The 54,921-nt window shown below is 72.2% G+C and carries 58 protein-coding genes and 1 pseudogene (2 of these 59 running past the window's edge); 23 read left to right on the top strand and 36 right to left on the bottom strand.

Translation table 11 applies throughout. From position 1 onward, the window contains the following. Together AC3ET3_RS06705 and AC3ET3_RS06700 are read left to right on the top strand one after the other, a co-directional pair. Positions 1-19 carry the 3' end of a DUF3180 domain-containing protein gene (locus AC3ET3_RS06705; RefSeq protein ID WP_432139134.1) on the top strand. Its footprint begins 467 nt before the window's first position, so the window shows 19 of its 486 coding nt (coding positions 468-486); its start codon lies off the left edge, out of view; the stop codon is at positions 17-19. A 64-nt stretch (positions 20-83) separates the two neighbouring features. Further along, positions 84-479, top strand: a complete 396-nt coding sequence (locus AC3ET3_RS06700) for a hypothetical protein (RefSeq protein ID WP_435611808.1) — start codon at positions 84-86, stop codon at positions 477-479. Between the two features lie 64 nt (positions 480-543). On the opposite strand, the gene folE is transcribed toward AC3ET3_RS06700, so the two are convergent. From folE to dacB, 6 genes and pseudogenes are all read right to left on the bottom strand, one after another. Continuing rightward, entirely contained in the window at positions 544-1,149 is a 606-nt protein-coding gene (gene folE, locus AC3ET3_RS06695) for a GTP cyclohydrolase I FolE (RefSeq protein WP_432139136.1), read from the bottom strand. Positions 1,150-1,312: 163 nt separating this feature from the next. Continuing rightward, the gene (ftsH, locus tag AC3ET3_RS06690; RefSeq protein ID WP_432139141.1) at positions 1,313-3,352 is read right to left on the bottom strand and encodes an ATP-dependent zinc metalloprotease FtsH; all 2,040 of its coding nucleotides are present in this window, start codon (positions 3,350-3,352) and stop codon (positions 1,313-1,315) included. Between the two features lie 205 nt (positions 3,353-3,557). Beyond that, positions 3,558-4,118 (bottom strand): hypoxanthine phosphoribosyltransferase, encoded by a 561-nt coding sequence (gene hpt / locus AC3ET3_RS06685; RefSeq protein WP_381078971.1) that lies wholly within the window; start codon positions 4,116-4,118, stop codon positions 3,558-3,560. A gap of 89 nt (positions 4,119-4,207) precedes the next feature. Then, positions 4,208-5,137, bottom strand: a pseudogene (gene tilS, locus AC3ET3_RS06680) (tRNA lysidine(34) synthetase TilS); the annotation flags it as partial. 751 nt (positions 5,138-5,888) lie between these two features. Beyond that, positions 5,889-7,013, bottom strand: coding sequence for a zinc-dependent metalloprotease (locus AC3ET3_RS06675; RefSeq protein ID WP_432135230.1), 1,125 nt, complete (start codon positions 7,011-7,013; stop codon positions 5,889-5,891). A 133-nt stretch (positions 7,014-7,146) separates the two neighbouring features. Continuing rightward, positions 7,147-8,796, bottom strand: a complete 1,650-nt coding sequence (gene dacB, locus AC3ET3_RS06670) for a D-alanyl-D-alanine carboxypeptidase/D-alanyl-D-alanine endopeptidase (RefSeq protein ID WP_435611807.1) — start codon at positions 8,794-8,796, stop codon at positions 7,147-7,149. Positions 8,797-8,875: 79 nt separating this feature from the next. Here dacB and AC3ET3_RS06665 point away from each other — a divergent pair, with 79 nt between their 5' ends. Beyond that, positions 8,876-9,367 carry an inorganic diphosphatase gene (locus AC3ET3_RS06665; RefSeq protein WP_121791090.1) on the top strand — a complete coding sequence of 164 codons (492 nt, stop codon included), beginning with the start codon at positions 8,876-8,878 and terminating at the stop codon, positions 9,365-9,367. 139 nt (positions 9,368-9,506) lie between these two features. After that, entirely contained in the window at positions 9,507-11,165 is a 1,659-nt protein-coding gene (locus AC3ET3_RS06660; protein ID WP_432135228.1) for a threonine/serine exporter family protein, read from the top strand. 94 nt (positions 11,166-11,259) lie between these two features. On the opposite strand, the gene AC3ET3_RS06655 is transcribed toward AC3ET3_RS06660, so the two are convergent. Further along, complete coding sequence (locus AC3ET3_RS06655; RefSeq protein ID WP_435611806.1) at positions 11,260-12,183, bottom strand: DedA family protein; 924 nt, start codon at positions 12,181-12,183, stop codon at positions 11,260-11,262. Between the two features lie 131 nt (positions 12,184-12,314). Between AC3ET3_RS06655 and AC3ET3_RS06650 the strand changes: the two genes are divergently transcribed. Further along, positions 12,315-12,680, top strand: a complete 366-nt coding sequence (locus AC3ET3_RS06650) for a YbjQ family protein (RefSeq protein ID WP_432135226.1) — start codon at positions 12,315-12,317, stop codon at positions 12,678-12,680. Between the two features lie 27 nt (positions 12,681-12,707). On the opposite strand, the gene AC3ET3_RS06645 is transcribed toward AC3ET3_RS06650, so the two are convergent. From AC3ET3_RS06645 to AC3ET3_RS06615, 7 genes are all read right to left on the bottom strand, one after another. After that, positions 12,708-13,487, bottom strand: a complete 780-nt coding sequence (locus AC3ET3_RS06645; protein ID WP_432135225.1) for a MerR family transcriptional regulator — start codon at positions 13,485-13,487, stop codon at positions 12,708-12,710. Between the two features lie 100 nt (positions 13,488-13,587). Then, complete coding sequence (locus AC3ET3_RS06640; protein WP_435611805.1) at positions 13,588-14,349, bottom strand: ABC transporter permease; 762 nt, start codon at positions 14,347-14,349, stop codon at positions 13,588-13,590. Continuing rightward, complete coding sequence (locus AC3ET3_RS06635; RefSeq protein WP_432135223.1) at positions 14,346-15,296, bottom strand: ATP-binding cassette domain-containing protein; 951 nt, start codon at positions 15,294-15,296, stop codon at positions 14,346-14,348. The genes AC3ET3_RS06640 and AC3ET3_RS06635 overlap by 4 nt, the downstream gene beginning before the upstream one ends. A gap of 76 nt (positions 15,297-15,372) precedes the next feature. Continuing rightward, positions 15,373-16,014, bottom strand: coding sequence for a PadR family transcriptional regulator (locus tag AC3ET3_RS06630; protein WP_432135222.1), 642 nt, complete (start codon positions 16,012-16,014; stop codon positions 15,373-15,375). Positions 16,015-16,059: 45 nt separating this feature from the next. Next, entirely contained in the window at positions 16,060-16,599 is a 540-nt protein-coding gene (locus AC3ET3_RS06625) for a DinB family protein (RefSeq protein WP_432155992.1), read from the bottom strand. 76 nt (positions 16,600-16,675) lie between these two features. Beyond that, the gene (locus tag AC3ET3_RS06620; protein ID WP_435611804.1) at positions 16,676-16,915 is read right to left on the bottom strand and encodes a DUF397 domain-containing protein; all 240 of its coding nucleotides are present in this window, start codon (positions 16,913-16,915) and stop codon (positions 16,676-16,678) included. Next, complete coding sequence (locus tag AC3ET3_RS06615; protein WP_432155991.1) at positions 16,908-17,702, bottom strand: helix-turn-helix domain-containing protein; 795 nt, start codon at positions 17,700-17,702, stop codon at positions 16,908-16,910. The genes AC3ET3_RS06620 and AC3ET3_RS06615 overlap by 8 nt, the downstream gene beginning before the upstream one ends. Before the next feature lie 294 nt (positions 17,703-17,996). Here AC3ET3_RS06615 and AC3ET3_RS06610 point away from each other — a divergent pair, with 294 nt between their 5' ends. Next, positions 17,997-18,350 (top strand): hypothetical protein, encoded by a 354-nt coding sequence (locus AC3ET3_RS06610; RefSeq protein WP_432135219.1) that lies wholly within the window; start codon positions 17,997-17,999, stop codon positions 18,348-18,350. Here AC3ET3_RS06610 and AC3ET3_RS06605 read toward each other — a convergent pair. Both AC3ET3_RS06605 and AC3ET3_RS06600 read right to left on the bottom strand, forming a co-directional pair. Beyond that, complete coding sequence (locus AC3ET3_RS06605) at positions 18,295-19,755, bottom strand: aldehyde dehydrogenase family protein (RefSeq protein ID WP_435611803.1); 1,461 nt, start codon at positions 19,753-19,755, stop codon at positions 18,295-18,297. The genes AC3ET3_RS06610 and AC3ET3_RS06605 overlap by 56 nt on opposite strands. A gap of 129 nt (positions 19,756-19,884) precedes the next feature. Beyond that, positions 19,885-20,709 (bottom strand): helix-turn-helix domain-containing protein, encoded by an 825-nt coding sequence (locus AC3ET3_RS06600; protein ID WP_432135237.1) that lies wholly within the window; start codon positions 20,707-20,709, stop codon positions 19,885-19,887. Positions 20,710-21,096: 387 nt separating this feature from the next. On the opposite strand from AC3ET3_RS06600, the gene AC3ET3_RS06595 reads away from it, so the two are divergent. After that, positions 21,097-21,594: an ATP-binding protein gene (locus AC3ET3_RS06595; RefSeq protein WP_435611802.1), complete on the top strand. Its 498-nt coding sequence runs from the start codon at positions 21,097-21,099 to the stop codon at positions 21,592-21,594. A gap of 73 nt (positions 21,595-21,667) precedes the next feature. On the opposite strand, the gene AC3ET3_RS06590 is transcribed toward AC3ET3_RS06595, so the two are convergent. The 5 genes from AC3ET3_RS06590 to rpmG all read right to left on the bottom strand — a co-directional run bounded on the left by AC3ET3_RS06590 (position 21,668) and on the right by rpmG (position 24,764). Then, on the bottom strand, positions 21,668-21,928 hold the full coding sequence (locus AC3ET3_RS06590; RefSeq protein ID WP_398866139.1) for a DUF397 domain-containing protein: 261 nt from the start codon (positions 21,926-21,928) through the stop codon (positions 21,668-21,670). A gap of 834 nt (positions 21,929-22,762) precedes the next feature. Beyond that, positions 22,763-22,999 (bottom strand): 30S ribosomal protein S18, encoded by a 237-nt coding sequence (rpsR, locus tag AC3ET3_RS06585; RefSeq protein WP_432135216.1) that lies wholly within the window; start codon positions 22,997-22,999, stop codon positions 22,763-22,765. A 3-nt stretch (positions 23,000-23,002) separates the two neighbouring features. Next, complete coding sequence (locus AC3ET3_RS06580) at positions 23,003-24,343, bottom strand: CobW family GTP-binding protein (protein ID WP_435611801.1); 1,341 nt, start codon at positions 24,341-24,343, stop codon at positions 23,003-23,005. After that, complete coding sequence (locus AC3ET3_RS06575; RefSeq protein ID WP_432135214.1) at positions 24,343-24,591, bottom strand: type B 50S ribosomal protein L31; 249 nt, start codon at positions 24,589-24,591, stop codon at positions 24,343-24,345. Before AC3ET3_RS06575 ends, AC3ET3_RS06580 begins: the two co-directional genes overlap by 1 nt. Before the next feature lie 8 nt (positions 24,592-24,599). Further along, positions 24,600-24,764, bottom strand: a complete 165-nt coding sequence (rpmG, locus tag AC3ET3_RS06570; protein WP_432135213.1) for a 50S ribosomal protein L33 — start codon at positions 24,762-24,764, stop codon at positions 24,600-24,602. Between the two features lie 62 nt (positions 24,765-24,826). Here rpmG and rpmB point away from each other — a divergent pair, with 62 nt between their 5' ends. The 4 genes from rpmB to AC3ET3_RS06550 all read left to right on the top strand — a co-directional run bounded on the left by rpmB (position 24,827) and on the right by AC3ET3_RS06550 (position 26,842). Then, positions 24,827-25,063 carry a 50S ribosomal protein L28 gene (gene rpmB, locus AC3ET3_RS06565; protein WP_432135212.1) on the top strand — a complete coding sequence of 79 codons (237 nt, stop codon included), beginning with the start codon at positions 24,827-24,829 and terminating at the stop codon, positions 25,061-25,063. After that, positions 25,063-25,368, top strand: coding sequence for a 30S ribosomal protein S14 (gene rpsN, locus AC3ET3_RS06560; RefSeq protein WP_432155986.1), 306 nt, complete (start codon positions 25,063-25,065; stop codon positions 25,366-25,368). The genes rpmB and rpsN overlap by 1 nt, the downstream gene beginning before the upstream one ends. Positions 25,369-25,452: 84 nt before the next feature. Next, positions 25,453-26,034 carry a hypothetical protein gene (locus AC3ET3_RS06555; protein ID WP_432155985.1) on the top strand — a complete coding sequence of 194 codons (582 nt, stop codon included), beginning with the start codon at positions 25,453-25,455 and terminating at the stop codon, positions 26,032-26,034. A gap of 208 nt (positions 26,035-26,242) precedes the next feature. Further along, entirely contained in the window at positions 26,243-26,842 is a 600-nt protein-coding gene (locus tag AC3ET3_RS06550) for a DUF4232 domain-containing protein (protein ID WP_432155984.1), read from the top strand. Between the two features lie 2 nt (positions 26,843-26,844). Here the strand turns inward: AC3ET3_RS06550 and AC3ET3_RS06545 are convergent, their stop codons facing one another. Then, positions 26,845-28,176, bottom strand: a complete 1,332-nt coding sequence (locus AC3ET3_RS06545) for a DUF2786 domain-containing protein (RefSeq protein WP_435611823.1) — start codon at positions 28,174-28,176, stop codon at positions 26,845-26,847. Positions 28,177-28,361: 185 nt separating this feature from the next. Here AC3ET3_RS06545 and AC3ET3_RS06540 point away from each other — a divergent pair, with 185 nt between their 5' ends. Both AC3ET3_RS06540 and AC3ET3_RS06535 read left to right on the top strand, forming a co-directional pair. Beyond that, positions 28,362-29,129, top strand: a complete 768-nt coding sequence (locus AC3ET3_RS06540) for a Clp protease N-terminal domain-containing protein (protein WP_432135207.1) — start codon at positions 28,362-28,364, stop codon at positions 29,127-29,129. A 342-nt stretch (positions 29,130-29,471) separates the two neighbouring features. After that, positions 29,472-31,196, top strand: a complete 1,725-nt coding sequence (locus tag AC3ET3_RS06535) for a bifunctional 3'-5' exonuclease/DNA polymerase (protein WP_432135206.1) — start codon at positions 29,472-29,474, stop codon at positions 31,194-31,196. On the opposite strand, the gene AC3ET3_RS06530 is transcribed toward AC3ET3_RS06535, so the two are convergent. Together AC3ET3_RS06530 and AC3ET3_RS06525 are read right to left on the bottom strand one after the other, a co-directional pair. Beyond that, the gene (locus AC3ET3_RS06530) at positions 31,156-33,861 is read right to left on the bottom strand and encodes an AfsR/SARP family transcriptional regulator (RefSeq protein ID WP_435611800.1); all 2,706 of its coding nucleotides are present in this window, start codon (positions 33,859-33,861) and stop codon (positions 31,156-31,158) included. The two genes, AC3ET3_RS06535 and AC3ET3_RS06530, sit on opposite strands and share 41 nt — an antisense overlap. Positions 33,862-34,290: 429 nt before the next feature. Next, the gene (locus AC3ET3_RS06525) at positions 34,291-35,184 is read right to left on the bottom strand and encodes a glycosyltransferase family 2 protein (RefSeq protein ID WP_432135236.1); all 894 of its coding nucleotides are present in this window, start codon (positions 35,182-35,184) and stop codon (positions 34,291-34,293) included. A gap of 350 nt (positions 35,185-35,534) precedes the next feature. On the opposite strand from AC3ET3_RS06525, the gene AC3ET3_RS06520 reads away from it, so the two are divergent. Both AC3ET3_RS06520 and AC3ET3_RS06515 read left to right on the top strand, forming a co-directional pair. Continuing rightward, positions 35,535-36,758 carry an NAD(P)/FAD-dependent oxidoreductase gene (locus AC3ET3_RS06520; protein WP_435611799.1) on the top strand — a complete coding sequence of 408 codons (1,224 nt, stop codon included), beginning with the start codon at positions 35,535-35,537 and terminating at the stop codon, positions 36,756-36,758. A gap of 65 nt (positions 36,759-36,823) precedes the next feature. After that, positions 36,824-37,741, top strand: a complete 918-nt coding sequence (locus AC3ET3_RS06515) for an RNA polymerase sigma-70 factor (protein ID WP_432135203.1) — start codon at positions 36,824-36,826, stop codon at positions 37,739-37,741. 95 nt (positions 37,742-37,836) lie between these two features. Here AC3ET3_RS06515 and AC3ET3_RS06510 read toward each other — a convergent pair whose 3' ends face one another. The 3 genes from AC3ET3_RS06510 to AC3ET3_RS06500 form a co-directional block, all read right to left on the bottom strand. Next, a complete protein-coding gene (locus AC3ET3_RS06510; protein ID WP_432135202.1) occupies positions 37,837-38,853 on the bottom strand; it encodes an NAD(P)/FAD-dependent oxidoreductase in 1,017 nt (338 codons plus the stop codon). Next, entirely contained in the window at positions 38,850-39,389 is a 540-nt protein-coding gene (locus AC3ET3_RS06505) for an isoprenylcysteine carboxyl methyltransferase family protein (RefSeq protein ID WP_432135201.1), read from the bottom strand. Before AC3ET3_RS06505 ends, AC3ET3_RS06510 begins: the two co-directional genes overlap by 4 nt. Before the next feature lie 142 nt (positions 39,390-39,531). Beyond that, positions 39,532-40,590, bottom strand: a complete 1,059-nt coding sequence (locus AC3ET3_RS06500) for a type III polyketide synthase (protein WP_432135200.1) — start codon at positions 40,588-40,590, stop codon at positions 39,532-39,534. 144 nt (positions 40,591-40,734) lie between these two features. Between AC3ET3_RS06500 and AC3ET3_RS06495 the strand changes: the two genes are divergently transcribed. Next, positions 40,735-41,604 carry a UbiA family prenyltransferase gene (locus tag AC3ET3_RS06495; RefSeq protein WP_435611798.1) on the top strand — a complete coding sequence of 290 codons (870 nt, stop codon included), beginning with the start codon at positions 40,735-40,737 and terminating at the stop codon, positions 41,602-41,604. 182 nt (positions 41,605-41,786) lie between these two features. On the opposite strand, the gene AC3ET3_RS06490 is transcribed toward AC3ET3_RS06495, so the two are convergent. The 9 genes from AC3ET3_RS06490 to AC3ET3_RS06450 all read right to left on the bottom strand — a co-directional run bounded on the left by AC3ET3_RS06490 (position 41,787) and on the right by AC3ET3_RS06450 (position 51,192). After that, the gene (locus AC3ET3_RS06490; RefSeq protein ID WP_435611797.1) at positions 41,787-42,434 is read right to left on the bottom strand and encodes a Cap15 family cyclic dinucleotide receptor domain-containing protein; all 648 of its coding nucleotides are present in this window, start codon (positions 42,432-42,434) and stop codon (positions 41,787-41,789) included. Further along, complete coding sequence (locus AC3ET3_RS06485; RefSeq protein ID WP_432135197.1) at positions 42,431-43,033, bottom strand: RNase A-like domain-containing protein; 603 nt, start codon at positions 43,031-43,033, stop codon at positions 42,431-42,433. Before AC3ET3_RS06485 ends, AC3ET3_RS06490 begins: the two co-directional genes overlap by 4 nt. Beyond that, a complete protein-coding gene (locus AC3ET3_RS06480; RefSeq protein WP_435611796.1) occupies positions 43,030-45,735 on the bottom strand; it encodes an ATP-binding protein in 2,706 nt (901 codons plus the stop codon). Before AC3ET3_RS06480 ends, AC3ET3_RS06485 begins: the two co-directional genes overlap by 4 nt. A 36-nt stretch (positions 45,736-45,771) precedes the next feature. Further along, the gene (locus AC3ET3_RS06475; protein ID WP_432135195.1) at positions 45,772-46,092 is read right to left on the bottom strand and encodes a hypothetical protein; all 321 of its coding nucleotides are present in this window, start codon (positions 46,090-46,092) and stop codon (positions 45,772-45,774) included. Positions 46,093-46,150: 58 nt separating this feature from the next. Continuing rightward, positions 46,151-46,609: a hypothetical protein gene (locus AC3ET3_RS06470; RefSeq protein ID WP_432135194.1), complete on the bottom strand. Its 459-nt coding sequence runs from the start codon at positions 46,607-46,609 to the stop codon at positions 46,151-46,153. Between the two features lie 132 nt (positions 46,610-46,741). Continuing rightward, positions 46,742-47,698, bottom strand: a complete 957-nt coding sequence (locus AC3ET3_RS06465; RefSeq protein ID WP_435611795.1) for a hypothetical protein — start codon at positions 47,696-47,698, stop codon at positions 46,742-46,744. Between the two features lie 525 nt (positions 47,699-48,223). Further along, positions 48,224-49,675: an AAA family ATPase gene (locus AC3ET3_RS06460; RefSeq protein ID WP_435611822.1), complete on the bottom strand. Its 1,452-nt coding sequence runs from the start codon at positions 49,673-49,675 to the stop codon at positions 48,224-48,226. Between the two features lie 742 nt (positions 49,676-50,417). Beyond that, positions 50,418-50,630: a hypothetical protein gene (locus AC3ET3_RS06455; RefSeq protein ID WP_435610283.1), complete on the bottom strand. Its 213-nt coding sequence runs from the start codon at positions 50,628-50,630 to the stop codon at positions 50,418-50,420. A 100-nt stretch (positions 50,631-50,730) separates the two neighbouring features. Beyond that, a complete protein-coding gene (locus tag AC3ET3_RS06450) occupies positions 50,731-51,192 on the bottom strand; it encodes a hypothetical protein (protein WP_435611794.1) in 462 nt (153 codons plus the stop codon). A 211-nt stretch (positions 51,193-51,403) separates the two neighbouring features. Between AC3ET3_RS06450 and AC3ET3_RS06445 the strand changes: the two genes are divergently transcribed. The 7 genes from AC3ET3_RS06445 to AC3ET3_RS06415 all read left to right on the top strand — a co-directional run. Further along, on the top strand, positions 51,404-51,682 hold the full coding sequence (locus AC3ET3_RS06445) for a hypothetical protein (protein WP_388517339.1): 279 nt from the start codon (positions 51,404-51,406) through the stop codon (positions 51,680-51,682). A gap of 191 nt (positions 51,683-51,873) precedes the next feature. Beyond that, on the top strand, positions 51,874-52,689 hold the full coding sequence (locus tag AC3ET3_RS06440; protein ID WP_435611793.1) for a hypothetical protein: 816 nt from the start codon (positions 51,874-51,876) through the stop codon (positions 52,687-52,689). Then, entirely contained in the window at positions 52,686-53,507 is an 822-nt protein-coding gene (locus AC3ET3_RS06435) for a zinc finger domain-containing protein (RefSeq protein ID WP_435611792.1), read from the top strand. The genes AC3ET3_RS06440 and AC3ET3_RS06435 overlap by 4 nt, the downstream gene beginning before the upstream one ends. A gap of 20 nt (positions 53,508-53,527) precedes the next feature. Next, entirely contained in the window at positions 53,528-53,749 is a 222-nt protein-coding gene (locus tag AC3ET3_RS06430; RefSeq protein ID WP_435611791.1) for a hypothetical protein, read from the top strand. Then, positions 53,746-53,934, top strand: coding sequence for a hypothetical protein (locus AC3ET3_RS06425; protein WP_435611790.1), 189 nt, complete (start codon positions 53,746-53,748; stop codon positions 53,932-53,934). Before AC3ET3_RS06430 ends, AC3ET3_RS06425 begins: the two co-directional genes overlap by 4 nt. Then, complete coding sequence (locus AC3ET3_RS06420) at positions 53,931-54,272, top strand: hypothetical protein (RefSeq protein WP_435611789.1); 342 nt, start codon at positions 53,931-53,933, stop codon at positions 54,270-54,272. Before AC3ET3_RS06425 ends, AC3ET3_RS06420 begins: the two co-directional genes overlap by 4 nt. After that, positions 54,269-54,921 carry the 5' portion of a hypothetical protein gene (locus AC3ET3_RS06415; RefSeq protein WP_435611788.1) on the top strand. 127 nt of this gene lie beyond the right edge of the window, so the window shows 653 of its 780 coding nt (coding positions 1-653); its start codon is at positions 54,269-54,271; its stop codon lies beyond the right edge, outside the window. The genes AC3ET3_RS06420 and AC3ET3_RS06415 overlap by 4 nt, the downstream gene beginning before the upstream one ends.

Raw genomic sequence — 54,921 nt, 5'->3', positions numbered from 1 at the left:
GGCGGCCTCCCCGGCGTGAGCGTCACCGGGGCCGGCGGGCCGGACGGCGCCTCGGGTGGTGGGCGGGCTGCGATCCTGCGGGGATGAACCGACTCGGCGACGCCCACCTGCGCACCTGGACGCTCCGCCTCCTGGCCCTTCTCGCAGCCGACGGCGAGGCCCAGATCGCCTGGCTGGGCGAACGCGAGCTGGAGACGGAGTCCCTCATCGCGGAGACGGAACTCCTCTGCCGAGTCGGCGAAGGACTCGCCGAGCGCGGAGCCATCGAAGCCGGGAGCCTGCGCGCCCTCCGGGCCATCGGCCGCCGCCTCGGCAAGATCGATGCCGTCAGCCGCACCGGCCTGTGGGCCGACGCCCTGTCCACGGACCCCGCGTGGGACGACGTACGCCGTCTGGCCCGCGCGTGTCTCCTCACGACCCTGGGCGACTGGCGTCAGCCGCTGCCCCGCCCCGTAGGCGGGTACTCGGCGGACCGGTGAGCGGGCCGGGAGCCAACGGCAGCGGACCACCGGCGGACGATGCCGGAACCGACCGGCAGCCGGTTCAGTGGGCCATGATCAAGCTCATCGCCTCGTTGCGGGTGGCCGCGTCCCGCAGTTGGCCGCGCACCGCGGAGGTGATGGTCTTGGCGCCCGGCTTGCGGATGCCCCGCATGGACATGCACATGTGCTCGCACTCGATCACGACGATCACCCCACGCGGCTCCAGAATGTCCATCAGGGAGTCCGCGATCTGCGTGGTGAGACGCTCCTGCACCTGGGGCCGGCGAGCGAACACGTCGACCAGCCGGGCCAGCTTCGACAGGCCGGTGATCTTTCCGGTGGTCGCCGGGATGTAGCCGACGTGTGCCACGCCCCGGAACGGCACCAGGTGGTGTTCGCAGGTTGAGAACACCTCGATGTCCTTGACCAGCACCATCTCGTCGTGGCCCAGGTCGAAAGTGGTCGTCAGCACGTCCTCGGGCTGCTGCCACAGCCCCGCGAATATCTCCCGGTAGGCCCGCGCCACCCGCGCCGGCGTCTCCCTGAGGCCCTCTCGGTCCGGGTCCTCACCGACCGCGATCAGGAGTTCCCGTACGGCGTTCTCGGCGCGCTTCTCGTCGAACTCGCCGATAGTGCCCTCGCCGTCCAGCGTCACGGGGTCGGTCATGTGAAGCCTCGTTCCTGTGCGGGTCACGCGTGCGCGAACGCGTGTCGATCTGCGGGCGGACATGCACGCACAACGCGATGCCGCGCCCCCCAGGCTAGAACCTGGGGGGCGCGGCATCCATTCCGGGCCTGGTGGGGCCGTATCGGGCGGCCCCGGCCGTGAGTCAGCTCTCCGGGCGGTCCTCGGGGGTCGGCTCCACCGCGGGGGCGGGGTCGACGGCCGTGGACTTTGCGGTGGAGATCGCGGGGGTCACGCCGTTGGCGCCGTTCGTCAGGGCGAGCTCCTTCGGGGAGAGCACCGGCGGACGGGTGGACGGCGTGCGCCGCGAGGAACCGGTCCAGGCGGGCCGCGGCGGGCGCTTGACGATCGGCGCGAAGATCTCGGCGATCTCCTCCTTGCCGAGCGTCTCCTTCTCCAGGAGGGCCAGGACGAGGTTGTCGAGGACGTCGCGGTTCTCGACCAGGATCTCCCAGGCCTCGTTGTGCGCGTTCTCGATGAGCTTCTTGACTTCCTCGTCCACCAGGGCGGCGACCTCTTCCGAGTAGTCGCGCTGGTGGGCCATCTCACGGCCGAGGAACGGCTCGGTGTTGTCGCCGCCGAACTTGATGGCGCCCAGACGCTCGGTCATGCCGTACTGGGTGACCATCGCGCGGGCCGTGGTGGTGGCCTTCTCGATGTCGTTCGCGGCGCCCGTGGTCGGGTCGTGGAAGACCAGTTCCTCGGCCGCCCGCCCGCCCAGCATGTAGGCGAGCTGGTCGAGCATCTCGTTGCGCGTGGTCGAGTACTTGTCCTCGTCCGGCAGGACCATGGTGTAGCCGAGGGCGCGGCCGCGGGACAAGATCGTGATCTTGTGGACCGGATCGGCGTTCGGGGAAGCCGCCGCGACCAGGGCGTGACCGCCCTCGTGGTACGCGGTGATCTTCTTCTCCTTGTCCGACATGATCCGGGTCCGCTTCTGCGGGCCCGCCACGACGCGGTCGATGGCCTCGTCCAGCATCTGGTTGTCGATGAGTTTCCTGTCGCTGCGGGCCGTGAGCAGCGCCGCCTCGTTCAGCACGTTCGACAGGTCGGCGCCGGTGAAGCCCGGCGTACGGCGGGCGACCGCCGCGAGGTCGACGTCGGGTGCGACCGGCTTGCCCTTCTGGTGAACCTTGAGGATCTCCAGACGGCCTTGCAGGTCCGGCGGGTCGACCGCGATCTGGCGGTCGAAGCGGCCGGGCCGCAGAAGGGCCGGGTCGAGGATGTCGGGCCGGTTCGTCGCGGCGATGAGGATCACGCCGCCCTTGACGTCGAAGCCGTCCATCTCGACGAGCAGCTGGTTCAGGGTCTGCTCGCGCTCGTCGTGACCGCCGCCCAGGCCGGCGCCGCGGTGGCGGCCGACGGCGTCGATCTCGTCGACGAACACGATCGCGGGGGCGTTCGCCTTGGCCTGCTCGAACAGGTCACGGACCCGGGAGGCACCGACACCGACGAACATCTCGACGAAGTCGGAACCGGAGATCGAGTAGAACGGCACACCGGCCTCGCCGGCGACGGCCCTGGCGAGCAGCGTCTTGCCGGTGCCGGGGCGGCCGTAGAGCAGCACGCCCTTGGGGATCTTGGCGCCGACGGCCTGGAACTTCGCCGGCTCCTGCAGGAACTCCTTGATCTCGTGGAGCTCCTCGACGGCCTCGTCGCAGCCCGCGACGTCGGTGAACGTCGTCTTCGGGGTGTCCTTGGTGATGAGTTTGGCCTTCGACTTGCCGAAGTTCATCACCCGGGAGCCGCCGCCCTGCATCTGGTTCATCAGGAACAGGAACACGACGACGATGAGAACGAAGGGGAGCAGCGAGAGCAGGATCCCGACGAACGGGTTCTGCTTCGACGGTGAGACGGTGTAGCCGTCCGGGATCTGCTTGTCCTGGTACTTGGTCTGCAGCGTGTTGGCGATGGTCACGCCCTGGTCGCCGATGTAGCTCGCCTGGATCTTCGAGCTGTCCTCGACCTTCACACCGTCCTTGAGCGTGACCTTGATGGTCTGCTCGTCACCGGTGGTCAGCTTGGCCGACTCGACCTTGTTGTCGTTGATGGCCTGGACGACCTGGCCGGTGTCCACCGTCTTGTAGCCGCCGGAATCGCCGACGACCTGCATCAACACGACCACGGCAAGGACGGCCAGCACGATCCACATGACCGGCCCACGGAAGTATCGCTTCACGTCCATCCACACGGAGCGGTGCCGCCCCGTCCCTCCTGCCATAGTGAGTTTGATAAGACAGTTCTTCTGACGGTACCCCAGCATGGTGGCCCGAAGCCGCACGGAGAGGCCGGTGACGCCGTCTGCATGCTCCAACGGTGCGGAACCCGCTGGGGTTCCCGATCGTCTGACAAGACTGGCCCGTCCGGCTCAGCGACCGGGCACGGACGGCTCAGCCGCCGTAGACGTGGGGCGCGAGCGTACCGACGAACGGCAGGTTGCGGTACTTCTCGGCGTAGTCCAGGCCGTAGCCGACGACGAACTCGTTGGGGATGTCGAAGCCGACCCACTCCACGTCGATGGCGACCTTGGCGGCGTCGGGCTTGCGCAGCAGGGTGCACACCTTCAGGGAGGCGGGCTCGCGCGAGCCGAGGTTGTTGATCAGCCAGGACAGGGTCAGCCCGGAGTCGATGATGTCCTCGACGATCAGGACGTGCCTGCCCTTGATGTCGGTGTCGAGGTCCTTGAGGATCCGCACGACGCCGGAGGACTGGGTGCCCGCGCCGTAGGAGGACACGGCCATCCAGTCCATGGTGACGGGGGTGGACAGCGCTCGGGCGAGGTCGGCCATGACCATCACCGCGCCCTTGAGGACGCCGACGATGAGCAGGTCCTTGCCCGCGTACTCCGCGTCGATCTTCGCGGCCAGCTCCGCCAGCTTGGCGTCGATCTCTTCCTTGGTGATGAGCACCTGCTTGAGGTCGGCACCCATGTCTTTCGCGTCCACCCGCATCACTTTCGGTCGTCCCGCACTTACGGCCACCGGCTTCCGGCCCCGTTGGGGTCGGGGTCGGGTCCCGCCCCCGGTCGGGGAGTCGGGATTCAGCCTTGCCGAATCACCAGTCTGCCACCCTGGCGCCGGGCGACGACTTTGCCGGGGAGGTTGATGGCTCCCTGGCCGCGCCAGCCGGTGATCAGCCGGTCGACTTCCTCGATGTGGCGGGCGAACAGGGAGCCGGCCGGGGCGCCGGCCCCGATGGCGGCGCGGCGCAGGATCCGGCGGCGGACGGCGGGCGGGAGGGCGTAGAGCTTGGCGCACTCCAGGAGGCCGGCGGCGTCGCGGACGGTGGCGTCGGCCTGGCCGGCCCATTCGTCGAGGGCGTCGGCGTCGTCACGGGAGAGCTGGGCCGTACGGGCGAGGGCCTCGACGACGCCCTTGCCGAGCGCCTTCTCCAGGGCGGGCAGGCCTTCGTGGCGGAGCCGGGAGCGGGTGTAGGCCGGGTCGGCGTTGTGCGGGTCGTCCCAGACGGGCAGGGACTGGACCATGCAGGCCTTGCGGGCGGTCTGCCGGTCGAGCTGGAGGAAGGGGCGCCGGTAGCGGCCGTCGGCCCCCGAGACCGCGGCCATACCGGACAGGGAGCGGATGCCGGAGCCGCGGGCGAGGCCGAGGAGGACGGTCTCCGCCTGGTCGTCGCGGGTGTGGCCGAGCAGGACGGCGGCGGCGCCGTGGCGTTCGGCGGCGGCGTCCAGGGCGGCGTACCGGGCGTCCCGGGCGGCGGCCTCGGGCCCGCCCTCGCGGCCCACGGTGACGGCGGTGGACTCCACGGGGTCCAGGCCGAGCTCGCGCAGGCGCAGGACGACTTCGGCGGCGCGAAGGTCGGAGCCCGGCTGCAGGCCGTGGTCGACGGTGATGCCGCCCGCGCGGATGCCGAGCCGGGGGGCTTCGAAGGCGAGGGCGGAGGCGAGCGCCATCGAGTCGGCGCCGCCGGAGCAGGCGACGAGGACGAGCGGTGCCGCGGGGCGCCCTGCGGCGAGGTTCTGGCGGCCGGCGCCGCGGGGCTCGCCACCCGGACGCCCAGCGCCGAGGGACCCGGCACCGTACGCCTCCGCGCCACCGGACCCGCCACCGTAAGCCCCCGCACCACCGGACCCGGCACCGCCGAAGTCGGCGCCATGAGGGTCGGCGCCGTCAGGGACGGTGGGTGAGGAGGAAACGGTGCGCGGGGCGGAGAGGGTGCCGCCCCCGGTCGTGGCGGCGCCGGTGCCCGCCCGGGCGGAGCCGATGCCCACCGCTGCGGAGCCGGGAGCCGTGGCCGCACCGCCGGGATCGACCGGCGCGGTACCGGGACCCGCTGACGGGTTGCGGGGACCCGCTGACGCGTTGCCGGGACCCGTCGGCGCCGAGCTGGGATCAGTCGGCGCGCCGCCGAACGGTGCCGGCGCGGCGCCGGTGCCCGCCGGGGCCGGGACGGGGGCGACTGCCGGGAGTGCGGGAGCCGTGCCCGTGGTGGCGGAGGCTTGTTCGGTGAGGAGGTCGTGAAGGACGCGGCGGACCGCCAGGCGTATCGCCGCGACCGCAGGATGGGGACCCATGTCCGGTTCCCTTCGTGGAGTTCGGGGGGTGAGCCCGAGGCCGGTCACTCAGAGTGTGTAGATGGTGACAGAACCGGGCCGTTCCCCGAGCATTGCACGCCTGCCCAGGGCTCACGGTCCCTCGGACGGGTGATTGCGGGGGCGTTCGCCTGCCGTCGGCCGAATCCGGTTCACCGCGGCCGCGAGGGGCTCACGACTCGGCCTTGCGATGCACCCGCGCGATCCAGTCCGCCGGTTCGGCGATCTCGGCCTTGGTGGGGAGGGTGTTCGGTGAGGTCCACACCCGGTTGAAGCCGTCCATGCCGACCTGGCCGACGACGGCCCGTACGAAGCGTTCGCCGTCCCGGTACTGCCGGAGCTTGGCGTCCAGTCCCAGGAGCTTGCGCAGCGCGAGATCCAGGCGGGAGGCGCCCTTGGCGCGCCGCTGCTGGAACTTCTCGCGGATCTCGGCGACGGTCGGCACGACGTCCGGGCCGACGCCGTCCATCACGAAGTCGGCGTGGCCCTCCAGCAGGGACATCACGGCGGTGAGACGGCCGAGAATCTCCCGCTGCGCCGGGGTCTGCACCAGCTCGACCAGGGAGTGCCCGCCGTCGTCCTCCTCGCCCTCCGGGCGGCCCCCGGCCAGGGACTGGGCGGCTTCCCGGACGCGCTCCAGGAAGGTCATGGGGTCGACGTCGGTCTCCCCCAAGAAAGACTGGATTTCGCCCTCCAGGTGGTCGCGCAGCCAGGGCACGGCGCAGAACTGGGTGCGGTGCGTCTCCTCGTGCAGAGTGACCCACAGGCGGAAGTCGTGCGGCTCGACGTCGAGTTCGCGCTCCACGTGGACGATGTTCGGCGCGACCAGGAGCAGCCGGCCGCCGCCGTTCTCCCCGGCGGGCAGCTCGCGCGTGGCGGGGGCGAACGTCTCGTACTGGCCGAGGACGCGGGACGCGAGGAACGACAGCAGCATGCCGAGTTCCACGCCGGTGACCTTGCCGCCGACGGCGCCCAGGACCGCGCCGCCGGTGCTGTTGCCGCGCCGCTCCTGCATCTTCTCGAGGAGGGGCTTGAGGATCTCCCGGAAGCCCGCGACGTTGGCCCGGATCCAGCCGGGGCGGTCGACGACGAGGACCGGGGTGTCGTGGGTCTCCTCGGTGCCCATCCGGGTGAAGCCCCGGACGTGTTCCTCGGAGGCCTTGGCGTGCCGGCGCAGCTCCGCGACGACGGCCCTGGCCTCGTCGCGGCTCACCTCCGGACCCGGCCGTACGAGGCGGGTCGCGGTCGCCACCGCGAGATTCCAGTCGACCATCTCCGCACCACCGATGCTCGTCATGCGTCAACCGTACGTGAGCCCCGCGGCCGGGGGCAGGCCACGGACGCGAGGCCCGTGCCCGTGGGCGGGTGCCACGGTCGGCGGGCGGGCCGCTGACCGGCGGGGCCCATGGCCCCGACGGGCTCGGCGGGTGTCACCGGCACCCGCACGCCGCCAGCGCCGTGGCCGCGCGGTCCAGCGCGGCCTGGGCGGCCCCGGCGTTCGTGGTGTCGGAGGCGAGGAGGGCGAAGGCCAGGAGCCTGCCGTCGGTGTCCACGACCGTGCCGGCCAGGGTGTTGACACCGGTCAGGGTGCCCGTCTTGGCGCGTACGACACCCGCCGCGCCCTGCGCGTACCGGCCGGCCAGGGTGCCGGTGAAGCCGGCCACGGGCAGGCCGGTGTGGACGGTGCGCAGTTCCGGGTGGGCCGGGTCGGCGGCCTTGACGAGGAGCGCGGTGAGGAGCTTCGGGGTGAGCCGGTCGCGCCGGTCGAGGCCGCTGCCGTCCTGGAAGCGGACTCCGGCCAGGGGCAGCCCGAGCCGTTCCAGCCGGGCGCGGATCGCGCGGCCGCCGCCGGCGAAGTCGGCGCGTTCGCCGCTCGCGAGGGCGGTGTGCCGGGCGAGGGCCTCGGCGATGTCGTTGTCGCTGTTGGTCAGCATCCGCTCGACCACGTCGGACAGCGGCGGCGAGGAGACGGCGGCCAGTGTCCGCGCGCGGGCGGTGGCCTTGGACGGGCCGGGGGAGGTCGTCGTGACGCCGGCCTTGTGCAGGAGGTCCGCGAAGCGGCGTGCGGCGTCCGCGGCCGGGTCGGCCGCCCGGCGCGCCGGTCCGCTCGTCGAGTCGTCGGTGCGGGCCTCGTCGACCATCAGTGCGGTGACCGGGGCCAGGTTGGGGTTGACCCCGATGGGGTGAATCCGGGTGCCGGCGTACAGGCTGGTGTCGTAGGACAGCGTGACCCGGGTGATGCCGCGCTTCTTCAGCGCGGCGGCGGTGTCCGCGGCCAGGGTGCGCAGGCTGGCCCAGCCGTCCGCGGCCGCCCTGGCGGTCAAGGTGGGGTCGCCGCCGCCGACGAGGATGAGTTCCCCGGTGTCGGCCTCCAGGGACGCGCGCGTGGTCAGGCGGTGGTCGGGGCCCATCGCGGAGAGCGCGGCGACCGCGGTGGCGATCTTGGTGGTGGAAGCGGGGGTCAGAGCCCGGCCGGCCCCGTCGGCGGCGCCGTACAGGAGCCGGCCGGTGGCCACGTCGACGACCGCGGCGGCGTGCCGGCCGCCGAGCGCCGGGACGTCCAGCAGCGGGTCCAGGACGGCCGTCAGGGCGGCCGGGTCGGGCACGGAGCCGGGGGCGGACCGTCCGGTCCCGGCGGCGGTGCCGCCCAGGCCGGTGAGGACGGCGACGGCGCTGGGCGCGGGACGCGGGGCGGCCGGACGGGGGCCGGACGGCGGGCGGCCGTGATCTGCGCCACCCGTACGGCCCTGGGCGGCGGCGCGGTCCCGCTCGGCCGTACGCTGACCCGAGGAGTCCCAGGGGCCGGCGGCGGTCACCACCCCGGCGGCCAGTGCCAGCCCGGCCGTGGCCGCACCCGCGGTGTACCGCCAGGTCCTGACGGCCTTCGGCCTCGTGATCGCGAGGCGCGGCCCGATGGTTCGCGGCACTCGTGCGAGCAGCGGTCCCGCGACCTGCGCGAGCCGTGTGAACTGCGGCTTGGCGGCTGCGGACAGCCGCGCGACGCGTGGTCGTACGGCGGCGGCGACCCGCACCGCGTGCGGTCTCGCGGCCCGCCAAGGCCTCAGTTCTGGCACGACCACCAGCCCCTTTCGCGATCACACACCTGCGTGAGGGACACTTAATCACCCGAAGTATGTGCTGATCATGGAGGAGCCACCGGTGGAGTTCGACGTCACGATCGAGATCCCGAAGGGTTCGCGCAACAAGTACGAGGTGGACCACGAGACCGGTCGGATCCGCCTGGACCGTCGACTCTTCACCTCGACCGCCTACCCGACCGACTACGGCTTCGTCGAGAACACCCTCGGCGAGGACGGCGACCCGCTGGACGCGCTGGTCATCCTGGACGAGCCGACGTTCCCGGGCTGCCTGATCCGCTGCCGCGCGATCGGCATGTTCCGCATGACCGACGAGGCCGGCGGCGACGACAAGCTGCTGTGCGTGCCGGCGACCGACCCGCGGGTGGAGCACCTGCGTGACATCCACCACGTGTCGGAGTTCGACCGCCTGGAGATCCAGCACTTCTTCGAGGTGTACAAGGACCTGGAGCCCGGCAAGTCCGTCGAGGGCGCCAACTGGGTCGGCCGCACCGACGCCGAGATCGAGATCGAGCGGTCCTACAAGCGCTTCAAGGAGCAGGGCGGCCACTGAGCCCGGCCGTCTGCCGGAGAGCCCGCGGGCCTTCGGCCAACGCCGCTGAGAGGGGCCGCACGCGCGTGTGTGCGGCCCCTTCGCCGTGTGTGCGCATACTGAGGGCTCACGGAAGGTGTCGTTCAGGGAGCGTTGCTCAGTGCCGGAGACGGAGGACCGCAAGCCACAGTCGGACGAGGCGCAGGGTGTCTACGACGCCGAGCTGACGTCGGAGTTCGCCATTCCCCGGGGGCTGGGGGTCCCGAAGGGCGGCGGCGAGTCGGAGACCACGTCCGAGTTCGCCCTTCCCGAGGGCCTGGACGTCCCGCATCCGCCCCCGGCCGAGCCGGAGGGCTCGGCGTTCACCCCGCCCAGCACGTACGGCTCGCGCAACGCCCCGCCCGCCTTCACGCCTCCCGCCGGGATACCGGCGGTCGCTCTGGCCGGGGACGTGCCCTGGCAGCACCGGATGCGCACGATGCTGCGCATGTCGGTGGCCGACCGGCCCGCGCCCGAACCCGTGCAGAAAGCGGAGGAGGACGTCCCGGCGGTGCCGCGCGTGCTCGACCTGACGCTGCGGCTCGGCGAGCTGCTGCTGGCGGGCGGCGAGGGCGCCGAGGACGTCGAGGCCGCCATGTTCGCGGTGTGCCGCAGCTACGGGCTGGACCGCTGCGAGCCGAACGTGACCTTCACGCTGCTGTCGATCTCGTACCAGCCGTCGCTGGTGGAGGACCCGGTGACGGCGTCGCGCACGGTGCGGCGCCGGGGCACCGACTACACGCGGCTGGCGGCCGTGTTCCGGCTGGTGGACGACCTCACCGACGCGGAGACCAGCGTCTCCCTGGAGGAGGCGTACCGGCGTCTGGCGGAGATACGCCGCAACCGGCACCCGTACCCGACCTGGGTGCTCACCTCGGCGAGCGGGCTGCTCGCGGGGGCGGCCTCGGTGCTGGTCGGCGGTGGCCCGCTGGTGTTCGTGGCGGCGGCGGTCGGGGCGATGCTCGGCGACCGGCTGGCGTGGTTGTGCGCGGGGCGCGGGCTGCCGGAGTTCTACCAGTTCCTGGTCGCCGCGATGCCGCCGGCCGCGATGGGGGTGGCGCTGAACCTGGCGCACGTCGACGTGAAGGCGTCCGCGGTCATCACCGGTGGGCTGTTCGCGCTGTTGCCGGGGCGGGCGCTGGTGGCGGGCGTGCAGGACGGGCTGACCGGTTTCTACATCACGGCCGCCGCGCGTCTGCTGGAGGTCATGTACTTCCTCGTGGGCATCGTCGTCGGGGTGCTCGTGGTGCTCTTCCTGGGCGTGAACCTGGGCGCCCGGTTCAGCCCCGACGCGCAGCTGGGCAGCGTCGAGCGCCCGGTGTGGCAGATCGCCGCTTCCATGGTGCTGTCGCTGACCTTCGCGGTGCTGTTGCAGCAGGAGCGGTCGACGGTGGTCGCGGTGACCCTCAACGGGGGAGTCGCCTGGGTGGTCTACGGCGCGATGCGTTACGCGGGGGACATCTCGCCGGTCGCCGCCACGGCCGCGGCGGCCGGGTTGGTCGGGCTGTTCGGGCAGTTGCTGGCGCGGCACCGGTTCGCTTCGGCGCTGCCGTTCACCACCGCGGCGATCGGGCCGCTGCTGCCCGGTTCGGCGACGTACTTCGGGGTGCTGTCCATCGCGCAGAACGAGGTGGACGCGGGGATCGCCTCGCTGACCAAGGCGGCGGCGCTGGCGATGGCCATCGCGATCGGCGTGAACCTGGGTTCGGAGATGTCCCGGATGTTCCTGCGGGTGTCCGTGGAGAAGCGCCGGGCCGCCAAGCGGACGCGCGGCTTCTGAGCGGGCGCGGCGGAGTCCGGGCGGCCGTGTCCGCCCGGGAGCGCCGGGCGGGCACGGCCGTCCGCGCGGCTCCCCCGCGCCCTCAGGGCGAGGGCTAGTAGCCGCCCTGCCCCTGGCTCTGGTCGTACGGGTACTGGCCGTTGGTCTGCTGGTAGTAGCCGTTGCCCTGGGGCTGCTGCTGGGGCTGGGGGTACTGCTCGGGCCCGCCGTACTGCTGGCCGTAGTACTGGTTCTGGTCGTACTGCCGGGGCTGCTGCCGGGGCTGCTGCTGAGGCTGCGGCTGGGGGTCGGCTGCGGGGATGCGGCGGAGCTGGGTGGTCGCGTCGTCCGTCACCGGGTACGGGGCCTGCTGGACCTGGGCGGCCGGGGCCGGGGTGGCCGGGGTCTGGGCGGCGGCGCGCTTCTTCTTCGAGCGTTCACGCAGGTACTCGATGATGATCGGGACGACGGAGACCAGGACGATCAGGACGAGGATCGCCTCGACGTTCTTCTTGATGGCGTCGATCTGGCCCAGCCAGTAACCCGCGAGGGTGACACCCGTGCCCCAGGCGACACCGCCGACGATGTTGTACGACAGGAAGGTGCGGTACTTCATGCGGCCGGCGCCGGCCACGATCGGCGCGAAGGTGCGCACGATGGGCACGAAGCGGGCCAGCACGATGGCCTTCGGGCCGTACTTCTCCATGAACTCGTGGGCCTTGTCCAGGTTCTCCTGTTTGAAGAGCTTGGAGTTGGGCCGGTTGAAGAGCTTGGGGCCGAGGAACTTGCCGATCATGTAACCGACTTGGTCGCCGAGGACGGCGGCGAGCACGATCAGCGTGCAGACCAGCCACAGCGGCTGGCTGATGTAGTCCCCCTCGGCCACGAAGAGACCTGCGGTGAACAGCAGGGAGTCGCCGGGCAGGAAGGCGAACAGCCCGGACTCGGCGAAGACGATCAGCAGGATGCCGGGCAGGCTGAAGGTCTCGATCAGATAGTCCGGGCTGAGCCACTCGGGGCCGAGCGCAAGCGTGGTCACGGGTCTGTGGCTCCTGCTGTGGGATGCGGGCGTGGGGCTGGCTGCCCCAACGTACAACGCAGCCGCCACGGCCCGGGTTCCATGGGTGATCCCAGGATGCACCCTGCCCGCCCCCGGACAAAGCTGTGGACATGGGTATCGAGGAATACGGCGGCGGCCAGGGACCCCGGCCGGATGTACTGGTCGTGACGACGAACGACGTGCCCGGGTACCGGGTGCAGGAGGTGATCGGCGAGGTCTTCGGGCTGACCGTGCGCTCCCGGCACCTGGGCAGTCAGATCGGCGCCGGTCTCAAGTCGATGATCGGCGGTGAGCTGAAGGGCCTGACGAAGACGCTCGTGGAGACGCGGAACCAGGCGATGGAACGCCTCGTCGAGCAGGCACGCGCGCGGGGCGCGAACGGCGTGCTGATGTTCCGCTTCGACGTGACGGAGGCGTCGGACGTCGGCACCGAGGTGTGCGCGTACGGCACGGCGGTGGTCCTGGCCCAGGAGTGACCGTAGGGCCGCCCCCGAGCCAGGACGTCACTCCGAGTGCCGGTCGGCGTTGGCGAGGATCGCGTCCCTGAGGTGCTCGGCGAGCCCCTCGTGCATGCCGTCGTAGTACGCCTTGAACCGCTCGTCGGAGACGTACATCTCCCCCAGGCAGCGGTGCATCTCGTACGGGCAGTCGAAGTACCACGAGGCGAGGTGCCCGCGGTGCTCCTCGGCGAGGTCCATGGCGGCCTCGCCGGTCGGCGGCCGGCCCGACGCCACCAGCTCGGTGTAGCGCCGGCTCCAGTCGTCGACCTCCGCCGTGATGCGCTTCCAGTCCTCCTTGGTGTAGCGGGCCGCGCGGCGCTGCGACTCGGCGTACGCGTCGGTCCCGCCCCAGCGCCGCTCGGTCTCCTCGGCGTACTGCTCGGGGTCCTTGTCGCCGAAGACCTCGAACCGTTCCTCGGGGGTGAGGTTGATGCCCATCGTGCGTGCCTCCATGGCGTGCTCCACGGCCGCCGCCATCTTGCGCAGCTTCTCGATCCGGGCGGTCAGCAGTTCGTGCTGCCGGCGCAGGTGTGCGCGCGGGTCCGCGTCCGGGTCGTCGAGCAGGACGGCGACCTCGTCGAGCGGGAAGCCGAGCTCCCGGTAGAACAGGATCTGCTGCAGCCGGTCGAGATCGGCGTCGGTGTAACGCCGGTGGCCCGCGTGGCTGCGCTCGCTGGGGACGAGCAGGCCGATGTCGTCGTAGTGGTGCAGGGTGCGCACCGTGACCCCGGCGAAGCCGGCGACCTGGCCCACGGAGTAGTCCTGTCCTGCGGGGTGGCTCACTTCCGCTCCCTTCTCGGTACGTGGTCCACCATGGGTCCTCACGTCGCGTGAGGTGCAAGCCCGGGTCCCGGAGCACCACCTGCCGCCGCGCTCCCCCCGGTCAGCGGTCCAGCCGGGCGAACCGGCGTACCGCCAGCGGCAGGAACACCGCCAGCAGCCCGAGCGGCCATACGACGGCCGCCCAGAGGTGTCCGGCCTCGCCGCCGGGGCCGTCGAACAGGTCCCGCACCGCCGTGGCCGTCTGGGACAGCGGGTTCCACTCGACGGCGGTGCCCAGCCAGCCGGGCATGGCGTCGGGCGTGGCGAAGGCGTTGGACAGGAAGCCGACCGGCCAGACCAGGATCTGCACGGTCTGCACCATCTCCGGCCGCCCGGCGACCAGGGCCAGGTGGATGCCGATCCACAGCATGGCGAACCGGAACAGCAGGAGCAGGCCGAGCGCGCCGAGGAAGGCGGCGGGGCCCCCGTGGACGCGCCAGCCGAGGGCGAAGGCCACCGCGACCATCACGGCGAGGGCGAGCACGGACTGCAGCATGTCGGCGGCCGACCGGCCCACCAGGACGGCGCCGTTGGCCATCGGCAGGGAGCGGAAGCGGTCGACGACGCCCTTGTCGAGGTCCTGGGTGACGGCGAGCATGGTCGACTCCAGGCCGAACGCCATCGTGAGGGCGAGCATGCCGGGCACCAGGTAGTCGAGGTACTCGCCGTCGACGCCCCGGCCGCCGCCGACGAGGTAGCCGAACATCAGCAGGAGCAGCACGGAGAAGAGCACGCCGACGGCCACCCGGACGGGCTGGCGGGCCCAGTGGGCGAGTTCGCGGCGGGTCATGGTCCAGCAGTCGGTGACGACGTGGGCGGTCATACGGTCTCCTTCACCGGGTCTGCGGTCAGGTGCAGGAACACCTCGTCGAGGGTGGGGCGGCGCAGGGCGATGTCCTCGGCCTCTATGCCGGCGTCCGTCAGGGCCCGCAGCACCCCGGCGAGGGCGGCCATGCGGTCGGTGACGGGCGCGCTGAGCAGCCGCCGGTCGGCGTCGACGGTGACGCCGGACGCGGGCACCGGCAGCAGGGCGACGGCGGCGCCCAGGTCGCCCGCGCGGCGCAGGGTGACGTCGATGCGGTCGCCGCCGGTCATCGCCTTCAGCTCGTCGGCCGTGCCGTCGGCGACGACCCGGCCGGCGTCGACGACCGCGATGCGGTCGGCGAGCTGGTCGGCCTCCTCCAGGTACTGGGTGGTGAGCAGCACCGTGGTCCCGCCGCCGACGAGGGAGCGGACGGAGGCCCAGACCTCGGCCCGGCCGCGCGGGTCGAGGCCGGTGGTGGGCTCGTCGAGGAAGAGGACCCGGGGCTCGGTGATGAGGGAGGCGGCGAGGTCGAGGCGGCGCCGCATACCGCCGCTGTAGGCGCGCACCGGCTTGCGGCCGGTGTCGGCGAGGTCGAAGCGCTCCAGGAGTTCGCCGGCACGCACGCGCGCGTGGCGGGCGCCCAGGTGGTGGAGGCGGCCGAACAGCTCCAGGTTCTGGCGGCCGCCGAGGTCCTCGTCCAGCGCGGCGTGCTGGCCGAGCAGTCCGATGCTCCGGCGTACCGCACGTGCCTGGCTGACGACGTCGTGGCCGGCCACCGTGATCCGGCCGGAGTCGGGTCGCAGCAGCGTGGACAGGACGCGGACGAGGGTGGTCTTGCCCGCGCCGTTGGGTCCGAGCACCCCGTGCACGGTGCCCGGGGCGACCCGCAGGTCGAGGCCGTCCAGCGCGGATTTCCCGCCGTATCTCTTGCGGGCCCGCTCGACGCTGATCGCGAGATCCGTCACGTCTTCCGCTCCTCCATTAGTCAAACTTGACTAGCACCGTCAGAGTAGCGGTGCACCCTGCACTGGTCAAACTTGATTAGCGATCGTCCCCGGGGTGACGCTCCCCCGTCGCCCACGGGTTCTGCTGACCCTCGGCGAGGACGCCGACGAACGGCTCGCCCTCGCCGGCGAAGGTGTAGGCACCGCGCTCGACGCGCTCGATCAGCCCCCGCGTCCACTCGGCCTCGGCGTCGGCCGTGTGGACCCACAGGTTCATGATCTCGCCGATGTGCCCGAGCTGTTCGGGCCCGTCCTCGGGGACGTAGTGCTCGGTGACGGCCGCGCGCCACTCCTCGATCCGCCGGATCCGCTCCCGGAGCAGCGCCACCGCCTCACCGCGCGGGAGGTCCACCATGAAGCCGATCGCCGCGGACTTCATGTCCACCTTCTGGTCGTACGACGTCAGCGCGTCGCGCACCAGCCGCAGATACTCCTCGGTGCCCGCCCCGGTGATCTCGTACTCGACGCGGGGCGGGCCGCCGACCGTGGACGGGGCGGTCTCGTGCGCGCGCAGCAGTCCCTGCTTCGCCAGCTGCTTCAGGGCGTGGTAGATCGAGCCGGGCTTGGCGTTGGACCACTCGTGGGCGCCCCAGTACTCCAGGTCGGAGCGCACCTGGTAGCCGTGGGCCCGCCCGTGCTGGCGCACCGCGCCCAGCACGAGGAGACGGATCGCTGACATGCCGACCAGGTTAGATCCGGCACACCCGTTCCACGGGACCGGGCCCTAGCCCTGCTGCGCCTGCGCCACCAGCTCGAACGCCGTCTTCCCGTCCAGCGACTCCCGGATGATGTCGGCGTGGCCGGCGTGCCGGGCCGTCTCACGGACCAGGTGCAGCATCAGCCAGCGCACGGAGACGCGCTCACCCGGCGGGAACCACGGCTCGCTGGGCAGCGGGAAGCTGTCGTCCAGGCTCGGCACCGACCGCACGAACGCCTCCGTCTCGGCGGCGACCTTCTCCCAGTACGCCAGCTGCGACTCGACGGTCTCGTCGCCCACCAGCAGGAAGCACTCGTGCCAGTTCGACTGGTCCCGCTGCACGGCCCGTTCCTCGCCCTTGGCCAGCGCGACCCAGCCCTGCTCCACCTCCGCGACGTGCTTGACCAGCCCCGCCAGCGACAGCTCACTGGCGCTGGGCCGGGAGGACGCCTGCTCCTCCGTCAGCCCCAGCACCGAACGGCGGATGCCGCCGCGCTGCTCCTCCAGGAACGCCAGCAGCGCCCCGCGCTCGTCACCGCACTCTGCCGAGGGAACGTGCATGACCATGACCGTCTGCCTTTCGCCGGAGCCGCCGGGGTTCCTGCCCCCTGCCTGACACCGACGACGTTACGGACCCTTGCGGTCAGATACTGTCCGCAATGCCCGTCGGGGGCTCTCCGATTTTCACGGCCCCGACGAAGACGGCCCAGGGGGACGCCGTGAAGAGCAGGGCGGGGCCGTGGGGGTTCTTGGAGTCGCGTACGGGTATGCCGGCGGGGTGGGTGTCGAGGACTTCGAGGCAGTTGTCGGCGTTCGGACTGCTGTGGGAAGACTTGCGCCAGCCGCTCAGAGCCGCGGCGTCCGGGATGCTTCGGTCAGTCATGGTGTCCGTACTCCTTCGCGGTGGCCCTGAGCAGAGCCAGTGAGTCCATCAGCGGCAACGCGTCGCTCAGCGCGAGATCGTAGCGATTCCTCAACTCGTGGATCACCGACGGGGAATCATGAAGCTTCCCCATCCCCTGGCCCTCCGTGTACGCCAACGGCGGCTGGTCCTCGAACCACATCAGTCTGAGGTCACCGTCCTGCAAGGGGTAGAGGCCCACGGCGAACGGCAGCACATGCACCCGGATACGTCGGGCCTCGACGAGCCGGACGAGGTGCGTGATCTGCTCGGCCATCACTTCCCGGTTGCACACGGGGCGCCTGAGCACGGCTTCGTCCAGTAGCACCCACACCACGGGGGCCACCGGGTCTTCGAGGATCTTCCCGCGCTCCAGGCGTGTGACGAGGCGCCTGTCACACTCCTCGTCACTCACCGGAGGGAACGCCGAGCTCAGAACCGCACGCGCGTACCTTTCCGTCTGCAGAATCCCAGGGACATAGGCCGGGGAGAACTCCCTGATCATCGACGCCTGCTGTTCGAGTACGCGTACCGCCTCGAAGTAGTCGGCGATCGCCACGTCGTCCCGCGGCAGAAAGCTGCTCAGCACATTCCCCGTGCCCAGCGCCCGGTCCAGTCGGCGCGCGTCCTCCCTCGACGGGACCCGGCGCCCCGCCTCGATGTGGGCGATGTGCGAACGGGTCATGACGGCCCGGTCGGCGAGTTCCTGCTGGGTGAGGCCCTTCGCCTCGCGCCGCTGACGGAGCCAGTCGCCGTAGATGGTGCCCATCGGATCAACTCCCCTGTGACAAAACGTCTGTCACCTCGTCCCCTCTGGCGAGGCTAGCCCCGATTGCCGCAGAGTGTGACTGATTCGTCACAGAAAGCGAAGCCCCCTCGACCGTGGCACCGGTCCGGGGGCGTGGTCATCAACAAGCGACAACAAGCGTGAAGGAGCTGACGACGTGAACCACCGTATCGCCCGTCTCTTCAGGGCGTCCCGGAAACCGCTCGGGATCGGGGTGGGGTCGCTGGGGGTCCCGCAGGGGCCTCCGCGCCCGGCGCCGCGGCGGGAGGCGGCGACATGACGGAAGGGAGCGCTCCGGCCCGGCTGCTGCCGTGGGCCGGGCAGGACGGGAAGCCCTGCTACGTCGTCGGCGACGGCACCGGCTACGTGTCGCGGCTCGCGGACACCCTGGAGGTCACGCAGCTGGCCATGGCGGGCGATCTGCTCGGGCACGCCGCCGACCTGCTCGCGGACCGGCGCGCGACACCCGCGCAACTGCGGTACGTGCTGGCGCGGATGCACGAGGCGCTGACGGACGTGCACCGCATCGCGAGGAGTCGTGGGGCCCGGCTTTCCGGCGCCGGCGCGGACGGGGTCAGAACGGGAACCGGCTCCGGCCCCGCTGGACCGAGATCCACTTCAGGGTCGTGAACGCGTCCAGGGTCGTCTCGCCGTTGAGGCGGCCGATCCCGGAGTGCTTCTCGCCGCCGAAGGGGACGAGCGGCTCGTCGTGGATGGTGCCGTCGTTGACGTGGAACATCCCGGTGTCGACGCGCTTGGCGAACGCGACACCCCGTTCGATGTCGGCGGTGTGGACGGCGCCGCTGAGGCCGTAGGGCGTGTCGTTGACGATGCGGATGGCCTCCTCCTCACCGTCGAATGGGACGACGAGGGCGAGGGGGCCGAAGATCTCCTTGTGGAGGAGGGCCGAGTGGGCCGGGACGTCCGTGAGGACCGACGGGCCCACGAGGTTGTCGGACGCCTCGCCGCGCACCAGGACCGTGGCGCCCTCGGCCACGGCCTGGTCGACGGCGGCGGTCACGGCGTTGGCCTGGAGGGAGTTGATGACCGGGCCGATGACGGTCTGCGGGTCGCTCGGGTCCCCGGTCTTCAGGGTTCTGACCTTGGCGACGAACTTCTCGGTGAACTCCTCGGCCACCGACCGGTCCACCAGCACCCGGTTCGCGGCCATGCAGACCTGGCCCTGGTCGACGTACCGGCTGAAGACGGCCGCGTCGACCGCGTAGCCGATGTCGGCGTCGTCGAGGACCACCAGTGCGCTGTTGCCGCCCAGTTCGAGGACGGTCCGCTTGAGCTGGGCCGCGCACACGGTGGCGATGTGGCGGCCGACCTTGTCGGAGCCGGTGAAGGAGATCACCTTGGGCACCGGGTGCTCGATGAAGGCGTCGCCTATCTCGGCTATGTCGGTGAGGACGACGTTCAGCAGCCCGGGCGGCAGACCGGCGTCCTCGAAGAGCCTGGCGATCAGCGTGCCGCCGACGACGGGAGTGTCCTGGTGCGGCTTGAGGACGACGCCGTTGCCCAGGGCGAGCGCGGAAGCGACCGGCTTGATCGACAGGAGGAAGGGGAAGTTGAAGGGGCTGATCACGCCGACGACGCCGACCGGCTCGCGGTAGAGGCGGTTCTCCTTGCCCTCGATGGGCGAGGGGAGCAGCCGGCCCTCGGAGCGCAGCGTCAGCTGAGCCGCCTCGCGCAGGAACTCCTTGGCGAGGCCGATCTCGAAACCGGCCTTGAGGTGAGTACCGCCCAGCTCGGCGATGATCGCCTCGGTGATCTCCCGCTCCCGGTCCTCGACCAGCCGAAGGGCGCGTTCGAAGACGTCCCGCCGGGTGTAGGGGTTGGTCGCCGCCCAGGCGTGCTGCGCGCGTTCGGCGGCGCGGTAGGCCTGGTCGACCTCGTCGATGGTGGCGATGGTGATCGAGGCCAGCTTGGTCCCGTCGTACGGATTGACGTCGATGATGTCCCAGGAGCCGGTACCCGGGCGCCACTCACCGCCGATGTACTGCAGGGCCAGGTCGGTGAAGCAGGACGACATGTGATCCCTCAATCCCTTGCCGCCGGGGCGCTCGCGCTCTGATCACGTGTCATCGTACTGACGAATCAGGTCAGTTGGCGTGCTCGTTTCAGAACGACCCTGTCCCGCACGGAAATCGAGGGTTGTCCCCTACGACAGCTGCAGCAGCCCGCGCAGCAGGTCCCGGCTCTCGTCCGGCCCGGGGCTGTCCTGCTGGAGTTCCTTGAGCGCCTGCTCGTACTGGGCGACGTCCTCGCGCTTGTCCAGGTAAAGCGCGCTGGTCAGCTGCTCCAGGTAGACCACGTCCGACAGGTCGGACTCCGGGAAGCTGAGGATGGTGAAGGCGCCGGACTCGCCGGAGTGGCCGCCGAGGCTGAACGGCATGACCTGGAGCCGCACGTTGGACTGCTCGGAGACGTCGATGAGGTGCTGGAGCTGGCCGCGCATCACCTCGCGGTCACCGTAGGGCCGGCGCAGCGCGGCCTCGTCGAGGACGACGTGGAACTCGGGGGCGTTCTCGGAGACCAGGTACTTCTGCCGCTCCAGGCGCAACGCCACCCGCCGGTCGATGTCGGCGGCGCTCGCACCCTTCATGCCCCGGCTGACGACCGCGTGCGCGTACGCCTCGGTCTGCAGCAGGCCGTGCACGAACTGCACCTCGTAGGCGCGGATCAGGGAGGCCGCGCCCTCCAGGCCGACATAGGTGGGGAACCAGCTGGGCAGGACGTCGGAGTAGCTGTGCCACCAGCCCGCCACGTTGGCCTCGCGGGCGAGTCCGACGAGCGCCGCGCGCTCCGCCTCGTCCGTGATGCCGTACAGCGTCAACAGGTCTTCGACGTCTCGCGTCTTGAAGCTCACCCGGCCCAGCTCCATCCGGCTGATCTTCGACTCCGAGGCGCGGATCGAGTAACCCGCGGCCTCGCGCGTGATGCCACGTGACTCACGCAGTCGCCTGAGTTGCGAGCCGAGCAGCATGCGTCGCACCACCGATCCGGGCTCTCCCGCGCTCACGTTCGCCAGCCTCCCCAACCGTCTTCAGGGGCCGAAGTCTGCCACTAAAACACTCCGAGCAGTACTCGCCCGATTACAGAGACGGAAAGAAGCCAAAGCTTGAGGGCGAGGGCACACCGGGGCGGGACCCCGGAACACGCGCGGAAGGACACGGAGGGAGCCGCCGAGCGGCAGGAAGATGGCGGAAAAAATGGCCAAGAAGCGGTACGGTCAGGTCCAATTCGGTCACGTGCACGTGCATCTGCTCTTGCATCTGGTGTACGCATCCGAAACCATGGTCCCGCGCCACCGCTGCATCGCAACGACCGCGAATTCCCGGGAGTGCCTCGCATGGGGACGAATGGATCGACCATGCTCAAGCCGTTACGGCAGGGCCTTCCGCCGTTGGATCCCGCAGCCGTCTCCGACGCCGCCTCCTGCGCCCTGGCCGCCCGCTACGAAGCGGTGCGCGAGGCGAGACAGTTCACCCGGAAGACCCTCGACCAGTGGGGCGTCGACGATCGCTCCGACGACGTCTGCCTGGTGGTCTCCGAACTCGTCACCAACGCCCTGCGGCACGGCCTGCCCTCCGTGCCCGAGCCGCGCACGCCCGGCCTGTGCCCGCCCGAGCGCGGCGCCGCGGTACGACTGCACCTGATGCGGTGGACCGGACGGCTGGTGTGTGCGGTGCGGGACCCGGGCGAGGACAGCCCCGTCGCGCGCGACACCGAGGACTTCTCGGCGGAGTCGGGGCGCGGCCTCTTCCTCGTCGACTCCTTCGCCGACGGCTGGGGCTGGCACCCGCTGGCCGGCACCCTGGGCGGCAAGGTCGTCTGGGCGCTGTTCCGGGTACACGCCCCGGCGGAGTAGAGGAACGCGGCGCACTGCGGCGCCGCGTTTCTACGCGCGTCACACACGACGGGCGCGCCAGGGTCGCCGGCCGTCAGCCGGCCACCAGGTGATCGAATTCACCGTCCTTGACGCCGAGCAGCATCGCCTCGATCTCCGCGCGGGTGTAGACGAGCGCCGGGCCGTCGGGGAAGCGCGAGTTGCGGACGGCGACGTCGCCGCCCGGCAGCCGCGCGAACTCCACGCACGAACCCTGCGAATTACTGTGCCTGCTCTTCTGCCAGGCAACCCCGTGCAGCTGTGTGGCCGTCATGCCGTTGTACACGTCGCGTCCCCCGTCAACGTCGTGGTCCACAGGTCGCTCCCTGATGGTGCACTGGCTGGTGTGGCCATTGATGCGATGGTCAACTGTCCCGGATCATAACCCCGTTCATGTGCAGATGCGCGAGCAAATGCACGTGCACGCGGGGTGGTCCCGCGGTTACAGCGTTGACGCCCGCTTTACCGAAGCGCCTGCCCCGAAGCCCGCGGCCCATGCTGTGCCCGCTGCGGCGGATCGCCCGATCGAACCCCTCGCGCAGAGCCAGAGCCCTTCGCGCACTAGAAGAGACGCGTGCGACGCGGTCCATGTTCCAGCGTTCAAATGACGGTTCTGTGAGCGGGGGGCGGCCGGATCGGCTCCGGTTCACCGGACGGCGGGCATCCGTTCCGTGGTATTGGGGGCGCCACGGGCCGGCACGACCTGGGCCGAACGGATGTTTCGCCTGGTGACGGGACTGGCCCCGAGGTCCGCCGGGAGGGGGACCGGTCCACGCGGACGACGGCCGGGTCATGCCCGAGGCCGAGGCCGGGGTCATACCCACGGCGGTCCCGGGGGTCATCTCATCGTCGGGTCCGTGGTGGGGCGAGCCGCCGGGCCCTGGTGGACCGGTGGCCGGAAACACTCCCACGGGCGGCACCGGTCCAGGACCGGCGACGAGCGCAGACCGCCCCGGCCGACGGGGGAGAGGCCGGCCGGGGCGGTCGGTTGGGGGCGGCTGGTCCGTGGGGCAGGTCCGTGGGGGTCCGTGGGGCAGGTCCGTGGGGCAGGTCCCTTTTGTGCAGCTCCGTGGGGGAGGGAGGTCCCTGGTGCAGGTCCCCTTGCACTGGTCCGGGGGGCGGGGCCCGGTGCAGATCCCGGGTGCGGGCCCTAGCGTGAGCCGTAGGGCAGGAGGGCCATCTCACGGGCGTTCTTGATCGCCCGGGCCAGCAGTCGCTGCTGCTGGGACGTCACCCGGGTCACCCGCCGACTGCGGATCTTGCCGCGGTCGGAGACGAACTTCCGCAGCAGGTCGGTGTCCTTGTAGTCGATGTAGGTGATCCCGGCCTGGTCCAGCGGGTTGGGCCGGTGTCCGGTGGTGGGCTTGCGGTCGCGCTTGGCGGGCATGGGTCAGATCTCCAGCAAGGTGTCGAAGGCGGGCGGCAGCCGCTTCCAGGCGTCCCGGCCGGCGGCGTACTCGGCCTCGGTGAGCAGGCAGGACTCCAGCAGCCGGGCCAGTCCGTCGCGGTCGAGGCCGGGCGAGGTGAAGACGAGGTGCTGGCAGCGGTCGCCGTGCTCGGGGTGCCAGTCCATCGCGGCGGCGGCACGGCGCACCGCCGGCACCATGTCCCAGGCCGCGTCGGGCAGCGCGGCCAGCCAGGGGCCGGCCGACTCCACGCACAGGGCACCCCCGGCCGCGTCCCAGTGGAGCAGTGTGTCGGGCCGGTCCGCGAGCCAGAACCGGCCCCGGCTGCGGGCGGCGGCGCAGGTCAGGTCCTCCAACGCCGCGTACAGCCGCTCCGGGTGGAAGGGGCGGTGGCGGCGCCAGACGAACGTCCCCACGCCGTGCGCGTCGGCCTCGGCGGGCAGCAGGGCACAGGCGGGGTGCTGGGCGGCGGCAGCCGCCTCCACGTCGAACCCCGCCAGGGCGGCTGCGGCGAGGGGGGAGGGGTCGGGCGAGGGTGGGATCGGGGAGACAAGGTGAGTCGGAGGGGTCGGGGAGCCCGGGGAGGCCGGCGGGGTCGGGGAAGCCGGCGGGGCCGGAAGGGGCGGTTCGGCGTTTGCACGTGCAGCCGGCGGTGCCCCCGGCGCGCTCCCCCGGGGCGTCGTGGCGTCCGCCGCGGCGTCGGAGCCCGCGCTGCCCGGCGGCCCGCCCGGCCGTCCGTCCCGTACGAGGACGCGGCGGGCCGTCGGATGGAGCTGCGCCAGCAGCTCGTGGTCCTCGTCGTCGGCCTCCGGGGAGGCGAGAACGGCGAGGACCGGGGCGTACTCCAGCTGCCGCGCGAAGGTGTCGGCCACGGTGCGCCGGTCGGTTGCGGCCGCCGCGAGGCCGCGCTCGGCCAGGTCGTCTCCGTTGCCGAGGTACGGCAGCACCAGCGCCGGGTCGACGGCCGTGATCACGCCGGTGACCGTGAGCCCTCCCGCGACGACGACCTCGGCCATCGCCTTCGGCTCGACGGAGTCCCACAGCTCGACCACCGCGAGCCGCGTCACCCCGTCCTCGGCGAGCCGGCGCAGCTCGGGCACCAGGTCCTCGCGCAGCGCGCAGCACGCGCAGTCGTTGACCAGGGGTGCCTCACCGGCCGCGAGAACGCCGCCTGCGTCGCGGATCGTCCGTACGACGGTCCCGGCGCCGGCCGTGGCCAGGTCGTGGTGGAGCACGACCGCGCCGGTGACGTCGGCGAGCAGCCGGTCGACCGCCGCCCGGCGGGCGTCGGCGTGCAGCCCGCCGACGATCACGACGGGGAGCATCAGCCCTTCTTCCCGTACCGGCGCTCGAAGCGCTCGACGCGTCCGGCGGTGTCCAGGACGCGGGCGGTGCCGGTGTAGAAGGGGTGGCTGACGTTCGAGATCTCGACGTCGACGACGGGGTAGGTGCCGCCGTCCGCCCACTCGATCGTCTTCTCGCTCGTCATGGTGGAGCGGGTCAGGAAGGCGTGGTTCGCTGCCCGGTCCCGGAAGACGACGGGACCGTACGGCGGGTGGATTCCGTTGCGCATGGCGGTGGTCAGCGCTCCTCTCGGAAGTCGACGTGGCGGCCGGCGACCGGGTCGTACTTGCGCAGGGTCATGCGGTCCGGGTCGTTGCGGCGGTTCTTGCGGGTCACGTAGGTGTAGCCGGTCCCCACCGTGGACCGGAGCCTGATGACCGGGCGGAGTTCGTTGCGTGCCATGCTGCTATCTTACTGAAAATGAATCCCATTACCACCCTCGCCCCAGGAGAGGTACGTCACCCATGTCCGCTCACTGCATGCTGACCGGCACCCGGCCCGGCTTCGGCAACCGCGTCTCCCACTCCCACCGGCGGACCTCCCGCCGCTTCGACCCCAACATCCAGTCCAAGCGCTACTGGCTGCCGAGCGAGGGGCGGTACGTCCGGCTGCGGCTGAGCACCAAGGGGATCAAGACGGTCGACGCGCTCGGGATCGAGGCCGCGGTGGCCCGGATCCGCGCACGGGGGGTGCGGGTCTGATGGCGAAGAAGAGCAAGATCGCGAAGAACGAGAAGCGACGGGAGACCGTCGCGCGGTACGCCGCCCGCCGGGCCGAGCTGAAGGAGATCGTCCGCCGTCCGACGTCGACGGCCGAGGAGCGGGCCGCCGCCCAGGCGGAGCTGCGCCGCCAGCCGCGCGACGCGAGCGCCACCCGGGTGCGCAACCGGGACCAGGTGGACGGGCGTCCCCGTGGGTACTTCCGGACGTTCGGGCTGTCCCGGGTGAGCCTGCGGTCGCAGGCGCACGCGGGGCACCTGCCGGGGGTGCGGAAGTCCTCCTGGTAGTGCCTGGTAGCTTGCTGCGGACCTGCCGGAGGGGTGGGCCTCTCCGGGGTCTTCCGCCGGGCTCAGCGTGTTTGGGGAGTTGCTGTGACTTCAGTGATGTACTCGACCCGGCGGGGTCCTGAGGCCCGCCGGCGGACGTGGGCCGCGGGCGTCGCGCTGGCCGGTGCGCTGGCGGTGACGCTGACGGCCTGCGGCGGCGGTGGCTCGGACGACGGTTCCTCCGCCGCCCCGGGCACCACGGCGACGGCGGACGGCGGCGCCACCGGCGGGGCTTCGAGCGGCGGTTCCGGCGACGGCTCGGCGAATCCCACGGCGTCCGCGTCCGCCTCCGCGGGGCCGCTGGAGGGCAGCTGGCTGGCCACGGACGGCGGCGAGGCCGTCGTCCTGATGGCGATCGGCGACAAGGCCGCCCTCTACGCGACCGGCGGGACCGTCTGCAAGGGCACCCTGGGCGAGGAGTCGGGGACGCGGGTCTTCCGGCTGGGCTGCGCCAGCGGCAGGAAGGACCGCGTCGTCGGCGAGGTCGACTCCGTCGGCGGCGACACGCTCAAGGTGACCTGGGACAGCGCGGTCGGCACCGAGACGTACCGCAAGGCGGGCGAGGGCAGCCTGCCGTCCGGGCTGCCGGAGGCAATGGCGTCGCAGACGCCGGCCGTCGGCCCGTAGGCCCCTTCGCCGACTGCGGAGGTCGGCAACGCAGGTCGGCAACGCAGGTCGGCAGACAGGTCGGCAACGCACGTCTACGGCGCAGGACAGCGGCGCAGGTCGACGGCGCAGGTCGACGGCGCAGGACAGCGGCACAAGATGACAACACAGGTCGACGACACCGGCGACCAAGTAACCCACGCACCTCACGACCCCGAGGACAGCCACGATGCGCTCCGGACCGCTCCCCCGCACCAAGGGCCGCACCTCCCTTGCCGCTCTCACCGCCCTCGGCGCCCTCGCCGCGGCTCTGCTGCTGACCGGCTGCGACAGCGGAGGCACCAGCGGCGCCGACGGCGGCACGAGTGCCGCCGCGGGCGGGACCGACGACGGGCAGGCCCCGGCCACGGCCACCCACCCTTGCACCGCCGAGGCGCTCGACTCGCAGCTCGGCCCCGTCAACGCCGCCCCGGCTGCCGGTGACACCGGCAGCGTCACCGTCACGATCACCAACACCGGGGCGGACTGCACCCTTGAGGGGTTCCCCGAGGTCCGGCTGACGGCGGCCGGTGCGGCGGTCCCGGTGCCGCGCCACCCGGCCGCCCGCGCCCAACCGCTCACCCTGGCAGGACAGGGCGCCGCCTCCTTCACCCTCACCTATGTGCGCGGCGCTGAGGGGCGGGACTCCATCGCCGCGGACACCGCCGCCTACACCCTGCCCGGCGGCTCGGCGCCCGCGTTCGACTTCCCGTGGTCGTACGGCGCCGTCGCCCGGAAGGACGGCGGGCCGGCCGCGACCGTGAGCGCGCTCCAGGCGGCGGGCGACTGAACTCAGCCGTGGCGCGGCAGCCCTCGCCGGGGCTCCACGCGCGCGTGGTCGGCGGCCTGGGCGCCCTCGGCCCAGCCGGCCTCGTCGGTGACGCCGCGCAGGCGGGTGGTGACCGTCTCGGGGAAGAGACGGTCCGTTGTGGCGGTGACGGCCACCTCGCGGGAGGCGAGAACGGGCAGGAGGTCCGCACCGACATGACTGCGCGCGGCCGAGGTGGCCGAGGCGAGCCGGGTGCCGACGCGGTGCGCGTAGGCCGCGAGGAAGGCCTGCCGGAAGGTCTTGGTGCGCTTGCGTCCGCCGGCTCGCTGGGCGGCCTCCGCCTTGGTCAGCGCGGTCTGGGCCTGGACGAGCAGTGAGGTGTGGAGCAGTTCCACCACCTCCAGGTCTGCCTCGAAGCCGACGACCGTGGAGAAGCCGAAGGGTTCGTTCCACACGGCCCGGCAGTGGTTGGCCGCGGCGACCGCGTCCAGCAGCACCGCCTTGGCCTGCTCGTACGGCGGCTCCACGCCGATACGGCAGGCGCCGGGCACGTCGGCCGCGGGCGCGGCGGCGTCGAGCAGCGCCTCGTCGACGCTGTGCCGGGCCATCAGCTCCTGCGCCTTCGCGGTCAGCGCCTCGGCCTCCTCGGGGAACCCGGTGGCCTCCGCCTTGGCGAGCAGGCCGCGGATCCGCGTGAGCATGCGGGTGTCCGACCGGTGCCCGCGGACCGGCTCGGGCAGGGGCTCCAGGGCGGGCAGGCGCAGCAGCAGGCGGTACAGCTCCAGGACGGCGGTCGCGTGGGAGAAGCGGTCGGTGCGGGGCGGCGGGTCGGCGGGCAGCTCGTCGAGCTGCGCGGCCCACCGGCGACCCCGCGCGCGGTCGCGAGCGCGGCTGCCTTGCGCGTGGCTCCGAGTGCTGGCTTGCTCGCGGTCCTGGATGCGGTCTTGCGGGTGATCCTGGGTGCGGTTCTGGGTGCGGTTCTGGGTGCGGTTCTGGGTGCGTTCCTTGGCGTGGCTATGGGCGCCGTCCTTGGCGTGACCCTGGGCGCCATCCTTGGCGGGGTCCTGGGCGCCATCCTTGGCGGGGTCCTGGGCGCCATCCTTGGCGGGGTCCTGGGCGCCATCCTTGGCGGGGTCCTGTGCCGCCTGGGCGCGGATCAGCGCGGCGACGTGGCGTACGTGTACCTCGTCCAGGTCCCGGCGGACGATCCGCACCACGTCGGCGGGCTGCCAACCGCGCCGCCACAGGGCCGCCACGAACTCCGTTCCGCGTGCGGCGAGTTCGGTGTCCGCCGCCACGTCCGCGGCGAGCAGCGAGGCTCCGGTGTCCAGGGAGGCGTCACCGGCGTCGTACAGGGCGGCCCGGAAGGCGCGTTCGACGGTGCCGGCGGGCGGGGCGTCCCGGGGCGTGCTGCCGGGGCGGTCGGTGGGGCTCACGGTCCGATCGTGCCACGGACGGCGAGTCGCCCGGTCGCGGCCGTCTCGACCCACACTGTCAACCCAAGGTTGCATACCGAGGACTGTCAACCTATGGTTGACACATGTCGACGAACCAGAGCATCACGTCATCCGTACGGCTCGACGACCTGATCGCGGCCATCAAGAAGGTCCACCCGGAACCCCTCGACCAGTTGCAGGACGCGGTGATCGCGGCGGACCACCTGGGGGACGTGGCCGACCACCTGATCGGCCACTTCGTGGACCAGGCCCGGCGGTCCGGCGCCTCCTGGACGGACATCGGCCGCAGCATGGGCGTCACCCGGCAGGCCGCCCAGAAGCGGTTCGTGCCGAAGGAGTCGGCCGACCTGGACCCGAGCCAGGGCTTCAGCCGGTACACCCCGCGCGCCCGCAACGCGGTGGTCGCGGCCCACAACGAGGCCGTCGCAGCCCGCAACCCCGAGGGCCGGCCCGAACACCTGGTCCTCGGCCTGCTGGCCGAGCCGGAGGGGCTGGCCGCCAAGGCGATCACCGCGCAGGGCGTCCTGCTGGACTCCGTACGCCAGAGCGCCGCCGCCGCGCTGCCGGCCGCCGCCGAGGAGGTCCCGGAACTGATCCCCTACGGCTCCGACGCGAAGAAGGTGCTGGAACTCACCTTCCGCGAGGCCCTGCGCCTCGGCCACAACTACATCGGCACCGAGCACCTCCTCCTCGCCCTGCTGGAGTTCGAGCACGGGGACGGCGTCCTCAGCGGCCTCGGCATCTCCAAGACACGGACCGAGGAGTACGTGGCGCGGGCCCTGTCCGAGTTCGCCAAGGGAATGGGCGCGGGCCCGGATTCGGCCACGGGCTCGGACCCGGCGTCGGACTAGGCCCCGGCCATCGGCTCGCACCCGCCGACGGCGCTCAGCCCCGGCCATCGGCTCGCACCCGCCGACGGCGCTCAGCCCCGGCCATCGGCTCGCACCCGGCGACGGGACGCAGACCCGGCAACGGGCATCCGGTCCGGCGACCAGGCATCCGGTCCGGCAACGGGCATCGGGGCCGGCAACGCGCATCGGGGCCGAGGACGGCCCACGTATCTCCGAGGGCTTGGAGACGGGCGTCCAGAGATGGGACCAGGGCCCCCCGGGACAGGGCGCCCCGCCACCCTCCGCGGACCGGATCGGTGCAGGTCGGGGCGGATTGTCAGTGCCGACTGGCACACTCGCGACATGACCGATCGGTGGGCACTCGCTCCGGCCGAGGGCGGTGGCGTGGAGCTCGCCCCCCTCGGCCCGGACGGGCTGCCCGCCGCGTCGGTCGTCCGGGAGCCGGATCTCGTCGAAGCCGTCCGCGGTCGGCCCGACGTGACCCGCTGGGTCTGGCGTTCCACGGCCGAGGTGTACCCGCGTCTACTCGCCACGGGGGTGCGAGTCGAGCGGTGCTACGACGTCGAGGACGCCGAGACCCTGCTCCTGGGTCACGAGGGGCGGTACGGGGAGCCCCGCTCGGCCGCCGCCGCCCTGGCCCGGCTGCGCGGCGGCCCCGTACCGCCCGACCCGCCGCAGCGGGCCGCCTCCCCCGGCGCCCAGTCACCGCTGTTCGAGCCGCAGGACACCGCCCGCCTGCCGCTGACCGACCTCCTCGCGGTCTACGCCGAACAGCAGAGGCGGCTCGACCGGACCGAGCACCCCGCCCGGATGCGGCTGCTGGCGGCGAGCGAGTCGGCGGGGATGCTGCTGGCCGCCGAGATGAACAGGGCCGGCATACCCTGGCGGGCGGACGTGCACCGAGCGGTCCTGCACGACCTGCTGGGCGAGCGGTACGCGGGCGGTGGCGAACCGCGCCGCCTGGCAGAGCTGGCCGAGGAGGTGTCGGCCGCCTTCGGCCACCGCGTACGCCCCGACCTGCCCGCCGAAGTCGTCAAGGCGTTCGCGCGGGCCGGGATCCGGGTCCGCTCCACCCGCCGCTGGGAGATCGAGTCGCTAGACCACCCGGCCGTGAAACCCCTCGTCGAGTACAAGAAGCTGTACCGCGTGTGGGTGGCCCACGGCTGGAGCTGGCTGCAGGACTGGGTGCGCGACGGCCGGTTCCGCCCCGAGTTCCTCGTCGGCGGGACGGTCACCGGGCGCTGGGTGACCAACGGCGGAGGGGCCCTGCAAATTCCCAAGGTGATCCGGCGTGCGGTCGTCGCCGACCCCGGCTGGCGACTCGTCGTGGCCGACGCCGACCAGATGGAGCCCCGGGTGCTCGCGGCGATCTCCCGCGACCCCGGCCTGATGGAGGTCGCCGGACGGGAGACCGACCTCTACCAGTCCGTCTCCGACCGGGCCTTCGCCGGCAACCGCGACCACGCCAAACTCGCCGTGCTCGGCGCCGTCTACGGGCAGACCTCCGGCGACGGCCTGAAGAACCTCGCCGCGCTGCGCCGCCGCTTCCCGCACGCGGTGGCGTACGTCGACGAGGCCGCGCGGGCGGGCGAGGAAGGACGCCTGGTCCGCACCTGGCTCGGCCGCACCTGCCCGCCGGCGGTCACCGCGGGGGAGGACCACGCGGAGGAGGCGGGCATCCCCCTCGGCGACGAAGCGGGCGGTCCCTTCGGGGCCGGCGAGAGCGGAGACGCCGACGAACGGCAGCAGTGGGTGCCGGGCTACGCGTCCGGCAACGCCCGCGCGCGGGGCCGTTTCACCCGAAACTTCGTGGTCCAGGGCAGCGCCGCCGACTGGGCACTGCTCATGCTCGCCGCGCTGCGCCGCACCTGCGCGGACATGGCCGCCGAGCTGGTCTTCTTCCAGCACGACGAGGTGATCGTGCACTGCCCGCGCGAGGAGGCGCAGGCGGTCGTGGCCGCGATCCGGGAGGCGTCGGAGCTGGCGGGGCGGCTGACGTTCGGGGAGACGCCGGTGCGGTTCCCGTTCACGACAGCGGTGGTGGAGTGCTACGCGGACGCCAAGTGAGGGGCCTCTCCTCGCCAGATTCGGGGTCCGCCGTCGCCAGCTCGCGGGCGAACTCGCGTACGAGGTCGTGGAGGGTGTAGCGGCCGTAGGTGGTCTCCTCCAGCAGGGCGACGTCGACCAGGCGGTCGAGCGCGGCCTCGGCGCGGTGTTCGTCGATGCCGGTGAGACGGGCGAGCAGGGATGTGCCGTAGGCGGGCTGATCGAGCGCGCCGATGCGGCTCAGGACAAGGGCCGCGTCCCGGTCGGCCTCGCGGTCGGACGCGGCGAGTGCGTCACGTGTGACGGCGAGCGACCTGCGCACGCTGAGGTCGTCGTATTCGAGTCGGCTCAGCCGTCCGTCGGTGGTGGCCAGTTGACCGGCGAGCACATCGGGGGTGAGGGCGCGGCGTGCGGCGAGACGGGCCGCGACGACGCGCAGGGCGAGAGGGAGGCGGCCGGTGAGATCGACCAGTGGATGCGACGCGTCGAGGCCGGTCCGTCCGGAGACCGCGCGCAGCAGTGCCGCGCTCTCCTGCGGCGACAGCGGCGCGAGCGGGAAGCGGTGGGCACCGTCGAGCACGGTCAGTGGTGAGCGGCTGGTCACGAGCACCGCGCAGCCGGGGCCGGCCGGGAGCAGCGGCCGCACTTGGGCGGCGTGCGCGGCGTCGTCGAGCAGGATCAGCGTGCGGGTGGGTGCGAGCAGCGTGCGCAGCAACGCTGACCTGGCCTCGTGGCGCTCGGGGATGCGGTGGGGTTCCGTGCCCAGGTCGCGCAGCAGGGAGGCGAGGGCCTGGTCGACGCGGAGGGGGATCGTGCCCGGGGTGGCGCCCTGCAGGTCGAGGTAGAGCTGACCGTCGGGGAAACGTTCCCTCAGGGTGTGGGCCACCCGCAGCGCGAGGGCGCTCTTGCCGACGCCGGCCATCCCGCTGACGACGGCGACCCGGGGGGCGCCCTCGCCGCCGGGCTCGGTGAGGGTGCGGTGGAGGCGGCGGACCTCGTCGGTACGGCCGGTGAAGGCGGCTGGTGGGGGTGGGAGTTGGGCTGGAGGGAGCGGGGCGGTGGGATCGGGGGTGCCGGTGGCGGGGGTGGGGGTGCCCGTGGCAGCGGTACCGGTGGCGGGGGTGGGAGTGCCCGTGGCAGCGGTACCGGTGGCGGGGGTGGGAGTGTCCGTGGCGGCGGTGCCGGTGACAGGGGTGGCCCCAGGGGAGGCAGGGTGACCAGTGCGGCCGGGCTGACCGAGGTGGTCGGGCTGGCGGGACTGGCCGGGCTGGCGCAGGTGATGGGGATGCTCGCGGTGGTCGCAGGCCGTGGGGCGGCCCGGGAACGAGGGGGCATCGGTGCGGCGCGGTGTCGAGGACGGGGTGGCCAGCGCGGCCGGGGCGGGCGACGCGCCGGCGTCCGGATCGTCCGCCGAAGCCGGTCCGTCGGCAGGGGGCGCCGCGTCGGACGGGGCCGCCTCGTCGCCCTCGCCCCTCACACTTCCGACGACCCGGGTACCGAAGTCGGCGCCGACGCCCTCCCGAACGCCGTCAGCCCGCCTCGCGCCCTCACCTCGTCCCGCGTCCTCACCTCGTCCCGCGCCCCCGGCCCATTCCACGTCCCCGGCCCATTCCACGTCCCCGGCCCGCCTCCCTCCCCCGGCCCGCCCCGCACGGTCGGACCGAACGTCTCCGCCCGCCAACGCAGTCCCGTCACCGTCCGCCGGGGCTTTCACCGCGTCCGCCTCCCCCGCTCCGCGGAGCACCTCCGCATGGGCGTCGCGGACGGACCGGCCCGGCTCGACGCCGAGTTCGTCGATGAGGCGGGTGCGCAGGTCGCGGTGGACGGCGAGGGCCTCGGCCTGACGTCCGGTGCGGTGCAGGGCGAGCATCAGCTGCCGCTGGTACGACTCACGGAGCGGGTGGTCGACGGCCAGCGCGGCGAGTTCGGGCAGCACACGGTCCAGCCGGGTTCCCCCGAGGGCCAGGTCGGCGTCGTAGCGCCATTCCAGCAGGAGCAGCCGGGCCTCCTGGAAGCGCTGGACGAAGGCGTAGCCGCCCAGTTCGGCGGGCAGACCGCTCAGCGGCGTACCCCGCCAGAGCGCGAGGCCGGCCACGCACTCGCGTACGACACGGTCCCAGTTCCGGGCGGCGTGCGCGGCCCGGGCGGCGGCCAGGTGGCTCTCGAAGGCATGCACGTCCAGTTCGCCCCACTCGACGCGCAGCAGGTAGCCGGGCGGTACGGCCCGCAGCCGCTCGGGGTCGTCGAGCAGGCGGCGCAACCGCGTGACGTGGTTGTGCAGGGACGCGCGGGCCGAGGCGGGCGGCGCGCCGCCCCACAGCACCTCCTCCAGCGACTCGACCGGAACGACCCGGCCGGCTTCCAGGAGCAGCGCGGCGAGGAGCGTGCGGACCTTGGGACTGCCGATGCTCCGCATCCCGAGTCCGTCGACCGGCTGGAGCTCCTGAGCCTCGCGGACCTCATGAAGTTCCTGCGCCTCGTGGACCTCGTCAGCCTCCTGAGCCTCGCGGACCTCCCGGAGTTCCTGTCCCCCGTGCAGTTCCCGGACCTCGCCCCCGGCCTCCCGGGCACCGGTACCGTCGGAATCACGGGCGCTTCCCGAGCCGGAGCGGCCGCCCGCGCCCTCGGCGTCGTAGAGAACCGTCGGTCCCAGCAGTCCGAACCGCAGCTCGTACCGCCGCTTCACGCCGATCCACCCACCTCGATTCGATACGGCGGCTTTCGGCCACCATGCCCTGGACGGTTCTCGGCGGCATCGGCCAGTTCCCGGGCCACTCGCCGCGCGAGCCGACGACTTCGCGCCAACTGCCGTGCGACGGCGGGGAGAACCGTTGGCCACATGTTAGCGATCCGTTGGTGCCGTTTGATGTGATCATTCCATCGGAACTGGCCCGAGGGCGCGCGCGTACGACGCGCAGCTCGGGGGAGTGTCGCCGTTGCGGCCGGTTCCGGGCGCGCGAGGGCCCCGGTCGGCGGAGGTGAACGACCGGGGTCTCGCCCATACAGGCAGATGGCCTCGACCCAGGCCACCGTTCACCCCGCTCAGGCCCCCGACGCAGGCCACCCCGGCTCAGATCGCATCAGCCCAGGTCACCGCGGCCGAGACCACCCTGGCTCAGATCACCGGCGGTCGGCCCAGCCGCGTGAGTCGCCACACCGTGCGCCAGCGCATGGGGCGCCGCGGGCCCGCCGGCTCGCGCACCCCCTCCACGAACCCGCCGAACCAGGCCCGCAGCCCGGCGGCCGACCGCGTACGCAGCAGGGTGACGGCGACCCACACGCCGAGGTGGACCGGGATGAGCGGCAGCGGAAGGTTGCGGCGGACCAGCCACACCCGGTTGCGGGCGGTGACGCGGTGATAGATGGCGTGCCGGGCGGGCGAGGTCCTGGGGTGCTGCAGCAGCAGTTCGGGCGCGTAGCGGATACGCCAGCCGGCGTCGGTGGCCCGCCAGGCGAGGTCGGTCTCCTCGTGCGCGAAGAAGAACTCGGCGGGCCAGTCGCCGGTCTCGTCGAGCATGGCCATGCTGAGCGCGTGACCCCCGCCGAGGAAGCCGGTGACGTACCCGCCGCGCATCGGGTCGGACGCGCCCACCCTCGGCACGTGCCGCCGCTGGGTCTCCCCCGTCTCGTCGGCGATGCGGAAGCCGACGATCCCAAGCCGCGGGTCGGCCGCGTACAGATCGCGGATCCGGCGCAGCACGTCCGGGTCGACCAGCAGTCCGTCGTCGTCCAGCTCGACCACGACATCGACGTCGCCGTACTCCCGGAGCCGGGCGAGCGCGACGTTGCGCCCGCCGGGGCAGCCGAGGTTCTCGTCCACCTCGATCGGAGTGACCTCACCGGGCAGCGAGAGCCGCTCGGCGAACTCGGGCAGCCGGCAGCCGTTCCCCACGATCACGAGACGGGCCGGCGCCAGGTCCTGCTTGGCCACGGACTCCAGCAGGGCGTCGACCTCGGTGGGCCTGTTGCCCATGGTCACGACGGCGACGGCGATCCTCGGCTCCACCAGGTCCCTCATCTCGTACGGCGACGACGACACCGGCGTCCGCGCGTGCCGCGCCTGTCGTTCACCCAGATGCCGGACACGCAGATGTCGGCCACGCAAATGTCAGCCCCGCGAACGCCAGGCACGCAAACGCCAGGCACGCAGATGCCAGGCACGCAGATGCCGGACACCCAGATGTCTGGCCCCTGGATGTCGTTCACGAAGATGTTGCCTCAAGGGCGGCCGTTGTCTCCGCCCGAGGTTCCTTTTGCCCAGCTCGGAGTGACGTGCGCCACACCGTGTCACAGCGGCGGCCCGCCCGGTGTCTTGAGGCCGAACCCCTGAAGACGCCGGAGACGTAGGAGACAGACACCATGGCTCAGAACACCGAAGTGATCGTCGTCGGTGGCGGATACGCGGGCGTCATGGCCGCCAACCGTCTCACCCAGCGCGACGACGTGACCGTGACGCTGGTCAACCCCCGCCCCGCCTTCGTCGAGCGGCTGCGCCTGCACCAGCTGGTGGGCGGGAGTGACGACGCGGTGGTCGACTACGGCGAGGTCCTGTCCGAGCGCGTGCGGCTGGTCGTCGACACCGTGACCCGCATCGACGCGCCCGACCGCCGCCTCGCCCTCGCCTCGGGCGACACACTCGGCTACGACTACCTGATCTACGCGGTGGGCAGCGGCAGCGCCGACCCGGCCGTGCCCGGGGCGGCCGAGTTCGCCTACCCGATCGCCACACTGGAGGACGCCGAGCGGCTGCGGCCGGCCCTCGACTCGGCCCCCGCCGGCGCCCCGGTGACCGTGGTCGGCGCCGGGCCGAGCGGCATCGAGGTCGCCGCCGAGCTGGCGGAGGCGGGCCGCGCCGTCACCCTGGTCTGCGGCGGCCCGCTCGGCCCCTACCTGCACCCCAAGGGCCGCCGCTCGGTCGCCCGGCAGCTCGCCCGGCTCGGCGTGACCGTCCTGGACGGCCCCGGCACACGGGTGACGGCCGTGACGCGGGACGCGGTACGGCTCGCCGACGGCCGCGACCTGCTGAGCCGGATCACCGTCTGGACCGCCGGCTTCTCGGTGCCGGACCTGGCCGCACGCAGCGGGCTGCGCACCGACACCCTCGGCCGGCTGCTCACCGACGAGACCCTGACCAGCGTGGACGACCCGCGCCTCATCGCCGCCGGGGACTCGGCCGCGCCGTCGGACCTGCCGTACCGGATGGGCTGCCAGTCGGCGGTCCAGCTCGGCCCGCAGGCCGCCGAGACCGTGCTCAGCCGTATCGCCGGCAAGGAGCCCGTGGCGGCGCAGGTGGGGTTCGCCGGACAGTGCATCAGCCTCGGGCGCCGCGCCGGCATCTTCCAGTTCGCACGCCGGGACGACAACGCGATCGGCCTCCACGTCGGCGGACGTCCGGGCGGCAGGCTCAAGGAGTACGTCGTCAAGCACACCGTCGAGCAGCTGGCGTACGAGGGCCGCAAGCCCGGTGCGCGCAGCATGTGGATCAAGGACGGCAAGCGGGAAGAACTCCTGCGGACCAAGTCGGCGAAGGCCCCGGCGAGGCCGGAACAGCCGACGGCACGGCCCACCGGACGGGCGGCCTGACGCGACGACACGACCCGTTCGCCGCCGGTGCACCAGGCGGCACAGCACGCCCCGGAGGCCGATTCATGCACGACGACGCGGACAGCCCGGTGAGCGACGACGCCACCAGGGCGACCGACACCTTCGTCGCCCACCGCAACCTGCTCTTCACCATCGCCTACGAGATGCTCGGATCGGCGGCCGACGCCGAGGACGTGCTGCAGGAGACCTGGCTGCGCTGGGTCGAGGTCGATCCCGGCCAGGTGCGCGACGACCGCGCGTACCTGGTCCGGATCACCACCCGCCAGTCACTGAACCGCCTGCGCACCCTGAAGCGCCGCAAGGAGGCCTACGTCGGCCCGTGGCTGCCGGAGCCCCTGCTCACGGCCCCGGACGTCGCCGAGGACGTCGAACTCGCCGAGAGCATGTCGATGGCGATGATGCTGGTCCTGGAGACCCTGTCGCCGACCGAGCGCGCAGTGTTCGTGCTGCGCGAGGTGTTCGACGTCGGCTACGACGAGATCGCGCCCGCCGTCGGCAAGACCCCCGCGGCGGTCCGCCAGATCGCCCACCGGGCCCGCCGCCACGTCGACGCCCGCCGTCCCCGCGAGGCGGTCTCCCCCAAGGCCGCGCAGGCCGCGCTGGAGTCGTTCCGGCGCGCGATCGAGTCCGGCGACCCGCAGGAGCTGCTCGACGTACTGGCCCCGGACGTCGTCCTCGTCAGCGACGGCGGCGGCGTCAAGCACGCGGCCCTGCGCCCGGTCGCCGGCGCCGACAAGGTGGCCCGCCTGTTCCTCGGCGGCCTGACCAAGCTCACCGAACCCCTCACCACGGCCCCCACCGTCATCAACGGCACCCCGGCGCTCCTCGTCCACCTGGCCGGCGAACTCGACGGCATCCTGGCCCTCCGGGTCCACGACGGCCGCATCACCGGCCTCTACTACGTCCGCAACCCCGCCAAACTCACCCACGTCACCTCGGAGACCCCCCTGAGCCTGCGCTGACACCGCCTCGCGGCCCGGCAGGGCCGCAGGACACACGGAAAGGGCGGGGATGCCGGACGCGGCCGACCGGGATCTGTTCACGAGACCGACCGTTCTCATGAACACAGCAAATGGACGGCGGCCGTGAACACCGGGGGCATCCGCGACGCCGCGGGGACGATGAGGCGGGCGGTACCAGGACGGCGGCTCGCGACCAGCAGGGTCCCGGTCAGCAGCCTGTGACGCCGGGTCAGCCGGGCCCAGGCGCGCTCGTACTCCTCCGGCCGTCCGGCGGCCAGACAGCGGACAGCCGCCCCGGCCGTCGCCAGCGCGAGGGCGACGCCCTCGCCGGTGAGGGCGTCCAGGTAGCCGGCGGCGTCGCCGACGAGCAGGACGCGGCCGGCGGCCCTGCGCCGCACCCGCTGCCGCAGCGGTCCGGCACCGCGTACGTCCGTCGCGGCCGGGCCGCGCAGCGCCGCAGTGAGCGCCGGGAAGGCGGCCAGGTGCTCGTCGTACCCGCGACGGGTGCGGCTGAGGACCGCGACGCCCACCAGGTCGTCGCCGACCGGTGTCACGTAGGCCTCGCCGTCCCGGGACCAGTGGACCTCCACGAAGTCCGTCCACGGCTCGACGCGGTAGTGCCGGCGCAGTCCGTAGCGGCCGTGGGAGCGGCCCGGCAGATCCAGGCCCAGGCCGCGGCGCACCGGGGAGTGCAGGCCGTCAGCGGCGATCAGCCAGCGGGCCGTGATCCCGGCGGCGGTGACCGTGTCCGCGTCCTGGCGCACCTCGTCGACCCTGCCCGGCAGCACGCGCACGCCGAGACCGAGGGCACGCTCGTGCAGCGCGGAGTGCAGCGCCGTGCGACGGACCCCCAGGCCTCCGTGGTCCCGGAAGGGCGCTTCGGCGCGGGCGGTGCCGTCCAGGTAGCGGATGCCGCGCAGTTCACGGCCGCCGACCTCGACGCCCAGTGCCCGCAGCGCGGCGACACCGCCGGGCATGACGCCCTCGCCGCAGGCCTTGTCCACGGGGGCGGTCCGGGGCTCGACGACGACGGCCTCCAGGCCGGCGAGCGCGGCGTGGATGGCGGCGGCCAGACCGGCCGGCCCGCCACCGGCCACCAGTACGTCGATCACGCCTGCGCGGGCCCGGTCGGCGAGGCCGCGGCGGCGAGCGCACGGTTCTCGCAGCGGATGCGCACGGTGAGCAGGGCGGCGTTGAGCACCGTGAACAGGACCGCGGTGGTCCAGGCGGTGTGGACCATGGGGAGGGCCACCCCCTCGGCGACGACGGCCACGTAGTTCGGATGCCGCAGCCACCGCCGGCGGTAGGGGCCTCCGGTCACCAGTGGCAGACCGGGTACGACGATCACCCGAGTGTTCCAGCGAGGTCCCAAGGTGTGGATACACCACCACCGCAGCGCCTGGGAGGCCGCCAGCACGGCCAGCATCGGCCAGGCCAGGCCGGGTACGAAGGGCCGGCCGGTCAGCCACACCTCGGCCGGGCAGGCGATCAGCAGGCCGGTGTGGAGGGTGACCATCGCCGGGTAGTGGCCCTGCCCGGTCACCCTCGCGCCGCGGGCGGTGCTCCACCGCTCGTTGCGGCGGGCGACGACGAGTTCGGCGACGCGCTCCCCCGCGACGGCGGCCACCAGCAGTCCGTACCAGATCATGTCCCCTTCGCGCCCTTCCCGACTTCCCGCGCTCTTGCCGTCCTTCCCGCGCCCTTCCCGACTCCCCGCGCCCTTGCCCCGTCCTTCCCGCGCCTTTGCCGTCCTTCCGCGCCCTTCCCTCCTCCGGCGGCGGCGGCCGGTACTACCAGCGCAGCAGGACCAGTTCGCAGGCGAAGCCGGGCCCCATCGCCAGTAGGACACCCGGCGTGCCCGGCGGCGGGCGGTGTTCGGCCAGGGTGTCGCGCAGTACGTGGAGAACCGACGACGACGACAGGTTGCCCGCGGCGGCCAGGTGACGCCACGTCACATCGAGTGCGCCCTCCGTCAGGTCGAGGGTCTCGCTGACGGCCTCGAGGACTTTGGGGCCACCGGGGTGGCACACCCAGGCGGTCACGTCCTTCGGCTTGATGCCGTGGTCGCCGAGGAACCCCTCGACGTCGTCGGCGAGGTGTTGGCGCACCACGTCGGGGACCCGCGGGTCGAGGACGACGCGGAAGCCGGAGTCCTTGACGTCCCAGCCCATGACGCGACCGGTGTCCGGATACAGGTGACTGCGGGTGTCCACCACCGTCGGGCCGGAGGTCTCCTCCCGGCGGTCCGCACCCTGGGCGACGACCGCGGCGGCGCCGTCGCCGAACAGCGCGGTGGCGACCAGGTTGGCCACGGAGGCGTCGTCGCGCTGGAAGGTGAGCGAGCACAGTTCGACCGACAGCAGCAGGGCCACCTGACCCGGCCTGCCCAGCAGGTAGTCGTGCATACGGGCCAGACCGGCTGCGCCGCCGGCGCAGCCCAGGCCGAACAGGGGCAGCCGTTTGACGTCCGGCCTCAGCCCCAGGCGGCCCACCAGCCGGGCGTCGATCGAGGGGGTTGCGATGCCGGTGACGGACGTGAAGAGCAGCAGGTCCACGTCGGCCGCGGACAGACCGGCCCTGTGCAGTGCTCCCTGGACGGCCTCGGCTCCCAGGTCGGTGGCGGCGGTGATGAAGACGTCGTTGGCGGTGCCGAATCCGTCCAGCTGCCCGTACCGTTCGAGCGGCAGCACCGTGTGGCGCGAGCGGACCTTCGCACTGCGGTGCAGCCGGTCCAGGGCCCTGCGGTCGGTGCCCTCGGGCAGACAGGTGCGGGCCACCATGTCGGTGATCTCGGACTGGGTGTGACAGTGCGGTGCGAGTACACCGTGAACGGCGGCGATCCGCGTCATAGGGTTCCCGTCCGGTGACCGACTGGGGTGAGTTCCTCTGCACGTTTCCCCGGACCGGGGCTCCGGCACCATGAATCGCCCGTCCGGCCGTCGCCCGGGCGCGTGGTCCCGCCGCGTGGGACGGGGCCGCCTACGATCGGCCGGGTGGTGACTCCCGAACAGTCGACGGCCGGTGACCCGGTCACGAGTCGCTCCGGCCGGGCCGCCGGCCTGGCCGGAGCGTGCCACCCCGGGCCGGTCGTGGCGGTCACCGCTCTGACGGTCGCACTCGCCGTCACCGCGGGCCAGACTCCGGCGCGTTGTGTCCTGACCGGAGCCGCCGTTCTGACCGGGCAACTGTCCGTCGGCTGGTGCAACGACGCGTTCGACGCGCACCGGGACGTCGCCGCCGGCCGCCGGGACAAGCCCCTCGTCGACGGCCCGATCGGTGCGGCTCAGGTGTGGTGGGCGGCGTTCACCGCGCTGGCGCTGTGCGTACCGCTCTCGCTCGCCTGCGGCCTGTGGGCGGGCACCGCTCACCTGACCGGAGTGGCGGCGGCGTGGTCCTACAACCTGCGGCTCAAGGCGACGGCGTGGTCCTGGACACCGTACGCGGTGGGCTTCGCCGCTCTCCCGGCATTCGTGGCGCTGGGGCTGCCGGGGCAGCCGTGGCCGGCGTGGTGGGCCGTCGCCGCCGGGGCGATGCTCGGGATCGGCGCCCATCTGGGCGACGTACTGCCGGACATCCAAGGGGATCTGGCGACGGGCGTACGGGGCTGGCCGCACCGGCTGGGCCCGTACGGCACCCGGCTGCTGCTGCCGGTGCCGCTGGTGGCCGCGACCGCGGTGCTGGCGCTGGGGCCCGCCGGGCCACCCGGCAGGTGGGGAATGACGGCGCTCGTGGTGGCCGGCCTGGTGGCCGCGGCGGGGACCGTGCTGGGAGCCCGATGGATGCGGGCCGCGTTCGCCACCGCGGTCGCCGTGGCGGTGGTGGACGTGTCACTCCTGCTGCTGCGCGGCACCGGAATCGCCTGACAGTGAGGATGTGACGTGGTGACACCGCCGGCGGGTCTGCCCCCTCGCCTGGCTGACGTCTCGACTGCCCTGTCTGGGATGTGGCGGCCCGCCGAGCGTCATCCCGCACACGGCCGGACGGGCGTTGGCGACCTTATGGCGCCTCTGTGTGTCAAGCGCACGCCGACGCCCCCTTCGGCCCGTCAGCCCGCCGCCCCCGCGTACGGCCTGGCGGGCGCGAAGTCCGACGCCGCGAGGGCCGACGACGCGCTGCCGTACCGCTGCGGGCTCCACTCCACGAAGCTCACTTCGCCGTACGTCCGCCGGTCGGTGAAGTACTCGCCGCACAGCCCCTCGCCGGGTACGGCGCCGATCCACACCTCGGCCACGCCGCGGTGCCGCTGGCTGCGCTGCCGGGCCACGGGCCGGGGCTGGTTGGTGAACTGCCAGCGCAGACACCAACGGCCGTCGTCACCGCGCAGCAGCGAGGCGTGGGTGGAGGTGGACACCGAGTCCTCGGTGAAGAGGGACACGCTGACACGTGAGGCGCTCTGCACCACATGGAGGGCGGCGGGGATCGAGGGCACCGGCGTGCCGTCCTCCCGGATGATGGAGGTGGTCACCTCGCCCCGCCAGGTGCCCTGCAGCAGCGGGCTTCCGGTGAACCGGCGCACGAGCTTCCACCGCCACAGGTACCTCTCGTACGCGAGGGCCAGGATGGTCACCGTGGTCCCGGCCGCCGAGAAGAGCCGCAGCGGGGTCGGGGAAAGCGTGTCGTCGGTGAGCAGGGCGAGGACGAGCCACACCAGACAGACGATGCCGACGGTGACCTGCTGCCGTATGTCCTTCATGTGCGTCGCCGCCCGGCACCGCGTACCTGATCCGAGGGAATCGGGAACGCCGTGCGGAACACGAACCCGCGCGGATCGTCGTCGTCTCTGGCCAGTACGACGCGGATGCCGGTCACCTCGATGCCGTCCGCGTGGTCGCGGCTGCGGGCCCAGCGGCCGGTTGTCCTGCCCAGGTCGGTGTCGCAGACGAAGTGATCCGGGTTGTCGCTGACCAGCCAGGCGACCATGTCGCCGGCGGAGTGGTACAGGGCGTCGTTGACGGCGTCGGCGGCCTGTCCCGGGGTGTCGAAGGAGGACGCGCCGGCCTCCGAGTCGTACGACGGGAACTCCCGCAGTTCGTCGGCGGAGCACCCGACGTGCTTGTCGATGGCGTGCCCCACGTCGCGCAGTTCCTCGCGGTACAGGTCGCTCAACACGTCGACGCCGGAGGGCGGCAGCCGGTCGGCCACCTCGCGGTACGACTCGTCCTGCTCGCGGAACTCGGCGACCCGTCCCCTCTCCCGATGGTGGTCGGGATGCAGGTCGCGGTGGTCGTCGAGTGCCTGCCGCAGCCTGTCGTGGTGGTCCTGCTCGTCCTCTGGGGTGTCGTGAAAGATCACCGTGTACCGCCCGCCCGTGCCGCCTGTTTGCGTACGACCGCCGCCAGATCGGACTGCCGGCGCTGGGGCGTCAGGCTGGGGAGCGGTCTGGTGAGATCCGTGTGGACCAGCGCGCAGTACGTGTCGGCCACGTCGCTGGCGCAGGAGCGGGCCATGGCCTGGGCGAGGTCGGCGAGAGCCGGCCCGCGGTACGGCTCACCACGCGGCGCCCGGTGCGCCTCGGCGCGTTCCTCCCGGCGCCGGGCGAAGGCGAGGGCTCGGCCCCGTTCTCTGCGGCGCGGGAGGCAGCCGTCCTGGCAGATGTCGCGGGAGCACAGCTCGTACGGCAGCAGCCGGGCCTGGTCGCGGGTGGGCCCCGCCATGTGCCGTACGACGGTGTCGTCGTCGACGATGCGCGCGGTGTCCACGGCCGGGTCGGGCCGGATCCCGGCGAGCAGGGGGTCGGTGGTGCGGGGTGTGGCTACGAGTGCCTGGCCGCGGCGGAGGGCCGCCGCGGTCTGCGCGGAGCGTGGGCCGGCGCCCATGTCGCCGAGGGTGGCCTGCCGGCTCTGCTCGCTGCGCAGCGCGTGCATGATCTTCACGCCGGTGAGGGCGGTGGCGGCATCGTCCAGGCGTTCGGGCACCTGGTCGACGAGAACGAAGCCCTGCCCGAAGGAGCTGAGTTCGGCGAGGGCGTTGGCGAGGGCGGAGACCGCCTCGGCCGATCTGCGGTCGGGGCCGCCCGAGGGGCGGGCGAAGACGCGGTGGGCTTCCTCCAGCACGATGAGGTGGCGCAGCCGGCGGTTCTGGCTGCCGCGCAGCCGGGCGAGGGCGGACAACTGGGAGAGCAGAAAGCCGAGGGTCATGTCGATCGCGGCGGGGTCGGCCATGGCAGCCAGTTCCAGCACGGCGGGCCGGTCGATGAGTCCGGCCCAGTCGGTCTCCTCCATGGTGTCGAACATGTGGCCACGCTCGCCGGCGAGCAGGCCCCGTACGCGGGTGGCGAGGGCCGGGAACACGTTGAGGGCCTGGCCGTGGTAGTCGCTGTCGTCCTTCAGTGCCTCCAGGACGGGAAGCAGGGAGCGCAGGGTCGGGGCGGCGCCGGGCAGGGTGCGTCCGCCGTCCCAGCCGGCCCGGACGTAGGTCTCCTCCAGGGCGCGTTCGAGGATGAGCGGGAGGGCGCTGTCCATGTCGGGCACCACCGCGCGGAACACGGCCATCAGCGAGGAGATGTGGGTGTCGACGGTGACGCCGGGGGGCGGTTGAAGCGGGTTGAAACGCCAGGGCGCACGCTCGGAGTCGCCGAGGGTGTGGATGCGCAGCGCCTCCATCCCGGGCACGGCGAGCATGCCGCGGTGCTCGGTCTTGACGGGTTCGATGACCAGCCACGGCACCTGGTGGTCCCGCCAGAGCTGGACGAGGAGGCTCTGCAGGGTGGTCGACTTGCCGGTGTTGGGCGCCCCGACGATGAGGCCGTGGCTGACGAGGTCGTCGACGGGCAGGTGGACGGTGGTGGCGGGGCCGCCGCTGATCCGGTCGCCGAGGGCGAGCGCGGGGGTGCCCGGTTCGGTGTCGGGCGCCGGAGTGAGGCGGTCCAGTTCGGGCGACGACACATCCAGGCCGGGGCAGCCGTCGGGGCCGGGCACCGGGAGGACCAACATCGAGGCGGCTTCCTCGGGCCCGAACAGATAGGGCACGCGGCGGATGGTCTCGGGCGCCTGGGGCAGGTTCCACACGGGGTGGCCGCCCCAGGGCGCGATCGAGCCGCCCGCCAGGCACTGGGCTGCGAGCCGGAGTTCCTCGCGGTCACCGGGCCGGACGATGCGCACGCCGCCGGACATGCCGCGCTCGGTCACCTCGTGCGACGATCCCACGGCCGCCGCGAGGGTGGCGGCGATCGTGTCGGTGGCCGCGTGGTCCCCGACGACCGTGGCGCGGGCCAGGACCTTGGCAGGACTGTCCCCGAAGCGGCGCCAGGCCTCCAGGGCACGGCGGGCGTTCTCGTCGGGCGGCAGTTCCACTTGTCCGAGGTAGTCCGGCACGGTCCGGGCGGCGGCCTCGTACTCCAGGCCGGAGCAGAGATGGCCGTAGGCGTCGCTCTCCAAGGGGGTCAGCACGGTCGGCAGGAACACCAGGCTGACCAGGGCCGGCGACGGCGTGTGCAGCAGGGCGCGCAGGAACGGGGCCCAGGCGGAGCCGTCGCCGTGCAGTCGCCCGGGTACGTAGTAGTACTCGGCGGCGGAGTAGTCGGGCAGGGCGGGGGCGACGACCTCCTCGTGACGGCGGACCTCGGCGCAGGTGACCGCCCCCGGGGGAGCTGCGAGGACGTCGGCCTGGGCGACCGGCTCCACGACGAAGCCCGGGGGCAGCAACTGTGCGGCGGCGCCGAGCAGTTGCGCGGCTGACGACTCGGCCTCGTACCGCGTGCCGGCGGCGGCGCGGGCGACGAGGTGGCAGTCGATGCCCTGAGGCCGGCCGACGGCGGGCGCCGAGTAGCGGACCTCCAGGGCTGCGCGGTTCGCCCAGCCGTTCAGGGCCTGCACGATACGGCTGGACACGGCCCGCATCGCCGTGCCGCTGTCCACGGGGCCGTCGGCCGCCTCGGGCGCGCGGGGGCCCGCGACGATCCGGGCCACCGCGGTGGCCCAGCAGACCGGCCTGGCGAAGAAGTCCGTGTCGACCCAGATCACGGCCGTGTCATGACGGACGTCCGGCCACTGCACTTGATCACCTCCAGGAGTGAGAGCGGGCGTCGTGGCTCAGAGGTCGTCGAAGGGGTTGCGGGTGCGCTGCTCGGGCTGCGGTGTGGAGGGGGTGCGCGGGGTGTCGCCGCCGCTCATGAGGTCTGTGACGCTCTGCCGGGTGGCCTGGCGGCGCTCCGCGCGCTGCTGCCCGATGAGCAGCAGGATCGGCAGGCCGACGGGCCAGAAGATGCCCGGGACCATGGTCTTGAAGCGGGCGCCGATGCCGTTCAGACCGGATCCGTTGATGTCGGCCCAGTGCAGGTCGAAGAGGCGCATCGCGTAGCGGGTGGTGCCGATGATGCCGACGACGTAGACGATGAAGATGAACCAGCCCATGGCTGTCCTTCCGATGACGGCTGGGATGCTCGGGAACCAGACGGTCGGGCGACGGCGATCAGACGCCGAAGAAGCCGCTCTGGTACTTGCGGATCTCCTCGCGGGCGAAGCCGGTGCTGTCCGCGACGCTGTAGAGCGCGGGGACGACGGCGAGTCCGTGGACGGACTCGATGACCGCGGTGAGGTCGAGGTAGTCGAAGAGCCTGAGGTTGCCGGTGGTTCCGGTGAGGAGCCAGCCGGCGGTGAGGTTGGTGCCGACCGGGAAGCCGTAGTGCATCATCCGCAGGCCGCGGGCCTTGCGGTCCACGGGCTGGACGACGAGGAACCGGCGGGCGCCCTGTCCGCGCATCGCGGCGAACAGGCCGTCGGAGTTGCTCTCCAGGTTCATCTCGACGGGCAGGCCCTGCTCCTGGGTCGCTTTGGCGACCTCGCGCAGATAGCTGTCGGAGTGCCCGGCTGCGTTCGGGATCAGCTGGTTGAAGGAGTCGATGACGTCGAACTGGCTGAGGATTCCCACGGTGTCCCCCCGAGATCGTCCGATTGGCTGACTGATGGGGGAAGTGAACACGCCACATGGCGCACTTACGGCGCGCGGTGCGCCGTTACGACGCACGGGGCGCCCGTGTCACCAGGTCCGGCGGAGACCGACTCACCAGGTCCAGCGGAAGCCGACCACCGACCGCTCTACGTAGGACACAAAGCGGTGGGCGCGGCCTGTCTCGCACACCTGGGCGGGCTCCAACTGCACGGGGTCGCCGAGGTGATGGTCCGCCCAGGTCGCCCACCAGAGTCGGCTGGGCAGCCGGCGGGGCTCGAAGTGCACGGCCATGTCGAAGTTCTCGATCCGGCCGCGGGCGGGGCGCCGCACCTCCTGCGGGGGGTGCGCGGTGGGGCGGTAGACGGTCCGGTACTCGAAGGCGGTCCGCTGCCCCTGTGTCAGCGGCCGGGGAAACGTGATCTCGTGGGAGACCAGACCGTCGTAGTGATGTTCCGGTCCGAGGGTGCCGCCGTGCATCACCTCGATGGCCTCCACGGAGGATTCGTGATTGAACAAATAGCTGTCCACACCGTCCTGCAGAGCCATGATCACGTGCTTGGTACGGCGTTCGGTCAACTGCCCCTCGGGGTTGAGGAAATAACGTTCGAATACCGTCACCGTGCGATGCCATTGGCGTCGGACCATCGCCCGCGGTTCCTGGACCGCGTCGGAGATTCCGTCGGGCCGACTGCCCGACTCGCTTTCGTGGGTGGCACGCAGGGACTGGGCGTCGCGCTCGCTCATCCGGAAGGCGTCGATGAGCCAGGTCAGGGTCTCCGCCGTGATCATGGTGCCGTCGAGCGCGCGGCGGACACGGTCCTTCTGCTTGCGCGCGAGGGACTGCTCAGACTCGGGGAACTCGCCGGAATCCCACAGGTGTTCGGCCAGAACCTGAGCCACGGCGGCGATGTTGACCCGGCCGGCCGAACGGTCCCGCTGAACCCGGGCGCGCCAACGGCTGCGGTATTCCGGCCGGGTGTCGAGCAGCTCCGCGAGCAGCGCCGAAGTGACCTCGAAACATTTTTCCTTGATCAACGCGACTCCACCCGCGAGAAGCCGAATCACCACAATTCATTCATTGAACCACAGCGAAAAGATCGTCAAACATGACTAAGACAAAGGAAGTTGAATGACCGAATCGAGATGATCGGACACGACGGCCGTTAGTCTTGATCTTGGTCGTCGGGTCACGTGGTCGCATCCGCGGCGACGTTGTTCCAGTGCCGGTGGCAGGCAACGGCGCGCCGCTGGTGTCGGGGGCGCCGGGCGGGCCGGCGCGGGACATGGTCGTGAACCGTTCCGGTCCTCAGCCCCGGCCTCGAACCGCATCCGCATGAATTCCGCCCCGCCTGTCCGCAGCGGTGCTCGCCCGGCCTCGCCACGCTACCGCCGAATCGCGACGCACCGCTCCAGGCCGAGGATCTGCGGCCCACCACCGACATTTCGTGGTGGCTGCCCGCCCTCACCCTGACCGCCCGACGACGGATCGCGCATGGTCGTACGAGCCCGCGCCCTCCTCTCCGAAGAGCCCGAACTCCTCATACGGGTCCCGGCCGGTACGGCCGACCGGTCCCCCGCGCCGCAGATCGAGAGTCACTCTCCGTGGTAGAGGCGGGGCAGGTCGATCAGTTGAATCGTGGGGTCGTTCTTTGCGAGGTGATTCAGCTCATCGGTGAAGCCGGTGCCGCTGAAGCAGTAGAGCCTCGTTGCCTCGGTAGCCGTGCCACTCCTGGTCAGGAGGGAACGGATGTGCCGGAGGCGTTCCAGGTGGCCGGCTCCCATCACGTCACTCCACTTCGCTTCGCCGATGGCGAGCAGCACCTGACGACCCTCTTGGCTCTCGCCGTGGACTGCGACGTCGACCTCGCGGCTGGTCCTGGCAGCCGGGTCGTTGACGGTTCCGCCGGCGACGCGTGTGACGTGTCCTCCCTGGGTGTGGGGTGCCGCATGCCAGCGGGCCCATTCCCGGCAGACCTGCTCGAAGTGCGGACCGACGACTTTGCTGCGGAAGGTGGACTGGGCTCGGCGCCATACGTCGGGCGCCCGCCCGGGGCGTTCCAGATCACCCCAGGCCGGGCGCATGACCGCGTGGTAGAAGGTGACGAGCGGTTCGGCGATGCGGTAGGCGGAGCGGTTGCGGCGAAAGGCATCGGCTTCGTGGGTGATCAGGCCGACGCCCTGGAGAACGCTCAACGGGTGGGCGAGGTCGGTGGACTTGCGCCCCAGATAGTCGGCGATGCCGCCACGAGCCGCGTTACCCGCGGCAATGGCCGCCAGTACCGAGTGATACAGCGCGGTGTCGTGGAGTTCGGGCTCCTCGGCGAGAAGATAGCGGGCCTCCCGGAAGAGCGGACGCGCCGGGTTGAGCACGGCGCGGATGACCCAGTCGTCGAAGTCGTCCGGCCCGGCAGGGGTGTCCCCCTGAGTGAACTCACGCCGGTAGGCAGGCGTGCCGCCGACGATGGCATTGGTCAGCAACGCCGTGCGCGGGTCGTCGATCTGCCAGAACTCGGCAGCGAGCCGGAAGTCCAGGGTCGGGACCACGAGTTCGAGGCCGGCTCGGCCACGCAGCGGAGCATTGCCGGACAGCAACCGGCCCATGAACGACAGCGCGGAACCGCACAGCAGCAGACGCACGGGAGTGTTGGTGTGCTGGGCAGCAGGGTCCAGAGCGCGCTGGATGATCGAAGGCAGGGAGGGAGATGCCTTGGCGAGGAAGGGGAACTCGTCGATGACCGCCACGGTGGGGCCGCCCGCGTCGGCGATGCGCATGAGTTCCGCGACCGCCTCGTCCCAGTGCGCGAAACGGAACGGAGTGGGCTGCCCGCGATAACGGGCCAGTGCCTCACCGAACTGGCGTAGGGCGTCGGCCTCGGTGGTCTCGGTGGCGGTGAACATGAAGCCGCCACTGGCACGAGCGACGGCGTCGAGCAGGAAGGTCTTGCCCTGCCGGCGGCGACCGGAGACCACACCCAGCGTGGCCCGCGGGCCCGGCAGGGTGGCGAACCGGGTCAGCTCGGCCCATTCGAAGACACGATCGAACATCTCGGCGGGCTTGTCCACAGCACCAGCTCCCACATATAGATGCACTTATTATAGCTGCACTTATTTGTCACTTCCCCAGTCGATGCGCCCATTGAAGGATTCCGGCCCGTTTCACGGCCCTTCCGGGTTCGCGCCGCTGGGCCGCCCTGCGGCTCTTCCGGCCGGGTGGGGTTCGGTCGGGGTGGACCGCGTCAACTGACGCGGCGGATCGTACGCGGGCGGCGGAGCCCCCGAGACTACGACCGCGCACCTCGCGCGTACGGCACCCACCCCGGACGGGGCATCCGCACGCACGCCCCGGGGGAACCACACCGCCACAACCTCCGACCTACGCATTGCGCGTGCGCAGGTCGACCGCCGCAGTCCAGTCCGGACGACGCAGCATGAATGACAGAAACCCCAGGTCAGAGACCTGACCTGGGGTTCAAAATGAGCCGCCTTCGGGATTCGAACCCGAGACCTACGCATTACGAGCTCAAGATCAATCGTGATGATGGGTTCCAGTCGGCACCGGCAAGTGACAGAACATGCAGGTCAGAGCGTTTCGCAAGACTCGTTGATGTCAGCCGGTGCCGACTACTCCAGAGCGGTCCGGCCTCACCACGGCCTCACAATGGCCGCACCGGAGCAGGCTCCGAGCCTCACCTCGGGGGAGTAAGACACCGCGCCCGAGCGGCCGACGTGAGGCCGCGGGAACGGCGAAGGGGGCCGCACGGATCACCGTGCGGCCCCCTTCGCCGACTCATCCCGCCGCCGCGCTCGGCCCGTCCTTCTGCTGCGGCTCGTTCGTCCTGTCGCCCGATGCGGGGGGAAGGGCGTTCAAGACGAGTTCGAGAGCGAGGGCGCCGGTATCCGTGATGTGCCGATCGTCGATCAGGATGTGCCGATCGGCAGCATCGGCGGCGCCGGCTGCTGGTGCTGTGTTGTCGAGTCGGGTACGGCGGACGCGGAACAAGATGCCCCCCCCTTGTGGCATGGCGGAGCCAAGCGCTCGAACATATGTCCGAGGCAAAGGCTCACTCACACTACCGCCACAAACACCGCAGGTCACGCGACTACGACACGCCGTCACCGCCACCCTCGGGCAGGATGCGCAGGTTCCCGAGGCCGAGCTCCTTTAGCTTTTCTTGGAGAACGGGCAGATCATGCGGATTTGTTCCTTCCGCGTAGGCGACGACGACCGTCGCCCCCGGCTTGCTCGTGCGCAGCTTGGCCACGTCGAGGCCGGTCCACTCGGCGGACGCAGCAGCCTGCACGGTTTCGAGGGGTAGGCCGGTCGCCGCCGCGACGGCGCCGACGATCCATCGCTCGCGCCGGTACCCCTCCCCACTGGCGATCTTCGGCAGCGTGTTGTGCGCGATCTTCTGTCCGGTCTCCGGGTCTACGGCTCGGGCCGACAAGCTGCGCAGGTTCTCACCTGGCTTATCGATCGCCGCACGGACGATGTCACGCAGCAGGGTCACGGGCCGCTCGGCCTCGCCCGTACCGGGGCGTATGGAGGTGTCGTTCTCCGACACGGTCTCATCTCCGTTCTTGTCGCAGAACGCGAACAACCTCATCTAACCAGCGATCTAGGCCGGTTGCACACCTCGGAACTGCGTTGACGTTGGGTTTCTGCCCTGCGTACGTTGTTCTTGTTCGTGAACACGAACAGATATTCGACGCCTCCGGGGGTCTCTTCGGTGCCGTCTGTTCGAGTTCGTCAACAAAGGTCAGATGGGGGATCTAGTGACCGTCAAGTTCATCGCGGGGCCGCCGCCCGCGCGGCAGAAGAACACCCGGCACGCGCTGCTCGTCGCGCAGCTCAAGGCGCACCCGAACCAGTGGGCCGAAATCCAGGAGAAGGCGACGGGCGCCCGAGCGGCTGCTGCTGCACAAGCCATCCGGTCGGGACAGCTCACGTCGTACGCGCCGGCCGGCGCCTTCCAAGCCATCGCGCGGACCGTCGTCGAGAACGACGTCGCCCGACACGTGGTCTACGCGCGGTACGTCGGCGCCGGTCAGTGACCGGGCGCCGCACCGCCACCCCGAGCACCGCATGATCTGCGATTTCTGGGACGGCGCAGCCGGCACCTACTGCCGCGCGATCGGAACCCGTCGCTACATCGTCGGCCATCGCTGCCCCAAGCACACACCCGCCGCCCTCGCCGGACGCCCCGAACCGCCGGGCGACCCGACTCCCTTAAGGAGACGCACCGTTGAGCCTCGCCGCGACGGATTGGGTTTGGGCCCGGTCCGAGAGCCGAGGCGCCGCCCGTCTGGTTCTGCTCGCCATCGCTGATCGGGCCGGCGCCGACGGCGTCGCCTACGCCGGTACCGCCTCGCTCATCCGGCGCACCCGCGCCGCTCGATCCACCGTCCGTACCGCCGTCGACGCCCTGCTCGCCTCGGGCGAGCTCGACATCGTCGAGGGCCGTACCGGGCCCAGTGGCGAGACCGTCTATCGTCTGCCGCTCCTCGACCACGAGGGGGCCGAGGATCGCCCCGGGCCGGACATCGCCCCGGGCCGGACAGCGACCCCCGGGGGGCCGGTGAGCAGCCCCGGAGAGGGCCGGACGTCGGCCCCGGGGGGAGCGGATACCGGCCCGGGGGCGGGCCGAGGATCGGCCCCCGGGGGGCCGGAAACCGGCCCCCAGAACGTACCTACTTACTCACCACCACAACAGCAGCAGCCGCGCGCGAGCTCGGCCGCTCTGATTCCCGAACTGCGCCCGCTCGACGACGCCCTCGCCGCGGCCTCGATCACCGTCCGGTGGTCACTCGGCCTCGGGGAGCAGCGCGACGTCTACCGGCTGACGCAGCGGCACGGCGTCGAGACGCTCGTCGACCTCGCCGCCCGTCGCACCACACCGGGCGAGGCCCCGAAAGCGGCCCGCTACTGGCTCAAGGTCTGGTCCGACCTCGACCGCCCGTCGAGCTCGTCGCCGCGACCGCAGCCATCGACCGCCGCCTACGCCGACAACTTGGCCGCCGGCCTCGCCCTGCTCAACGCACAGAAGGAGAGCACCCCATGAACGAGCAGCAGATCGCCGCCCTGTTGGCGTTCGCCGGAACGCTCGACTCGCGGGTGCGCCGCGCGCTCGCCGACCCTCAGCAGTCCGCCCGCACCATCTCGGAGTGGACGGCCGCCGTCGCCGACGTGCCGGCCACCATGTCCGATGTCGGATGGGACGCCGCCCGCGCGACCCGCCGCTACTACGAACAGCGCGGCGGCGACCGCTCGGCGCAGTTCCGGCCGATCGAGCCGCACGACCTGCTCGCCGCATGGGGCCCGTACCGGACCGAGCTCATGAACCGCCACACCGACCCGGTGCCCAACGTCGACCCCGACAACGTCGCCGCATGGCGGGCCGAACTGCTCGGCACCCGGGCGGCAGTTGCGACCGGGCACACCGCGCCCGCGCAGTACCGCGCGGAGATCGACCACGGCGGGCAGAAACGTCTCGCCGCGCTCATGTCCGGTGTCGGCACCGGCCCACGCCGGTACATGCCCGCGCACGTCGCGGCCGAGCTCGCGCGCTTCCGCCCGGCTCGTGCGCACCGCGAGCAGCTCGTCGCCGAGGGCATCCCCGACCCGTTGTCGGTGCGCTGCCCGTACTGCCTCGCCGAGGTCGACGAGCGTTGCCAGTCGAGCTTCCGCAACCGCGGCAAGGGGCGACGACCGCTCTCGGGCGTCCACCCGTCGCGCGTCGAGGCCCTGCTCGCCGAGGCCGGCGACAACGGCCAGGCCGAGGCCGAGCAGATCAGGCTCGCCCGGATCATGTGCCAACCGCCCGCACCGCGGCGAGACACCCGAGCCCGGCACACCACCGGCGGGGGCGAGGCCCGATGATCCCGCCTGCCGCTCGCGCCGTGATCGCTGCCCACCTGACCGACGAGCTCGACGTGCACCCTCACCTCGCGACCGTCGTCGTCGCCTCGCTCGCCGACCGCCTCGCCATCGAGGGATGGCACATGACGACGAGCTACCCCGCGCGACCGGTCGCGCCTCGCGCGCGGGAGGCCCCACGCGCTCGGCGCTCCCTCGCCCGGCTGCTGCGCCGTGCCCGAACGAACGGAGAGACCGCCCCGTGAGCCCTGCTCTGCTCGCCCTCGCCGTCGTGCTCGCCCTCGCCCTCGGCGCGGCCCTGGCCTACTCGGTCCGGATCGACGACCGCCTCGACCGCGAGCTGCGCCGCCTCGACCGCAGCCCCTGCTCGACCACCTGCACCGCCTGCTCGACGACGCGCCGAGCCGAGAACGGAGAGACGAACCGATGAACACCCACACCCGGACACGATCGCGGCGCGGCCGGACCCTCGCCCGCGAGGCAGCGCGCGAGGACCGACGCACAGCCCTGCACCTGCTGCTCGCCCGCGCCGACCGAGGCGCACTCACCCGCGAGGACGCCGCGCACCTGCGCGCCCTGGCCGAGGCCGAGATCGCCGAGTGCGACACCTTCCGACGGTCCGCCGGCGGACAGCAGTCGGCCGCACTCCGACTGAACCGCCGCATCGACGCCGCCGAGCAGGCCATGCGCGAGATCGAGACCGAGCGCGACGAGTACGCCGCCGAGGCCGAGGCCCTGCGCGTGGCAGCAGACAAGGGGGAGCAGTGAGTTACACACAGGCTGTGCACGAGACCGTGCGCGCCCTGCGCACCATCCGGGGCCAGTGGGCGGCACTGCTGCTCGCGATCGAGACGCCCCCGGCGGATCACTGGCCACCGAGGCAACTCGCGCACACCATGCGCGAGGGCGACGACGAGCTGCTCGTCGAGGACCGGGCGCCGCTCGTGCTGCGCGAGCACCCCGCCCCGCTCAACCTCGGCGCCCTCGACACCGGGCGCGCGGTCGAGCGACTGATCTTCGACCTTGCCGACACCCTCGCCGCCGCCGTGCAGCGGACCGAGCAGGGCGACCCCCGGACATGGGAGAGCGCCAACCCGAGCGCGCCGGACAGTCGGCGCACGGCCGGATCGCGGGCGCATGGGCTGCATTGGGCGTGCGTGTGGATCGAGGGGCGCGTGCAGGATGAGGACACCGCCCCCGAGCACGAGCTCGACGGCGCCCTCGCTGCCCCGGCGTTCGAGGTGCTGCCGCTGTACCTGCTGCACGAAGCGCGGCGCACGGCACGGCTCGCCGAGGCCCGGGTGCTGCGCGCCCTCGGCCTCGACCGGCGCGAGACACCCCTGCCCGAGCCGTGCCCGTGGTGCGCCTGCGAGCTCACCCTGCACAGTGCCCCCGACGGGCCGCCGAGCATCACGTG

Source organism: Streptomyces sp. bgisy159, from assembly GCF_057707805.1.
Note: the sequence above shows the minus strand (reverse complement) of the source record. Positions and strands in the feature narration are given on the sequence as shown.

What these genes read in the sequence shown, in the direction of transcription:
- AC3ET3_RS06700 (WP_435611808.1), top strand. Translation starts at nt 84, where the DNA reads ATGAACCGACTCGGCGACGCCCACCTGCGCACCTGGACGCTCCGCCTC.
- folE (WP_432139136.1), bottom strand. Translation starts at nt 1,149, where the DNA reads ATGACCGACCCCGTGACGCTGGACGGCGAGGGCACTATCGGCGAGTTC.
- ftsH (WP_432139141.1), bottom strand. Translation starts at nt 3,352, where the DNA reads ATGGACGTGAAGCGATACTTCCGTGGGCCGGTCATGTGGATCGTGCTG.
- hpt (WP_381078971.1), bottom strand. Translation starts at nt 4,118, where the DNA reads ATGCGGGTGGACGCGAAAGACATGGGTGCCGACCTCAAGCAGGTGCTC.
- AC3ET3_RS06675 (WP_432135230.1), bottom strand. Translation starts at nt 7,013, where the DNA reads ATGACGAGCATCGGTGGTGCGGAGATGGTCGACTGGAATCTCGCGGTG.
- AC3ET3_RS06650 (WP_432135226.1), top strand. Translation starts at nt 12,315, where the DNA reads ATGGGTATCGAGGAATACGGCGGCGGCCAGGGACCCCGGCCGGATGTA.
- AC3ET3_RS06640 (WP_435611805.1), bottom strand. Translation starts at nt 14,349, where the DNA reads ATGACCGCCCACGTCGTCACCGACTGCTGGACCATGACCCGCCGCGAA.
- AC3ET3_RS06630 (WP_432135222.1), bottom strand. Translation starts at nt 16,014, where the DNA reads ATGTCAGCGATCCGTCTCCTCGTGCTGGGCGCGGTGCGCCAGCACGGG.
- AC3ET3_RS06625 (WP_432155992.1), bottom strand. Translation starts at nt 16,599, where the DNA reads ATGGTCATGCACGTTCCCTCGGCAGAGTGCGGTGACGAGCGCGGGGCG.
- AC3ET3_RS06620 (WP_435611804.1), bottom strand. Translation starts at nt 16,915, where the DNA reads ATGACTGACCGAAGCATCCCGGACGCCGCGGCTCTGAGCGGCTGGCGC.
- AC3ET3_RS06615 (WP_432155991.1), bottom strand. Translation starts at nt 17,702, where the DNA reads ATGGGCACCATCTACGGCGACTGGCTCCGTCAGCGGCGCGAGGCGAAG.
- AC3ET3_RS06610 (WP_432135219.1), top strand. Translation starts at nt 17,997, where the DNA reads ATGACGGAAGGGAGCGCTCCGGCCCGGCTGCTGCCGTGGGCCGGGCAG.
- AC3ET3_RS06605 (WP_435611803.1), bottom strand. Translation starts at nt 19,755, where the DNA reads ATGTCGTCCTGCTTCACCGACCTGGCCCTGCAGTACATCGGCGGTGAG.
- AC3ET3_RS06600 (WP_432135237.1), bottom strand. Translation starts at nt 20,709, where the DNA reads ATGCTGCTCGGCTCGCAACTCAGGCGACTGCGTGAGTCACGTGGCATC.
- AC3ET3_RS06595 (WP_435611802.1), top strand. Translation starts at nt 21,097, where the DNA reads ATGCTCAAGCCGTTACGGCAGGGCCTTCCGCCGTTGGATCCCGCAGCC.
- rpsR (WP_432135216.1), bottom strand. Translation starts at nt 22,999, where the DNA reads ATGCCCGCCAAGCGCGACCGCAAGCCCACCACCGGACACCGGCCCAAC.
- AC3ET3_RS06580 (WP_435611801.1), bottom strand. Translation starts at nt 24,343, where the DNA reads ATGCTCCCCGTCGTGATCGTCGGCGGGCTGCACGCCGACGCCCGCCGG.
- AC3ET3_RS06575 (WP_432135214.1), bottom strand. Translation starts at nt 24,591, where the DNA reads ATGCGCAACGGAATCCACCCGCCGTACGGTCCCGTCGTCTTCCGGGAC.
- rpmG (WP_432135213.1), bottom strand. Translation starts at nt 24,764, where the DNA reads ATGGCACGCAACGAACTCCGCCCGGTCATCAGGCTCCGGTCCACGGTG.
- rpmB (WP_432135212.1), top strand. Translation starts at nt 24,827, where the DNA reads ATGTCCGCTCACTGCATGCTGACCGGCACCCGGCCCGGCTTCGGCAAC.
- rpsN (WP_432155986.1), top strand. Translation starts at nt 25,063, where the DNA reads ATGGCGAAGAAGAGCAAGATCGCGAAGAACGAGAAGCGACGGGAGACC.
- AC3ET3_RS06550 (WP_432155984.1), top strand. Translation starts at nt 26,243, where the DNA reads ATGCGCTCCGGACCGCTCCCCCGCACCAAGGGCCGCACCTCCCTTGCC.
- AC3ET3_RS06540 (WP_432135207.1), top strand. Translation starts at nt 28,362, where the DNA reads ATGTCGACGAACCAGAGCATCACGTCATCCGTACGGCTCGACGACCTG.
- AC3ET3_RS06535 (WP_432135206.1), top strand. Translation starts at nt 29,472, where the DNA reads ATGACCGATCGGTGGGCACTCGCTCCGGCCGAGGGCGGTGGCGTGGAG.
- AC3ET3_RS06520 (WP_435611799.1), top strand. Translation starts at nt 35,535, where the DNA reads ATGGCTCAGAACACCGAAGTGATCGTCGTCGGTGGCGGATACGCGGGC.
- AC3ET3_RS06515 (WP_432135203.1), top strand. Translation starts at nt 36,824, where the DNA reads ATGCACGACGACGCGGACAGCCCGGTGAGCGACGACGCCACCAGGGCG.
- AC3ET3_RS06505 (WP_432135201.1), bottom strand. Translation starts at nt 39,389, where the DNA reads ATGATCTGGTACGGACTGCTGGTGGCCGCCGTCGCGGGGGAGCGCGTC.
- AC3ET3_RS06500 (WP_432135200.1), bottom strand. Translation starts at nt 40,590, where the DNA reads ATGACGCGGATCGCCGCCGTTCACGGTGTACTCGCACCGCACTGTCAC.
- AC3ET3_RS06490 (WP_435611797.1), bottom strand. Translation starts at nt 42,434, where the DNA reads ATGAAGGACATACGGCAGCAGGTCACCGTCGGCATCGTCTGTCTGGTG.
- AC3ET3_RS06475 (WP_432135195.1), bottom strand. Translation starts at nt 46,092, where the DNA reads ATGGGCTGGTTCATCTTCATCGTCTACGTCGTCGGCATCATCGGCACC.
- AC3ET3_RS06460 (WP_435611822.1), bottom strand. Translation starts at nt 49,675, where the DNA reads ATGTTCGATCGTGTCTTCGAATGGGCCGAGCTGACCCGGTTCGCCACC.
- AC3ET3_RS06435 (WP_435611792.1), top strand. Translation starts at nt 52,686, where the DNA reads ATGAACGAGCAGCAGATCGCCGCCCTGTTGGCGTTCGCCGGAACGCTC.
- AC3ET3_RS06420 (WP_435611789.1), top strand. Translation starts at nt 53,931, where the DNA reads ATGAACACCCACACCCGGACACGATCGCGGCGCGGCCGGACCCTCGCC.